The organism is Aromatoleum sp. (genome assembly GCF_032027225.1).
GTDB lineage: Bacteria > Pseudomonadota > Gammaproteobacteria > Burkholderiales > Rhodocyclaceae > Aromatoleum.
Genome location: NZ_JAVSMM010000024.1, coordinates 1 through 57671 on the forward strand (window position 1 = coordinate 1; position 57671 = coordinate 57671).

The following is a 57671-nucleotide window of genomic DNA, read 5'->3' on the forward strand; positions in this document are numbered from 1 at the left end:
ATGCGGTCCTCAATATTGACGTAACTGAACAGAGCGTTCTGTTTGTGGTCGGTGCCACGCATCGAGATTATTGATTTGTTGATTCGAATGGAATTATATCAGCCCTGAAATACCCGCCAATACTAGGATTTATCGTAAATTGCGGATTCCGACCCAACGTGACCGCTGATTCCGAGAAGGGTGTGACCGGTGTTTCCGGGATGGTGACCGCGGATTCCGATTTGATCGTGACCGATTTGGGCGGTCGTCGGAATGACCGGTCACGTTGTCGGAATCGCCGGTCACGATCAGATCGGAACGGGTGTATGCAGCAGGCGTGGCAACGTCGTTTATCAGGCCGGCTACCCTCGCGCGCTTTGCGCGGAGACGGGGATGCCGGCGGAGCAGATTGCCATGCACAAGATCAGGGAGCTGTTACGGCTCAAATACGACTGCGCGCTCTCGCATGAGCGCATCGCCCGCGCGCTGTCGATTTCGAAGGGGGTCGTTGCCAAGTATGTGAAGGCGGCCGAGGCGAGCGGACGGGGGTGGGCCGAGTTGTCGGCGGCCGACGAGGCGCAGCTGCGCGGGTGGCTCGGCGGGACGATTCGCCCACGCGGGGCGACGGCGGGCTACGTGCCGCCGGACCTGGCTGCGGTGCATCAGGGACTGAAGAAGAAGAGCGTCACGCTCGCGCTGCTGTGGGAGGAGTACGTGCAGGCGGCCGCCGGGCCGGCCTACCAGTACTCGCGCTTTTGCGACCTGTACCGCGAGTTCGCCCGGCACCTGAAGCGCTCGATGCGCCAGGTGCATCGAGCCGGCGAGAAGCTCTTCATCGACTACGCTGGCGACACGGTGCCGATTGTTGATGCCGGCACCGGCGAGATTTCCCGCGCGCAGATCTTCGTCGCGGTCCTCGGGGCCTCGAGCTACACCTTCGCCTGTGCCACGGCGACGCAGTCGCAGGCGGATTGGCTGGGGTCGTTGGCGAAGGCACTGACCTTCATCGGTGGCGTGCCCGAACTCGTCGTGCCCGACAATACCCGCTCGCTGGTCGGGCAGGCCGACCGCTACGAGCCGCAACTGCAACGTACGACCGCCGAATTCGCGGCGCACTACGGCGTGGCGATCCTGCCCGCGCGCCCTTACAAGCCACAGGACAAGGCCAAGGTCGAGGTCGGCGTGCAGATCGTGCAGCGCTGGATTCTGGCGCGGCTGCGGCATCGGCGTTTCTTCTCGCTGGCCGAGTTGAACGAGGCGATCGCCGCGCTGATCGAGCCGTTGAACACGCGCCCCTTTCGCCGCCTGCCGGGCTGCCGCCGCGAAGCGTTCGAGACGCTCGACCGCCCGGCCCTGCGCGCGTTGCCGGCCACGCCCTTCCAGTTCGCCCAGTGGAAGCGGGCCAAGCCCAACATCGATTACCACGTCGAGTTCGACGGGCATTACTACAGCGTGCCCTATGCGCTCGCCGGCCAGGCGGTGGAGCTGCGCATCACCGCGAACAGCATCGAATGCCTCGCCGCCGGCAAGCGCGTGGCCGTGCATGCGAGGAGCCACCGGCGCGGTGCCTTCACCACGCTCACCGAACACATGCCCGCCTCGCATCAGGCGCACCGCCAGTGGTCGCCCGGCAAACTAATCGGCTGGGGCGTGACGGTCGGCACGCACACCGAGCAGGTGGTCATTCACCAACTCGAACGCATGCCGCATCCCGAGCAGGGCTACCGGGCGTGCCTCGGGCTGATGCGCCTCGGTCGTCAATACGGCAACGAACGCCTCGAGGCCGCGGCCACCCGCGCAGTGACGCTGGGCGCGATGCGTTACCGCAGTGTCGCCTCCATCCTCAAGAGCGGGTTGGACCGGGCACCGCTCCCCACCCCCGCCGCCGCTAGCCCAACCGAACTGGCGCTCCCCGCCGCGCACGAGAACCTGCGCGGCGCGCACTACTACCACTGATTCCACCCACCGGAGAACATCGATGCTGATGCAACACAGCCTGCAACAACTTCACACCCTGCGCCTGGAGGGCATGGCGCACGCCTTCGAAGAACAGCTCACTCAGCCCGCCATCGCCGCGCTCAGTTTCGAGGAGCGCTTCGCCCAACTCATCGATCGCGAGATCCTGCTGCGCGATGGCAAACGCATCGACCGACTGCTCAAGGCGGCCCGCATCAAGGCCGCTGCCGCCTGTCTGGAGGACGTCGACTACCGCGCCGGGCGCGGACTCGAGCGCAGCCAGATCGCTGCGCTCGGAACCGGCCAGTGGATCCGCCACCACCAGAACTGCCTCATCACCGGACCGACCGGCAGTGGCAAGACCTGGCTCGCCTGCGCGCTCGCCAATGCTGCCTGCCGGCACGGACTGTCGGCCTACTACGTGCGTCTGCCGCGGCTCTTCGAGGAACTGCGCATCGCGCACGCCGACGGCAGCTTCAGTCGGCGGCTGATGCAGCTCGCGCGCCTCGATCTGATCGTCATCGATGACTGGGGCCTGGCGGCGCCGTCGGCACAGGAGCGCTCCGACCTGCTGGAGCTTCTGGACGATCGGGTCGGTACACGCTCGACCGTGATCACCAGCCAGCTGCCGATCGAGCACTGGCACACCTATTTGGGCGATCCGACCTTCGCCGACGCCATCCTCGATCGCGTCGTGCACGCCGCACACAAGTTCGCCCTCAAGGGCGAATCGATGCGCAGAAAGGAAAAAGCATGAGGCCGTGCGAGCGATACGCCTTACCCACAGGCGCCCGCCCGCCAGCGTATGAGGCGCGCTGGCGGTCGCCTGTGGATAAGCCTGCGTCGTACCCCCAACCGACCGTGATCGTGACCGACGCGGTTAGAATCTGAACCCCACGCTTGCGCGCAGACCCCAACGGTCACGTTCGTCGGTGCAGCCGGTCACGTTCGTCGGAATGCGCAGTAAATCAACACCCTGCTAGGATTTATCGTAAATCAACACCCTGCTAGGGATCCTTGCTGCAGATCTCCAGGGATCGCACAAAGAGGTAACCGGCGGCCGCCACCCCCTACCCCCTCCAAAGAACCGTTCCGCTGCGTCCCGGGGCAGTCGATTCTTCCGCCGCTTCTTCCAATCCCACAGCCGCGGGACCACCGGCCGAACGAGAATTCTCCTACTGCATCCCCTCACGGATTCCTGTCGAAAGCACCTCCGCCGCCGGCGCCGCAGCCATCCGGTTTCGTCCCGTCCTTTTCGCGCGATACAGCGCAGCGTCCGCAAGAGCCAGCAAGCGATCTAGCGTCGCGTCCTTACCCAGTTGAGCGATACCGAGACTAGCGGTGAGGGCGAACGGGTGCCCCTTCTCGTCCTGCAAAACCGTTTCCGCAATGCGCTTCCGCAGCCGCCGACCCAATTTCCGCGCGCCGTCGAGATCCGTGCCGGGAAGGACGATCACGAACTCCTCGCCGCCGTACCGCCCGACGATATCGATCTCGCGCACGCAGTCCTCGCAGATCGTCGCCACGGCGCAAATTGCCCGGTCTCCGACCGCATGGCCGTATTCGTCATTCACTCTCTTGAAATGATCGATATCGAGCATGATCAGCGCGAGCGGTAGGTCAAAGCGGTGCGCGCGTCCCCATTCGTGCCGTGCCCGTTCCATCAGGTGCCGCCGGTTACTGACTCCGGTAAGTGGATCCAGCCGCGCGAGCTGATGCAGGCCTTCCTCCCTGCGCTTGTGCTCGGTCACGTCCTCGCAAACGGCGACGAAACGCGAAATCCGCAGAGACGCGTCGCGCAGTGGCGAGACCGATACCCTTTCCCAGCACTCGCTTCCGTTCTTGTGCCGGCCCAGAATCTCGCCGCGCCACACGTCTCCCGCGACGATCGTTTGCCATAGATCGTGGAAAACCTTGCCACCGGCCCGCCGCGCGCCGAGAAGTCGGGGGCTGCGCCCGATCACCTCGACGCGCTCGTACCCTACATTCGCGAGAAACGCGTCGTTCACGTATTCGATCCGCCCGTTGCGGTCGGCGATCAGCATCGCAACGGGCGCCTGATCGAGCGCGGCTTTGTACGCCTGCACCGGGTCGTGGTTCGCAACTGCGCGCACAAAGCCCGACGGTGTGCTAGTCGGCAACCGAGGCTCGGCAAGCCCGAGTGCGCTTCGCGACAGCGACTCCGCGGCGGCTCCATTCACGTGCCTACTCGCTGGCCTGACGGTCGCAAGTTCTTCCCGATCCGCCGACCCGGCTTCCGATATCGCGTTCGTCCCCATGGCCGCCGGTGTCTCCGGGTTGCGCAGCAAGGGCCAGACCGCCCAGACGATCACCGTCGTCAGCAGGCCCATTAGCGACGCGAGAAGGATCAGTAGTCTTCCTCCTTCCGCACCGCCGCCCGCTCCGAAGCCGCCGTCCGAGACGAACGAATCGAGCAGGCCCAACACGAGCATCACGAACGAAACGACCAATACGAGGAACAACGGCAATGGCTGTCGGATAGGCTTCATCGGTCGTTGAACACTCTCTCTGAAAAACGCGATAAGCATATGTCGATTACATTTTGAATGCTATATGTATTTCCAGTTGCCTGCCGAGAAAGAGGCACCGGCGTTGCTGCACTCCGATTTGCCGTCCCGGATCGGCTACCATTCGCGCGCCCTGGCCAAGGACTCACTTCGATCGCCGCGATGCTCGACTCCCTTTCCCAATTCGCTCTCTTCGACGACAACCGCGACAACTGCGGCGACCTGCTGCTATCGGACCTCGAAGAGCACATCGTCTGCCGCGCGGGCGATGACGTGGGCGCGGCTTTCCGCGCGATTGCCGCGGCGCAGAAACGCGGTCGATGGACTGCGGTCGCCGCATCCTACGAACTCGGGTATGCGCTGGAGCCAAGGCTGTCGCCGCTCTTGCGCGAGGCCGACCATCCCTTGGTCGAGGCCTGGGTGTTCCGTCGCGCCAACCACCTGAGTAATGCCGAAACTGCCGACATGCTGGACCGCAGCGTCGGGCGGCTTTCGGAGCACGAACAGTCGGCCGGTGTCGCCGCCCTCACGCTGGATCTCGCGGAGCGGGATTACCGCGAGTCGGTCGTGCGGATCCGCCGGTTGATCGAGGCCGGCGATTGCTACCAGGTGAATTACACCTTCGCGCTGCGGGGCGAAACCTATGGCAACCCGCTCGCGCTCTATCGGCGGCTGCGCGACGCCCAGCCGGTTCGCCACGGCGCGTTCATCCGCCACGGCCGCGGAGTCGTTCTCTCCCGATCGCCGGAACTGTTTGTCGAACGCCAGGGGCAGCGCTTGACGTGCCGTCCGATGAAGGGCACCGCCCCGCGCAGCGAGGCCGCCGAGAAGCTCGCCGGATCGGATAAGGATCGCGCCGAGAACGTCATGATCGTCGATCTGCTGCGCAACGACCTCGGACGGCTCGCGCCGGCAGGGGGCGTCAGGGTGACGCGGCTGGGCGAAATCGAAGCGTATCCGAGCGTGTGGCAGATGACCTCGACGGTGGTCGCCGAACCCGTGACGGCCGATCTCGAAACGGTTTTTCGCGCGCTGTTCCCCTGTGGTTCGATTACCGGGGCGCCAAAAATCAGGGCGATGCAGATCATCGACGAGCTGGAGCCCCATCGGCGCGGCGTGTATTGCGGCGCGCTCGGCTGGATTTCACCGGGCGGCGATTTTCGCTTCAGCGTGCCGATCCGAACGCTCGACGTGGACAACGACGGGAAAGTCACGATGGGTATCGGCAGCGGCATCGTCGCCGACTCCGACCCGTCCGCGGAATGGGCCGAATGCGCGCTCAAGGCACGATTTCTCACCGGCCTGCATGCGGAGTTCGGCCTGATCGAGACGCTGCGTTGCGAGCCCGCCAACCGGGCGCCTTATCCCTTGCTCGAACTCCATCTCGAGCGCCTGACCGCCTCGGCGGGACATTTCGGCTTTCGCTTCGATCCGGGTTTGTTGCGCGCCGCACTGCTTGCGCAAGCGGCTGCACTCACGGGCCCGCATCGCGTCCGCGTACAACTCGCGCCGTCGGGGAACTTCGAGATCGCGAAGGGGCAGCTCGAACCGCGAGTAGGCACGGCACTGGCGACCGTCGCCGTTTCGGCGCACCGGGTTTCGAGCCAGGATCCCCTCAGCCGGCACAAGACGACGCTCCGCGAGGCTTACGACCGGGAGTTCGCGAGCGCGGCCGCAGCAGGCCACTTCGATGTGCTATTCCTCAACGAACTCGGCGAGCTCGCCGAAGGTGCGCGGACGAACGTATTCCTCGACCTCGGCGACGGAACACTGTGGACGCCGCCGCTCACGAGCGGCGCGCTCGACGGCGTCTATCGACGCAAGTTGATCGCGGAAGGCGCTGCGCGGGAGCGCCGGCTGACGCTTCGGGATTTGTTGAGCGCGCGTGCGATCCACATTGCGAATGCGCTCCGCGGTCTCGTGCACGTCGAGTTGGCGACGCGCGATCAGCTCAAGTAGCGGTGGTCGGCGCGGCTGTCGCGACAGCGCGTCAGTCCCTTCGCGTCGTCGGCAGTCAGACAGCAACGGTTTTCTTCGCAGCGCAAGCCGTTCTGCGGTGGCTCACCGGACTCGAAGTCGTCGATCCGCAGCAGTTTGAGAAAGTGCAGCGCGGACTCGCGGCCGCAAAAAACCGTCAGCGCCCCGCCCGCTGCGCACAACCAACGGTCGTCCATCGAAATCGCAAAGCAATTTCCGTCACGGCCGCCGACCGCGTGAATGCGGATCTTGCAGGCACTCTTTCGCCATTCAGGCGCGACGAAGAGTTCGAGCCATGTCGCGATATCCCCCGAAGTTTCCATCTCGCCGAATCCTCCGTGACCGCTCGCTGCCTAGCGCGGGAGCCGAACCTCCGTTGCAGCAAGGTTTCCATTATGGAGCAGAGAGGGTTCGATTCAAGAATTATTCCACTGGACATATTTTATTTGCATCACCGGGGACGGTATCGAGCGGAAACCAGCCTCGGGGGGCAGCGCCCGATCCGCCCTGCCCGCCACTTTCGCCAATCGGGGACTGCCGCCACAGGATTAACTACTCGGCTTCCCTAATCACGCTGGTTATACTTTTCCGCTCAACGACCGGAGGAAGAATCGCATGAAGCTCGAAACGCTCGCCGTCCACGGCGGATACAGCCCCGATCCGACGACCAAGGCGGTCGCGGTGCCGATCTACCAGACGACGTCGTACGCGTTCGACGACACGCAGCACGGCGCCGACCTGTTCGACCTGAAGGTGCAGGGCAACATCTACACGCGCATCATGAACCCGACGCAGGACGTGCTCGAAAAGCGTGTCGCAGCGTTGGAAGGCGGTATCGCGGCGCTCGCGATGGCGTCGGGCATGGCGGCGATCACGGCGTCGATCCAGACGATCGCCGAAGCCGGCGACAACATCGTCACCTCCAGCACGCTCTATGGCGGGACCTACAACCTCTTCGCGCACACGCTGCCGCAATACGGCGTCGAAGTCCGCTTCGCCGATTACCGCGATCCCGATGCATTCGAGCGTCTGATCGACTCCCGCACGAAGGCGGTGTTCTGCGAATCCATCGGTAACCCGCTCGGCAACGTCACCGACTTCGAAAAGCTCGCCGAAGTCGCACACCGCAATGGCGTGCCGCTGATCGTCGACAACACGGTGCCGTCGCCGTATCTGTGCCGCCCGTTCGAGTACGGTGCCGACATCGTGGTGCACGCGCTGACGAAATACCTCGGCGGACACGGCAACTCGCTCGGCGGCATCATCGTCGACTCCGGCCGGTTCCCGTGGGCCGAGCACAAGACGAGGTTCCGCCGGCTGAACGAGCCGGACGTCTCCTACCACGGCGTCGTCTATACCGAAGCGCTCGGCGCGGCGGCTTACATCGCCCGCGCGCGCGTGGTGCCGCTGCGGAACATGGGGGCCGCGATCTCGCCGTTCAATGCCTTCATGATCCTGCAGGGGATCGAGACGCTCGCGCTGCGGATGGACCGCACCTGCGAAAACAGCGTTGCGATCGCGACCTTCCTGAAGAATCACCCGAAAGTGAGCTGGGTGAACTACGCCGGCCTCGAGGATCACAAGGACCACGCGCTGGTGCAGCGCTACATGGGCGGGCGCGCGTCCGGCATCCTCAACTTCGGCGTGCAGGGCGGGCGCGACGCAGGCGGGCGCTTCCAGGACGCGCTCAAGCTCGTCACCCGGCTCGTGAATATCGGCGACTGCAAGACGCTGGCCTGCCACCCGGCCTCGACGACACACCGCCAGCTCGGGCCGGATGAAATGCTGAAGGCCGGCGTGTCCGAGGACATGATCCGCTTGTCCGTGGGCATCGAGCACGTCGACGATCTGATCGCCGACCTCGACCAGGCGCTCGCCGCGGTCTGACCGGTGGATGCACGAGGGCGGCGGAAAACGGTCGCCCTCGTCCCGTCAGGCCCCGGATGCGGCGCGATCGATGAATCGCGCGAGCTCGATGTCCTTCGACGTCAGTCCGCCGGCGTCGTGGGTCGACAGCGTGATCTCGACGCGGTTGTACACGTTGAACCATTCGGGATGATGGTCGAGCTTCTCGGCCATCAGCGCCACCCGGCTCATGAAGCCGAAGGCCGCATTGAAGTCCGCGAACCTGAAGCTCCGGCTGATTGCGTCCCGCTGCTGGACCGGTGCCCACTCGGGTAGCCCGGCCAGCGCGGCCGAACGTTCGCTGTCGGTCAGTCTGCTCGTCATGATGCCTCCTGTCTGCGTCGACCGCTGGAAGCGTCGCGGCCGCTAGCGCAGCGAAAACACCGCGCGCCGCCCCGCGCCGCCCTCTCCTTCGCCCGCTTCGACTTTCGGTGCCAGCAGAAAAATCCGCTCCGCGGGGACCTGCCCTTTTTCGAGCAGCGCGGTCTTGACCGCTTGCGCCCGCTCCTGCGCGAGTTGCCGCAGCGCCTCGTCGCCGACCGCCGTGTTTGCGAGGATCAGGGCTTCCATCTCCGCCGGCGGCAAATCCTTCAGCAGACCGATCATGTTGCGCGGCCGATCGAATTTGGCATCCCGATACACGCGCTCGAGCCACTTCGGATATTCCTCGGGTCCGATCGCGACCTCGTCGAGCGCCGGTGCATTCTCTTCGTCGCGTGACGACGCCTTCAGCTTCGCGGCCTTCATCGCCCGCTCGAGCCTGACTTTTTTCAGTCCCTCGGTGTCGCTCGCCGGGTCCGCTCGGCCCGTGATTTCGAGTCGCAGCGCCGGCCGATCCGTCAGCGCTTTCGCCAGGGTCGCGACCTTTTCGTCGGCGTCGGGGGAGAACGTCGCGCGGCCGGGCGCGAATTCGAGGTAAGACAGCTCCTCGCCGCCGCCGAACATCGATCCGAGCAAGGCGAACGGCGCCGTCAGCGCCTTGCCGACGAGGTTCACGATGGCCTTGAATACGAGGCCGGCGATGCTGAATTGCGGGTCGTCGAGCGAGCCGCTGATCGGCAGCCGCAGGTCGATCTCGCCGGCGCGATTCTTCAGCAGGGAGACGGCGAGCTGCACCGGGAGGTTGAGTGCGTCGGGACTGTCGACCTTGTCGCCGAACGTCAGCTGATCGAGGAAAACGCGGTTCGTCGCCGTCAGCTTGCGGTCTTCGATCTTGTAGTTCAGGTCGGCCGAGAGCTTCCCCTTCTCGATGCCGTAGCCGACGTACTTGCCCGAATACATCGACACCCCGGTCAGTTCGAAGTCCTTCACCGACGCGGCGATGTCGAGATAGCGGTCCTGCCGGAACAGGTTGAACTCGCCGGCGACGGTAACCGGCGCCGTGTTGTCGACCTTTCCCTGAAGATCGAGCCGCGCGAGCGTCGTCGGGTCCGAGGACAGCCCGACGAGCTCACCTTCCATGCCGGTCAGGTTGGCGTCGTAGTTCGGTCGCACGAAGCGGTCGCTGAACTCGATGTTGCCCTTCTTGATCACGATCTTCCCGACCGCGACCGGAGGCGGAGGCTCGGCCGGTGGGCGCGGGACCTCGACCGTCGTCGTGCGGCCCTTCGTTTCCGGCTTCGGCTTCGCTTCGGACGGCTCGCCCGCGGCACCCGCGCCCTCCGGCGACGGGCGGATTTCACGCAGGTTCAGTTGCCCGGTTTCGTCGAGGATCAGCCGCGTGTAAAAGTCGGTCAAGCCGATCTCGGCAACCGACACCGCGAACGGCGATAGGCGCAAGTCGATGTCCGTGAGGTTCAGCGCGCGCCAGCGGGCGAGGTCGGTCGAGTGGTTCTTGTCGATCGACGAGAAATCGGCGACGCCCAGATTGCCCTTGAAGCTGCCCTTCAACGTGCCGTCGCGCGCCGTGTCGAAAGCGAGCGTGCCGCGGCTCGTGAGATTGCCGCGCGCAATCGCGATGTTGAGCTGTTCGACGACGAACGGCTGCAGTGGCAGCAGGTCGACCTTGCGCACATCGATGCGGAAGCTGCCTTTCAGCGGCTCCGGCGTGATCGTTCCGCTGATCGCCGCGCGCCCGCCCCGGTTGATGCGCGCATCGAGATCGAGCTTGGTCGTCACGCCCTTCGCGCTGCTCAACCCATCCGCGGTCAGCTTGATCGCGCTCGCCTGCATCACGACCGGCTTCGCCTGCGTCCGGTCTTCCAGGCGCACGGCCCAATCGTCGAGCGCGAGCCTTTCGACGACGACCGACCAGGGTTTTGCGGCTTCCGCATTCCCGTTGTTGCCGCTTGCGGGTTTCGCGCCCCCGGTGGAACCGGAAGGCGAATCCAGCAGACCCAGCGCGTCGAGTTTGCCGTCCCGGGCGCGGACGAGCGAGAACGATGCCCCTTTCGATTCGACGCGGCCGACGGTGACCGAGCGCTGGGCCGGCGCCACCGCGACATTCTCGATCGCCAGTCGCGACAGCTTCGCGAGCGCGGGCGGCTGCCCCTTCAACCCGAGTTCGAAGTCGCGCAGCACGACCGACTCCGCGAGGACGTCGATCACGGGCTCGCCTTGGCCCGCCTTGACCGTGTATTTCACTGCTGCATCGACGCGTCCATTGCGGATCTCGCCGCCCGGCAACGCGGCGCCGTAGTACGGCGCATAGCGGCTCGCGAGGAGATTCTCGGCGGCGATGTGGCCGTCGAGTTCGAACGGGACAAGCCGCAGGCGGTCGCGGTGACTGCTCTTTTCGTCGGCGTCGGTCGTGAAGTCGACGGCGACGTCGGCGACCATGTCCGGCGCCGTCCCGAGGTTTTTCGCCTCGATCACCACATCCTTTAGTTCGGTGCGGAACGGCGTCGCGGTCGTGCGATCCTCGAAACGGATCTTCGCGCGATCGATTTTCGCGTGGTCGAGCACGAAGACTGGTGGCGCCGACTTTCCTTCCTTGGGGCCCGCGTTGTCGGAAGCCGCAGTGCCGTTCTCAGCGCTCGCGCCCGCCGCGTTCGCGCTCGCCGGTTTTTTGTCGGGGGAGTTCTCTCCGTTCGGTCCGGTCGCGTTCTCGCCGGCCGGTCGCTTCGCGTCTCCTTCTGCCGGCGCCGACTTCGAGGCAGCAGGGTTTCCGCCCTGCGTGCTGTCGGCTGCAACCGACGGCGTCGCCTTCGCCGTCGGCAGGATCTCCTGAAAGTTCAGCTTTCCATCCGCGAGCCGCACGACGTCGACTTCCGGCTGCGCGATCTCCAGCCGAGCGAAGTGCCACTGCCCCCCGAGCGGCTGAACGTCGGCCAGATCGAGGACGAGCGACGGCACGTTCAGCATCGTCTCGCCCGCGGCGTTCTCGAGCCGGAACCCCGCGAGTTCCACCGTGCCCTTGACCGCGAGCTTCGCACCCGCCTCCTCGGGCTGCGAAAAGGCCACTTCGAGCCGCGTCGTCAGCCGCCCTTCGGGCACCTTGAAGGCCGCGTCGAACGGCAGGTAGGCGAGATACGGTGTGAAATCGAAACCGTCGAGAACGACATCAAGTACGGTCTCCCGGTCCTCGCTGAACGGGCGGATCTTGCCGTCCAGACGGAGCGGCCGGCCGTTGACGAGCGCCGACACGACCGGCTCGACGAACAGGTCGACCTTCGCCGGCAGGTTCGACAGGAACGGCAGGCCGATATCGAGTTGCGACAGCTCGTTCTTCAACCCGACCACCTGGTCTTCGAAGACCACGTCGCCGCCGATGATCCGGATGTTGTTCACCGAAAAACGCGCTTCGCCCTCGTCCTCGGACGGTGGTTTCGCGGCGAAGCGGTCGATGACGTCCGACCAGTTGTTGCGCCCCGATTCGAGCCTCACGAAACGGGCGTGCGGCCCTTCGAGGCGCAGTTCGCGCAGCACCGGGCCGCCGCGGATCAGCGACTCGATTTGCAGGTTCGCATACAAGGTCGCGAACGAGAACGCATCGCCCTGCCCGTCCGCCTCCGCAATCCGGACGTTGTTCACGGTCATCGACAGCGCGAACGGGTTGATCCGCACGCGCTCGATCGTGACTTGCCGGCCGAGCGCGTCGGCGAGCGCGCGTTCGCCGAAATGGCGCACCACGGGCGGTAGAACCAGGAAACCGAGGATTGTGATCGCGGCAAGGATTCCGGCCGTCCACTTCGCCGCCCGCAGCACGCGCGGCGACCCGATCCTCCGCCACGCCCGTGCGCCCGTCTCCGTCATATGCGTTCTCCACATGTCATCGGCCGCGATCATGCCACTGCCCGCTAAATCTAGCAGCGGAATCATGGGCTGTGAATTGCCGGGTGCGGCCCCGGCGCGTATCCTGCGCCGCTTTCCACGTAGGGGCTCTCCGGTGCCTGAGCAGAAATTCGACGTCATCGTGATCGGCGCCGGTGCCGCCGGAATGATGTGCGCGGCGCAGGCCGGACAACGCGGGCGCCGGGTACTGATCATCGACCACGCGGCGAAACTCGCCGAGAAGATCCGCATTTCGGGCGGCGGCCGCTGCAACTTCACGAACCGGCGCGTCGGTCCCGAGAACTTCCTGACCCTCAACCCGCACTTCACGCGCTCGGCGCTCGCGCGCTACGGGCCGGCCGACTTCATCGCGCTCGTCGAAAGCCACGGTATCCGCTACCACGAGCGCGACCACGGGCAACTTTTCTGCGACGACTCGGCGCAGCAGATCATCGACATGCTGCACGGCGAATGCCGGGACGCCGGCGTGAGCTTCGCGATGCCGCTCGCAGTCGAAGCGGTCGCGCGGCTCGGCGACGACGGCGATCGGTTCGAGGTACGCGCCGGGGGGCGCGCGCTGCGCTGCCAGAGTCTCGTGATCGCGTCGGGGGGACTGTCGATCCCGAAGATCGGTGCAACGCCGTTCGGCTACCGCATCGCGGAGCAGTTCGGCCTCGAAGTCGTGCCGCCGCGGCCGGCGCTCGTGCCGCTGACCTTGCCTCCCGAGACGCTGCAGAAGTTCGCACCGCTCGCCGGCGCGTCGCTCGACATCGAGGCACGCTGCAACGGCGGCCGTTTCCGCGAGGCGGCGCTGATCACGCACCGGGGTCTGTCGGGCCCGGTGGTTCTGCAAGTATCGAGCTACTGGCAGGCGCAGGCGTATCGCGACGAAGACTGGGAAGCGGTGAGTTTCGACCTGCTGCCGGGCATCGACGCTCGTGCGTGGCTCGAAGCGCACGCCGGCGACAAGGGCCTGCTTGCGAACCTGCTCGCAGAACGACTTCCGCGTCGCTTCGCGCACGCGTGGTGCGCGTTGCACGGCTGGGAACGGCCGTTGAACCAGTTCCGCGCTGGCGAGCTGAACGCAATCGCCGCGACGCTTTGCGACTGGCAGATCGTTCCTTCCGGCACGCAGGGCTATGCGAAGGCGGAAGTGACTCTCGGCGGGGTCGATACGCGGGCGCTATCGTCGAAGACGATGGAGGCGACGCGCTGCCGCGGGCTCCATTTCGTCGGCGAAGTGATGGACGTCACCGGGCACCTCGGCGGTTTCAATTTCCAGTGGGCCTGGTCGTCGGGCCATGCCGCCGGACAATTCGTCTGAACGCGGAAACAGTTAAACGGCCAATGAAGCAAGCTTCACCATTCGTCGCGAGCGGTTGAGAGGCGCGCGCGCCAATGTGGCTTCGATGTGCCCAGCCGCCCCGAGGCATATTGCGGGTCACGGTCAAACAGGAAATTTGTTACACCGTTCGCGACGAGCGTGTCGAAGCATGTGGTCATGGCTTCGACACGCCTGTGCTCGGCGAAGCAGAAGGGATCTGCTCGAACGGCGTTCGAGCGCAAGGCTGATCCGGCGAGCGGATGGCGTACGCAAGCTAATGTGGGATATCGGACCGTTTGATACGAATCAAGGCCCCGAATGTGTGGATTCGGAGAATGAACCCACCTTAAGAGGAGGGCCGGACATGACTGGAATCGCCACGCTGATGACTCACGACCACCGCACCTGCGACGAATCCTTCGCGCGCGCCGAGACGGCCGCGTCGAAAAAGAAATGGCAGGAAGCGGGCAACGAACTCGCAAGCTTTATCGCCGCGCTGGAAACGCATTTCGAGGCTGAAGAGAAGATCCTCTTCCCGCGCTTCGAAGCCGTGACGGGCATGACGAGCGGCCCGACCCAGGTCATGCGCGGCGAGCACACCGAGATGCGCAGCGCGCTCGAGCGGATGAAGGATGCGCTCGAGCGGCAGGACGCCGACGATTATGCGGGCGAAGCCGAAACCCTGTTGATCCTCATGCAGCAGCACAACATGAAGGAAGAGAACATTCTTTACCCGATGTGCGACGCGCAACTCGCCGGCGAAAACCTTCCTCCGGTGCTCGCCGAAAAGCTCGGCAACCGGCAGGCTGCATGACCCAGATTGTTGACGGACGCGGCCTCGAGCCGCCCCAGCCCTTCGAGCTGGTGATGGAAGCGCTCGCCGATCTTCCGGCGGGCGGGAACCTCACCGTGCTGCTCGACCGAATGCCCTACCCGTTGTTCCGCATCCTCGACCGCGACGGCTACCGTCACAACAGCAGGATCCGCGACGACGGCGTGGTCGAAATCGAGATCGCCGCCCCATGACGACTGCAGACCTGAGCCTCAGCTACGAAGCGGCGCCGGCCTTTTCCGCGCCGCTCAGGTTTTTCATCACCGCGCCGCTGTTCGGGCTGATCGCGGGCCTGGTCCTGATCGGCGCGCCCGAACTGCTCGAATCGCGCTGGAGCGCCGGCGCGCTCGCGATCACGCACCTCATCGCCGTCGGCTTCATGCTCAACGTGATGTTCGGCGCGCTGTTCCAGATTCTTCCGGTGGTCGCCGGCGCCGTGATGCCGAATACGCCGACCATTTCTGGCCTGGTGCACCTCGGCCTCGCGACCGGCACCGCCAGCCTCGCGTGGGGCCTCGGCACCGGCTCGCCCCCGTTTCTCGTCACCGCGGTCGTCGTGCTCGGCACGACCTTCGCGATCTTTCTCGGCGCCGCGGCGTACGGCCTGTTGCGCACCCCGGTCGCGCAGGCGACACCGCGCGACCTGCGCCTCGCGCTGGCGGGCTTCGGCATCGCGGGCACGCTCGGGATACTCCTTGCGCTGACGCTCGCCCGCGGCTTCGCGCTGCCCTTGCCGCTGCTGGTGAAACTGCACGTCGGCTGGGCATGGCTGGGCGCGTCGGGCGTGTTGCTCGCCGCAGCGAGCTGGATCGTCGTGCCGATGTTCCAGATCACACCCAACTACCCCGAGAAGCTGACGCGTTACTGGGCGGTCGCGACCTGCGCCGGGCTCGCGCTGTGGAGCGTCGCGGTGCTGATGGAGCTCCCGCTCGTCGAACTGCCGCTCGCCGCGGCGCTTGCCGCACTGTCAGCGACTTACGCGATCACGACGGTCCGCCTGCAGACGAAGTCCCGGCGTTCGGTGCCCGACAACACGACCCGCGCGTTCCAGCTCTCGATGTCGTGCCTGGTCGCCGGGCTCGCGTGCGTGCTTCTCGCGCACCAGCTCGACTACGAGCTGTTGCCGATCCTCGCCGGCGTCCTGATCCTGCACGGCGGCTTCGTCAGCGCGATCATCGGCATGCTGTACAAGATCGTCCCGTTCCTCGCGTGGCTCCACCTGTCGCAGGAAGGGTTGAAGGCGCCGAACATGAAAAAGCTGCAACCGGACGCGCCGGTACGCCGGCATCTCGCCGCCCACGCGATCGCGCTCGCTGCGTTGCTCGTCGCCGCGATCAGCGGCAGTGACCTCCTCGGCCGGCTCGCGGGCGTGACCGTTGTCGTCGAGTTCGCGCTGCTGCTCGCGAACATGGTCAAGGTGCTCGGCGCGTACCGGACCGCTCGCGCTGCGTAACGCCGCGTTCCCATGGTCCCCGAGGGCCGCGGCGTTCGATCGCCGCAGCCCGGACGGGTCGGCGAAGAGTGCCCGCCGACGATCCCGGCATCGTCGGCGGATTTTTCCCTGCATCACCCGATGCGCGAAATCCCTGCGCACTGCACTACGCCGTCCCCCCGCATAGCCCCCTTCCGAGTCGTCGCAGTATCGTAGGTCGAGCCGAGCGATGTCAGCCGGGTCGGCTCGAGGTGCGTCCACGTCGGGCTTCAACTTCGGCGCAGCGCAACCGACGGCGAATCGCCCGCCTGCTCTCGTCCACCGCCCGGTGCGCGTGCACGCCTTCGGATTTCCTCGCCGTCGGCCTTCACCTGTCACTCACGCGGACGCTGCCCGCGACGGACCGAGTCCCGTCCGGCCCCCTCTTTCCCGAAAGCGATCATGGCCCGCACCTGTCCTCGCGCCCGACCTGATGCGCTGGATCCGTCCTCCCTTGCGCTGACCCCGTCGACGGCGCGACACGTAGTTCCATCATGGACTCCTTCCCCGATCCCGGTGCCGGCGACGGTTTCGCGCGCACGCTCTTGTCATCCGTCGCCCCGCCGCAGCCCGAATGACTAGTTCCAAATAACTAGTCCGTGAGAGTGGGTACTATCCCGCACCCCTGCTTTCGGCGAATGTTCGTCGCGATCCGCGAGGCATACGCTTCGCCTCGTCCTGGAGCCATCCGTGCTCCGTCCGGGAGGGGAAGAAAGATGGCCTCGTCGCGTCAGAAACAGTTTTCCGTGCTCGTCATGAGCACGACGGCGTTCACGATGTGTTTCGCCGCGTGGATGCTGTTCGCGGTGATCGGTATTCCGATCAAGGCCCAGCTCGGCCTCAACGAGACCCAGTTCGGTCTGCTCGCCGCGATGCCGGTGCTGACCGGCTCGCTGGTCCGTCTCCCGCTCGGGATGTTGACCGACAAACTCGGCGGGCGTGTCGTGTTCTTCGCGCTGATGCTCTCGACCGTCGCGCCAATCTGGCTGATCAGCCAGGCGACGGCGTACTGGCACTTCCTGCTCGCCGGCCTCTTCGTCGGCCTCGCCGGCGGCTCGTTCTCGGTCGGCATCGCTTACTGCGCGCGCTGGTTCGAGCGCAAGAACCAGGGGTTCGCGATGGGCGTGTTCGGTGCCGGCAACTCGGGCGCGGCGGTGACGAAGCTCGTCGCGCCGGCGCTCGTCGTCGCGTTCGGCTGGCAGTTCGTGCCGCAGGCCTTTGCGGTCGCGATGCTCGTGATCGCGCTCGCATTCTGGTTCTTCACTTACGACGATCCGTCGCACCGCGTGCATTCCGGCGTCACGTTCGCCGACCAGCTGCGCGTGCTGAAGGACCCGCGGGTGTGGAAGTACTGCCAGTACTACTCGATCGTGTTCGGCGGCTACGTCGGGCTCGCGCTGTGGATGACGAAGTACTACGTCGCCGAGTTCGGGCTCGGCCTCGAGACCGCAGCACTGCTAGCCGCCTGTTTCTCGCTGCCGGGCGGCGTGCTGCGCGCGGTCGGCGGCTGGTTCTCGGACCGCTACGGCGCGCACAAGGTCACCTGGTGGGTCATGTGGGTGTCGTGGGTGTGCCTGTTCCTGCTGTCCTACCCGCACACCGAGTTCACGGTGATGACCGTGTGGGGGCCAAAGACTTTCGCGATCCACCACAACATCTGGTTCTTCACGGTGCTGATGTTCACGGTGGGTGTCGCGTGGGCATTCGGCAAGGCGTCGGTGTTCAAGTACATCTCGGACGAGTTCCCGCACGAAATCGGCGCGGTGTCGGGAATCGTCGGCCTCGTCGGCGGCCTCGGCGGCTTCCTGCTGCCGATCCTGTTCGGCGCCCTGCTCGACCTCACCGGCGTGCGATCGAGCGCGTTCATGCTCCTCTACGGCGTCACCTGGGTGTCGCTGATCTGGATGTACTGGACCGAAGTCCGCCGCACCGACGTGATGCACGGCGCCCCCGCAGTGGCGACGAAGTAAGCCTCCTCCACCCGATTCCACCCACGCACCCTTTGAACTGGAGCAAATCGATGGCACCTGCAAACCTTCGCCCGATTCCGCCGGTCCCGAGCCCGGCCGGAGGACGCGTCGGCACCCAGCCGGGCGTACGTCCGCGCGGTCCGGACATCGCCGACTGGCGCCCCGAGGACGAACAGTTCTGGGCCCACACCGGCAAGTTCATCGCCAACCGCAACCTGTGGATCTCGATCCCGAGCCTGCTGTGCGGTTTCGCGGTGTGGCTGATGTGGGGAATCATCACGGTGCAGATGGCCAACGCGGGCTTCCCGTTCACCCCCGATCAGCTGTTCTCCATCGCGGCGATTTCGGGCCTGTCGGGCGCGACGTTGCGCATTCCCGCGTCCTTCTTCATCCGTATCTGCGGCGGACGCAACACCGTGTGGTTGACGACCGCGCTGCTGATCATCCCGGCGCTCGGCACCGGCATCGCGCTGCAGGACAAGAACACGCCGTTGTGGGTGTTCCAGCTGATGGCGCTCTTGTCGGGCATCGGCGGCGGCAACTTCGCCTGTTCGATGGCGAACATCAGCACCTTCTTCCCGAAGCGGCTCCAGGGCACGGCGCTGGGTCTGAATGCCGGCCTCGGCAACTTCGGCGTCACGACCTCGCAGATCCTGATCCCCGCGGTGATGACGCTGGGCCTGTTCGGCGCGCTGGGCGGCGACGCGATTCCGCTCACGAAGGATTCGGCGACGCTGATTGGCAAGATCGCCGCCGGCACGCCGACCTACGTGCAGAACGCCGGCTTCCTGTGGCTGCTGCTCCTCGTGCCGCTCGCGGTGGTCGGCTGGTTCGGCCTGAACAACCTCAAGGTCGTGTCGCCGAACACCGGCTCGACCGGCGCGGCGATGGGCCGCATCCTGCTGATGTACGGCATCGCCATCGCCGTCACCGGCATCGGCCTGTATCTCTACCTGCCCGCCCCGACCGGCTCCGGCCTGCTCGCCGGCAACGGCATGTGGATCGTGTTGCCGCTGGTGATCTTCGGCACGCTGTTCGCGCTGAAGGCGGTCGCCACCGGCGAGATGAAGACGAACCTGAACAAGCAGTTCGCCATCTTCGGCAACAAGCACACGTGGTCGATGACGGCGCTCTACGTCGTGACCTTCGGCTCGTTCATCGGCTTCTCGATGGCGCTGCCGCTGTCGATCACGGTGATCTTCGGCAACACGCACACCTTCGACGCGGCGACCAACGCCTGGGTGCATGCGAAGAACCCGAACGGCCCCTCCGCGCTGATGTACGCGTGGATCGGCCCCTTCGTCGGCGCGCTGATCCGTCCCGTGGGCGGCTGGATCTCGGACAAGCTCGGCGGCTCGATCGTCACGCAGGTGATCTCGGTCGTGCTCGTCGGTGCGTCCGCGGTGACCGGCTACGTGATGCATCTCGCGTATCAGTCGTCCACGCCCGAGAGCTACTTCCTCGTGTTCATGCTGCTCTTCATCCTGCTGTTCGCGGCTTCGGGTATCGGCAACGGCTCGACCTTCCGCACCATCGGTTTCGTCTTCGACCAGGACCAGCGCGGCCCCGCGCTCGGCTGGACCTCGGCGATCGCGGCCTACGGTTCCTTCATCGCGCCGGTCGTCATCGGCGGGCAGATCAAGGCCGGCACGCCGGAGAACGCGATGTACGGCTTCGCGGTGTTCTACGCCGCCTGCCTCGTCCTCAACTGGTGGTTCTACCTGCGCAAGAACGCCTACATCCAAAACCCCTGACCCCCACAGAGATTTTCAAGAACGAGTGCCCGCTGCCGGAACCGCTCCGGTGGCAGCCGCGGCCCGACGGCTGACGCCGTTTCCGCAGCGAAACCGGCAGAACCGGGCACGGACCGACAAGCAACGGATTGACAGGAGCAAGCAATGAGTCATTTTCTCGATCGACTGAAGTTCTTCGACCAGGTGAAGGACACTTTCGCCGGCGGGCACGGCATCGTTACTCATGAAGACCGCCAGTGGGAGGACGCATACCGCAACCGCTGGCGCCACGACAAGGTCGTGCGCTCGACGCACGGCGTGAACTGCACCGGCGGCTGTTCGTGGAAGATCTTCGTGAAGAACGGCCTGGTGTCGTTCGAGATGCAGCAGACGGACTATCCGCGCACCCGCGAGGACCTGCCGAACCACGAACCGCGCGGCTGCCAGCGCGGCGCCTCGTTCTCCTGGTACCTGTACTCGCCGCACCGCATCAAGCACCCGATGATCCGCGGGCGGCTGCTCGAGCTGTACCGCGCCGAGCGCAAGACCGGCAAGGATCCGGTCGAAGCGTGGGCGGCGATCCAGGCCGATAACACCAAGCGCGACAAGTACGTGAAGGTGCGCGGCCTCGGTGGCTTCGTGCGCACCGACTGGAAGGAAGTCAACGAGATCATCGCCGCGGCGAACATCTACACGATCAAGAAGTGGGGCCCGGACCGCATTTACGGTTTCTCGCCGATCCCCGCGATGTCGATGATTTCGTACGCGGCCGGCGCGCGCTACCTGTCGCTGATCGGCGCGGCCTGCGGCTCGTTCTACGACTGGTACTGCGACCTGCCCGCGGCGAGCCCGCAGACCTGGGGTGAGCAGACCGACGTGCCGGAAGCGGCCGACTGGTACAACTCGACCTACGTCATCATCACCGGCGCGAACCTGCCGATGACGCGCACGCCCGACGCGCACTTCGCGACCGAAGTCCGCTACAAGGGCACGAAGATCGTGTCGATGGCGCCCGACTACGCCGAGTACGTGAAGTTCGCGGACCTGTGGATGCCGGTCAAGCAAGGCACCGACGCCGCGGCCTTCCTGGCGATGGGCCACGTTGCGTTGAAGGAATACTTCATCGACCGCCAGGAGCCCTACTTCCAGGAGTACGCGCGCAAGTACACCGACCTGCCGATGCAGGTCATTCTGCGCGCGCACGACGGCGCGTTCGTGCCGGACCGCAACCTGCGGGCGGCCGACTTCGAGGGCAACCTCGGCGAAGCGAACAACCCCGATTGGAAGACGATCGTCGTCGACTCGCGTACCAACTCCTACGTCGCGCCGAACGGCTCGATCGGCTTCCGCTGGGGCGAGGAAGGCAAGTGGAACCTGCTGCCGAAGGACGCCGCGACGCAGCAGGAAATCGAAGCCGAGCTGTCCTGCATCGAGCGTCGTGACGAGGTCGTCTCGGTCGGCTTCCCGCATTTCCAGCCGGGCGAGCCCGGCCTGCTGTACCGCAACGTCCCGGCGCGCAAGCTGACGCTCGCCTCGGGCGAGACGGTCTATGTGACCTCCGTGTTCGACCTGCAGGTCGCGCAGTACGGCATCGACCGCGGGCTCGGCGGCGAGAACGTCGCCAAGTCCTACGACGATGCGACCGTCGCCTACACCCCCGCCTGGGCCGCGCGAGTGACCGGCGTGAAGGCTGCCGACATCGAGCGCACCGGCCGGGAGTTCGCGCAGAACGCGTCGAAGACCCGCGGCAAGTCGATGATCATCATGGGCGCCGCGATCAACCACTGGTACCACAACGACATGCAGTACCGGTCGATCATGAACCTGCTGCACATGTGCGGCTGCGTCGGCCAGAGCGGCGGCGGCTGGGCGCACTACGTCGGCCAGGAGAAGCTGCGTCCGCAGGCCGGCTGGGCGCCGATCGCGTTCGCGACCGACTGGCAGCGTCCCCCGCGTCACCAGAACTCGACGTCGTACTGGTACTTCCACACCGACCAATGGCGCTACGAGACGATTGACGCGGACGACCTGCTGCAGCCGGCGGCGAAGGGCAAGAACAAGGGCTACAAGCTCGCCGACTACAACGTCGCCGCGACGCGCATGGGCTGGCTGCCGTCGGCGCCGCACTTCAACCGCAACCCGCTCGAACTCGTCGCCGCCGCCGAGAAGGCCGGCGCGACCGACGAAGCCGGCGTCGCGAAGTACATCGTCGATGAGCTGAAGAGCGGCAAGCTCGACGTCGCGTTCGCCGACCCGGACGCCGAAGAGAACTGGCCGCGCAACCTCTTCGTGTGGCGCGCGAACCTGATCGGCTCGTCGGCGAAAGGCCACGAGTACTTCCTGAAGCACCTCCTCGGCGCGCAGAACGGCGTGCTGCAGGAAGGCGGCGACGGCAAGGGCACGAAGGAAGTGAAGTGGCGCGAGGAAGCGCCCGTCGGCAAGCTCGACCTGATGGTGGACATCAACTTCCGCCTGAACTCGACCGGTGCCTATTCCGACATCATCCTGCCGACCGCGACGTGGTACGAGAAGAACGACCTCAACACGACCGACATGCACCCGTTCATCCACCCGCTGTCGGAAGCGGTGACGCCGGGCTGGGAGTCGAAGTCGGACTGGCAGATCTTCCGCACGATCGCGAAGACCTTCTCGGAGCTTGCTGAGAAGCACCTCGGCGTCGTCAAGGACGTCGTCGCGCTGCCGATGCAGCACGACTCGCCGTTCGAGCTCGCGACCCCGCTGGGCGAGGTGCGCGACTGGAAGAAGGGCGAGTGCGAGCCGATCCCGGGCAAGACGATGCCGCTCCTGAAGCTCGTCGAGCGCGACTTCGTGAACACCTACAAGAAGTACATCGCGCTCGGCCCGCTGATGACGAAGCTCGGCAACAACGTCAAGGGCATCGACTGGAACACCGACCAGGAATACGAAGAGCTCAAGAAGTGCAACTACACCGTGAAGCTGCCGGGCATCTCGTTCGGCATGCCGTCGCTCGAAGAGGACATCTCGGTGTGCGACGCGGTGATGCGCATGGCGCCGGAGACCAACGGCGAGGTCGCGCACAAGTCGTGGTCGGCCCTGTCGAAGAAGACCGGCATCGACCACCATCACCTGTACGCCGGCCGTCACGAGGACAAGATCACCTTCCGCGACATCCAGGCCCAGCCGCGCAAGATCATCACCGCGCCGACCTGGTCCGGGATCGAGTCGGAGACCGTGAGCTACACCGCGGGCTACACCAACATCCACGAGCACATCCCGTTCCGCACGCTCACGGGCCGCGCGCACTTCTACCAGGATCACGAGTGGTTCCTCGACTTCGGCGAAGGCTTCTGCGCCTATCGTCCGCCGGTCGACATGAAGGCGCAGAACCTGATCCCGGATTCGGTCAGGAAGAAGCCGCACCTGACGCTGTCGTGGCTGACGCCGCACTCGAAGTGGGGCATCCATTCGTCCTACCAGGACAACTTGCGGATGCTGTCGCTGTTCCGCGGCGGCCCGTACGTGTGGGTGTCGGAAGACGACGCGAAGGAAATCGGCCTCAAGGACAACGACTGGGTCGAGGCGATCAACGCCAACGGCGCGACGATGGCGCGCGCGGTCGTGTCGCAGCGTGTGCCGCGCGGCGTCGCGCTGATGTACCACGCTCAGGAGAAGAACGTGAATGTCCCCGGCTCGCCCTCGACCGGCAAGCGCGGCGGCATCCTGAACTCGGTGACGCGCGTGATCGTCAAGCCCACGAACATGGTCGGCGGCTACGCGCAGCTCGCGTACAGCTTCAACTACTACGGCACGGTGGGCTGCCAGCGCGACGAGGTCGTCGTGCTGCACAAGATCGCGGACCAGGACATCGACTGGCTGGAGCGCCCGCTGACGCCGGAACGCGAGCAGCAGCGGAATCCGGTCGGGGTCGGACCCCGGTGATTCGGTAGCACGTAGGGCGGATGAGCCGCGTAGTCATCCGCCGCATGGGCCCACGGAAGCACATGCGGCGGAAGGCGCTTCGCGCTTCCCCCTACGGCCAACCGAGACGACCTCACCCGCATTCGGCCCACAAGGCAAAAGGAATTAGGAGAATCAAATGAAAATCCGCGCGCAATTCGCGATGGTGTTCAACCTCGACAAGTGCATCGGCTGCCACACCTGCTCGGTGACGTGCAAGAACGTCTGGTCGAACCGCAAGGGCATCGAGTACGCCTGGTTCAACAATGTCGAATCCAAGCCCGGCATCGGCTATCCGAAGAATTGGGAAGACCAGGAGAAGTGGAAAGGCGGCTGGGAAAAGGTCAACGGCAAGCTCGAGCTGAAGGCTGGCGGCAAGATTCGCAAGATGATCCAGATCTTCGCGAACCCGAACATGCCGCAGATCGACGACTACTACGAGCCCTTCACCTACGACTACGCGCGCCTGCAGAACGCGCCGCTGTCCGAAGCCGCGCCGACCGCGCGCCCGGTGTCCCAGATCACCGGCGAGAAGATGGACAAGATCACCTGGGGCCCGAACTGGGAAGACGACCTCGCCGGTGAATTCGCCGCGCGCGCCCAGGATTCCAACTTCGCGAACATGCAGAAGGAGATGTACAAGCAGTTCGAGAATACCTTCCACCTCTACCTGCCGCGCATCTGCAACCACTGCATCAACCCCGCCTGCGTTGCGTCCTGCCCGTCGGGCGCGATGTACAAGCGCGAGGAAGACGGCATCGTGCTCGCCGACCAGGACCGCTGCCGCGGCTGGCGGATGTGCATCTCCGGCTGCCCGTACAAGAAGGTGTTCTTCAACTGGGAATCGTCGAAGGCCGAGAAGTGCATCGGCTGCTACCCGCGCGTCGAGTCCGGCCTGCCCACGGTCTGTTCCGAATCCTGCGTCGGCCGCATCCGCTACAACGGCATCATCCTCTACGACGCCGACAAGCTGCTCGACGCCGCTTCGACCGATAACGAGCAGGATCTCTACAAGGCGCATCTGGACCTCTTCGTTGATCCGTACGACCCGAAGATCATCGAGCAGGCGATCAAGGACGGCGTGCCGCAGAGCTGGATCGACGCCGCACAGAAGTCGCCGATCTACAAGATGGCCGTCGAGTGGAAGATCGCCTTCCCGCTGCACCCCGAGTTCCGCACCCTGCCGATGATCTGGTACGTGCCGCCGCTCTCGCCGGTGCAGTCTCAGATCGACCAGAAGAAGCTGCCGACCGAAGCGGACGGCGTGATCCCGAAGGCCGAGGCGATGCGCCTGCCGGTGCAGTACCTCGCGAACCTCCTGACCGCCGGCAAGACCGAGTACATCACGACCGCGCTCAACCGCCTGCTCGCGATGCGCTCCTACATGCGCTCGGTGCACGTCGACGGCCAGCCCGATCTCGGCCCGCTCAAGCGCGCCGGCATCGATGAAAACATCGCGAAGGAGATGTACCGCTATCTGGCGATCGCGAACTACGAGGACCGCTTCGTCGTACCGACCGCGCACGAGGAGATCCGCCTCGACGACTACCACGCGTTCCAGGGGCAGAACGGTTTCACGTTCGGCGCCGACACGTCGAAGGGGCACGGGACCTTCTCGCTGTTCCCTGAGCGCCGCACGACGTCCGCCGAGCCGCGTCAGCCGGCCCCGGTCGCCGAACCCCGCGATTGAAGGAGACGACGATGAAAATTTTCCGCCTGCTATCGGTCCTGCTCGACTACCCGTCCGACGAGTTCCTCGCGTCGCTGCGCGAGTCGGCCGGCAAGAGCTCGTTCGCGTTCGTCGAAAGCCTCGACGAGGCCGACGCGTTCAGCGCGGTCGAACTGCAAACCATCGCGAGCTTCGTCACGACGCTGCTCGACGCCGACCCGATGGCCCTGCAAGGCGCGTACGTGCAGAACTTCGACCTTACCGCCGAGCACAGCCTGCATCTGACGCATCACATTTTCGGCGAGGAAAAGTCGCGCGGGCCGGCGCTGATCGACCTCGGCGAGTTCTACCGCAGCTACGGGCTGAAGGCCGACGAAAAGGAACTGCCGGACTACCTGCCGGTGATCCTCGAGTTCGTCTCGACGCTGTGGCTCGACGAGGCGCGCGTGTTCCTCGCCGACGTCGCGAAAGTGCTGAAGATGCTCGCCGACAACCTGGAAAAGTCCGACAGCATGTATGCACCGCTGATCCGGATCATCGAAAAACAGGGCAGCCTCGCCCGTCTGGCCGCCTGAGGAGACATTCATGAACCTGTTGAACTTCTTTTTCGGGGTCTATCCCTACATCGCGCTGACGATCTTCGTCGTCGGCAGCTGGGTCCGGTACGACAACGCGCAATACACGTGGAAGACCGACTCGACGCAGCTGCTGTCGAAGAACAACGTGTGGCTCGCGAGCAACCTGTTTCACGTCGGCATCCTGTCGATCTTCGCCGGGCATTTCGCCGGTCTCGTGCTGCCGCACGCCCTGTGGATCGCGCTCGGCGTGTCCGACATGGACCACCAGTGGCTCGCGATCATCGCCGGCAGCGTGTTCGGCACGATGTGCCTGATCGGCGGCGCGATCCTTTGGCTGCGCCGCATGTTCAACCCGCGGGTGCGCGCCGCGGGCCGCCGGATGGACGCGTTCATCCTCAGCTGGCTGATGCTCACGCTGCTCGTCGGGCTGTCGACGCTGCCGGTGTCGATCGGCCATGCGAACCACGGCAACCCCGACGTGATGCTCGCGCTGTCGGGCTGGGTGCAGAGCGTGCTGACGCTGCAGCCGCAACCGTCGCTGCTCGCCAACGTCGAGCCGGTGTTCCGGCTGCACATGTTCCTCGGCATGACCGTGTTCCTGCTGTTCCCCTTCACTCGCCTCGTGCACATCCTGACCGCGCCGGTCTCCTATGTCGGCCGCGCCTATCAGATCGTCCGCTCGAAGCGCCGCGTGAAGGCGACCGCATCGGCGTGAATGCCGATCGCCGGGCGGCAAACCTGCCGCCCGGCCTTGCTCCCGGTGCCGGTAGCAACGTAGTCTTGGCCCCTGCTCCAACCCGTCACACCCATGCTGCCAGCCCGTACCAGTATCGCGACGAAGATCACCGGCATCCTGCTGGTGTTCTTCCTCGTCGCGCTGACTGCGATCGGGCTGACGCTTTTCATGTCCTGGCATTTGCAGGGCGCCGCCGCCGCGATCAACGACGCCGGCAGCCTGCGGATGCGCGCGTACCGCATCGATCAGCTGCTGTCACGGGCGAACGCCAGCTCGCTCACCGAGCCGCTCGCGTTCGCCGAGCGGCTTCGGCGGGAGCTCGACGATTTCGAGCGGGTCCTGGACGAACTGCGGCGCGGCAATCCGCAACGGCCGCTTTTCATCCCGAAGGACGCCGGCATTCCCGGGGACGTCGAACGGATGGCGCAGTTCTGGGCGACGCAGATTCGTCCGGTGCTCGACGCGATCGTGCTCGAACCCGAGCCGGGCCGGCTGACGTCGAACCTCGTTGAATTCGATCGCACGGTAAAGACCTTCGTCAGCGGCATCAACGATGTCGTGCTGAAGATGGAACGCAGCTACGCGCGCAACACGGACATCCTGCGCGCGTCCCAGGTCTCGCTGATCGCGCTGGCCGTGATCGGTACGCTGATCCTGATCCGCTTCTTCTTCGTCCTCGTGATCCGACCGGTAACCGAGCTGCAGGACGGCATGAAGCGCATGGAACAGGACGACTTCAACGCGCGCGTGCCTGTCCTCGGGAGCGACGAATTCGGCGAGTTGTCCGAAGGTTTCAACCGCATGGCGGTGCACCTGCAAGGCCTCTACGCAACCCTCGAGGAGCGCGTCGCGGCGAAGACGCAGAGCCTCGCCGAAAAGAACCGCGAGCTCGAAATCCTCTACAGCATCGGCGGCTTCCTGCGCGAACCGAACGACGTCGACGGCCTGTGCCAGGGATTCCTCGAACGCGTGCAGGCGACCTTCGGCGCGCGTGCGAGTTCGGCACGGCTGCTCGACCAGAATTCGCAGAACCTATGCCTGACGGTGCAGTGCGGGCTCGACGAGAGTTTCATCATGCGCGAGGCGGTGCTCGACTGCGGCGACTGCGTCTGCGGCGAAGCGGCGCGCCGCGGCGCGTCGTTCGTCTGCGAGGTCGACCGTCCGACGGCGTTGATGACGCTCGGCGGCTGTCGGCTGGCCGGCTTCCGGGTCGTGTCCGCAACCGCGATCACCGCGGGCAAGCAGACTCTCGGCATCTACAACCTGTATTTCACCGACATGCGGCCGCTGTCCGACTCGGACCAGCTGCTGCTCGAGGCGCTCGGCCAGCAACTCGGCATCGCAATCGAGAACCAGCGCCTGCAGGCGAGCGGCCGTGAGCTCGCGGTGTCGGAAGAGCGCAACCTGCTTGCGCGCGAACTGCACGACTCGATCGCGCAAGGCCTCGCGTTCATGAACCTGCAGGTGCAGATGCTCGAGGACGCGCTCGACCGCAACGAACCGCGCGAAGCCCGCGACACGCTGGCGATGCTCCGTCAGGGCGTGCAGGAGAGCTACGACGACGTGCGCGAGCTGCTGGTGCATTTCCGTACGCGGGTCGAAAAGCAGGATCTGGGCATGGCGATCGCCGCGACGCTGCGGCGCCTCGCCGACCAGACCGGCATTGCGACCGACCTCAAGATCGAAGGCGACGCCGCGCCGCTCGACCCGGAGGCGGAAACGCAGATCCTCTACATCGTGCAGGAGGCGCTGTCGAACGTGCGCAAGCACGCGAACGCGCGTTCGGTAAAAGTCGCGCTGCGGCGCGGCGTCGAGGGGCTCCTCGTTACGGTGCGTGACGACGGCGTCGGCTTCGACGAAGCCGATCGGAGCACCGCCGCGCGGGAGGCGCACATCGGGCTGCAGATCATGCGGGAGCGGGCCGCACGCATCGGCAGCCAGTTCGCGGTAAGCTCTTCGCCCGGCAACGGAACCGAAGTCCGACTCGAACTCCCCCGCCTGTACAAGGAAATCCATTGATGCCAGATCCGATCCGCGTGCTTCTCGTCGACGACCATGCGCTCTTCCGCGGCGGCATCAAGTCGCTGTTGCAGCGCCACGCGGAGTTCGAGATCGTCGGCGAGGCGGGCGACGGCATGGAGGGCGTCAAGCGCGCCGGTCAGCTCAAGCCGGACGTCGTGCTGCTCGACCTGCACATGCCCGGACTGTCCGGTCGCGACGCTGCGGCGATGATGACCGAGGAGTCGCCCACGTCGCGCGTGCTGATGCTCACTGTGTCCGAGGACGCCGAGGATCTGATCGAAACGCTGCGCGCCGGCGCCTGCGGTTATCTGCTGAAGAACATCGAGGCCGAAACCCTGATCTCGGCGATCCACAAGGCCGTCGAAGGCGAATCGCTCATTTCGCCGCAGATGATGGGCAAGCTCCTGATGGGCGTGCGCGGCGAGCTGCAGCCCCGCGCGAATCCGGCGCAAACGGCCGTCGCGTCCGAACTCAACAAGCTGTCGCCGCGCGAGCGCGAGATCCTCGGCTTCATCGCCCGCGGTCAGAGCAACAAGGAGATCGCGCGCGAACTGCAACTCGCCGAGAGCACGGTGAAGATCCACGTCCAGAACATCCTGCGCAAGCTCAACCTCACAAGCCGCGTGCAGGCCGCGGTATTTGCGGTGGAACACGGAATCGTCCAGGATCCCGAAGCCTGACCCCGGGCCGACGGAGACCCCTTTGCCCCCCTCGACACCCTCGCGGACCGCGACGCTCGTCCGCACCGTGCTGCCGTTCGCGGCGATTCCGCCGCTCATGATCATGTTCGCGATGCGCGATCACCCCGAGGTCTACCGGCTCGACCCGCTGTCGGCGAACTGGGAATGGATCGCGCTGCTCGTGTTCGTCGCCGAACTCGCCACCGTGACCCTCGTCGCCGCCATGCTGCGCCTGACCGCACCCGCGCCCGAATCGCGCCCCTCGCCGGCGCAAGCCTACCTGCTCGCTGCCCGCACCGCGTCGCCGCTGTGGGCGTCGGCAATCGTCCTCGCGATTCCGAGCCTCGCGGCCCTCGTCGCGGCTCACCTGCTCGCGCACGCCGTCGCGCTGCGCTCGCTCCACCGCGACATCCGGAATCACTTGCGGATCGCCGACGACCTCGAGACGCTGCATGTCGCCTACATGGTGTACAGCGTCGCCGTCGTATTGTGGATCCCGCTGCTGCTGATGATCTTCGTGTCGCTGTCGCCGGCCTGAGCTTTGTACCATGTCCTGCCCGCCGGCATGGTTACAAGTCCCCTTCGACTACCGGGTTTCCTTAATCTTGGTCAAGGAGTCATGGGACCCGTTGACCTAAAGTCCCGCGTGCGCCCAATGCAACCCGTGCGCCACCTGTACGTAATCACAAGACGGTCCCGTCCTGCCGGCAAGGATGAGCGAGCGTCGATGAAGAAGCGATCACCTTGTAAAACGGAGTCGACTAAATGAGCCAGCACCAGGATCAAAAGCTTGACGGCCAGCCGGACGCGAGCCGTCGTAAGTTCCTCAACACCGCCGCGTTCGCCGGTCTCGCCGGCGCCGGCCTGTCCGTCGGCCTGTCCGCATGCAAGCAGGAACAGGCGCCCGCCCCGGCCCAGAACGCACCGGCCGCCGCGCCGACTGCTGCGGCCGGCGCGCACAAGATCGAAGTCCCCCCTGGTGAGCTCGACACGTACTACTCGTTCTCGAGCGGCGGCCACTCCGGTGACGTGCGGATCTACGGCCTGCCCTCGGGCCGTCAGCTGAAATCCATCCCGGTGTTCAACGTCGACTGCATGTCCGGCTGGGGCATCACGAACGAGTCGAAGGCGATCGTCGGCACGCGGCCTGATGGCCGCCTGAAGTACATCACGGGCGACACGCACCACGTGCATCCGTCGTACACCGACGGCACCTACGACGGCAAATACATCTTCGTCAACGACAAGATCCACAGCCGTCTCGCGCGCATCCGCCTCGACACGATGGAGTGCGACAAGATCACCGACCTGCCGAACGTCCAGGGCTTCCACGGAACCTTCCCGGACAAGCGCGACCCGGTCGACGCAGCGGTCAACCATACGACGCGCGTGTTCTGCGGCGCCGAATTCTCGATTCCGCTCCCGAACGACGGCCACGGCCTCGACGACACGGCGGCCTACCGTTCGCTCTTCACCTGCGTCGACGCCGAAACGATGCAAGTGCGCTGGCAAGTGCTGATCGACGGCAACTGCGACCTCGTCGCGACCTCGTACGACGGCAAGCTTGCCGCGACGAACCAGTACAACGTCGAAATGGGTATCCATTACCCCGAGATGATGGCGGGCGAATGGGACGCGTGCCTGTTCTTCAACGTCGCGCGCATCGAGGAAGCGGTCAAGGCCGGCAAGGTCACGCACATTGGCAGTTCGAAAGTCCCGGTCGTTGACGGTCGCAAGGAAGCGAACGCCGATCCGAAGACCGCTCTCACCTGCTACGTGCCGATCCCGAAGAACCCGCACGGCGTCAACACCAGCCCCGACGGCAAGTACTACGCCTGCTCGGGCAAGCTGTCGCCGACGGCCAGCCTCATTTCGCACGAACAGGTCCTGAAGTGGTTCGACGGCGAGCTCAAGGAGGCCCGCGAGGCGGTCGTCGCCGAGCCGGAAATCGGCCTCGGCCCGCTGCATACCGGCTTCGACAACAAGGGCAACGCCTACACGACGCTGTTCCTCGACAGCCAGATCGTCAAGTGGAACCTCGATGCGGCGATCAAGTCGTTCCAGGGCGACAAGACGGCGGTTCCCGTCGTTGATCGTCTCGACGTGCACTACCAGCCGGGCCACGGCTTCACGTCGATGGGTGAGACGAAGGAAGCCGACGGCCAGTACTTCATTTCCGACAACAAGTTCTCGAAGGACCGCTTCCTGCCGGTCGGGCCGCTGCATCCCGAGACGGCGCAGATGATCGACATCAGCGGCGACAAGATGGTGCTGCTTGCGGACCACTCGGTGACGTCGGAACCGCACGATTCGATCGTGATCCGCCGCGACATCATCAAGACGCGCCAGATCTACGACATGAACGACTTCCCGAACGCGGTGAAGGACCCGAAGGAGTCTGGCCTGACCCGCGAAGGCAACAAGGTCACGATCAAGCTGACGAGTCAGGCGCCGGCGTACAGCCTGCCGGAGTTCCGCGTCAAGAAGGGCGACGAGGTGACGATCATCCTGACCAACCACGACAAGGTCGAGGATCTGACGCACGGTTTCGCGATTCCGAAGCACGACATCAACTTCGCCGTCAGTCCGCAGGAGACGAAGTCGGTTACCTTCAAGGTCGACCAGCCGGGCGTCTACTGGTGCTACTGCACCCATTTCTGCCACGCGCTGCACCTCGAAATGCGCAGCCGCATGATTGTCGAGGCGTAAGCGGTCTCGCTTCCGTCTCGCAAGACCTGCCGGATCGACTTCGTTTCCGGCAGGTGCAACACCCGCCCCCTTACTGGGGGAAACCGATGGGGTGATCGTTTCGAGGGGCTGCGCGCCCCTCGTTTTTTTTGCTGTTTCAGAAGTCGCTAATGTATTAATTGACCAGGAACAATTACCCACCGGGTAGGGTTTTCTAGACTATTGCCACACCCGCAAACGGAACTGTGATGAACTTCCCGGCTGTATTTCGGAACATTCTTCTTTCCCTCGCGTTAGTGCTGCCCGCATCCGGGTCGCTCGCCGACGCGTACGAGGCGAAGCTCCCTGACCAACTCGGCACCGCCCCGCAGATGTGCGACTACGTGCCCTGCGGCGACGTGCTGCCCGGTGCAACATCCTTCTCGGAGCGCAAGGGACAGCCTCCGTACGTGGAAGGCTATGCGGACGAGAACGGTGCGAAGCGCAAACTCGGCTACGTGATGCTGTCGACCGACATCACCGACACGCCCGCGTATTCGGGCAAACCCGTGGTCACGCTGATCGGTATGGACCTGCAGGGCCACTTCACCGGCGTCAAGATCCTGAAGCACTCCGAGCCGATTCTGTTGCTCGGCATCCCCGAATCGGCGCTGATCAAGTTCAACGAGCAGTATCTGGGCAAGTTCGTCGGCAGCAACATCGAGGTCGGCGCCGCGCGCCCGGACGAGGACATCATCGGGCTCGACGCCATCACGGGTGCTACCGTCACCGTCATCGCCCAGAACCAGGTGATGATGACTTCGGGCACCGCCGTCGCGCGGCAGGTCGGGATCCTGAAGCCGACGATTCGCGAGCAGGCCAAGTTCATCGAAACCGGCGTCAAGGCGGACTGGGCGAAGCTCGTCGAGGACGGCAGCGTCAAGCGTCTCGTCGTGAAACCCGAGCAGGTAGGCCTTCCGCGCGGCTCCGAGCCGTTCGTCGAACTGTGGTTCGGGTACCTGAATCAGCCCGACATCGGTCGCGCCGTTCTCGGAGACGGTCCGTGGCGCAGCCTGATGAGCCGGCTCAAGGACGGCGAACATGCGCTGTTCGTGGTTCGCAGCGGCGGCCATGAATCCTTCAAGGGCTCGGGCTTTGTGCGCGGCGGTATCTACGACCGCGTGCAGGTGCGCCAGGGCGCCGACGCCTTCACGTTCCGCGATCTCGACTCCGTGAACCTGTACGGCCTCGCTGCTCCCGGCGCGCCGAAGTTCACCGAGTCCTCGATCTTCATCATTCGCTCGAAGTCGTTCTCGGCCGCCTATCCGTGGAAGTTCGTGTTCCTCGGCAACCGCATCGACCGTGCGACCGGTACGAAGAGCTTCACCAACTTCGACGAAGAGTACTGGCTGCCGGCAGCCTATCTCGAAGGCGGCCGACCCAAGGTCGTCAAGCCGGACGCGCCGTGGGTCCGCGTGTGGAAGACTCGCGCGGTCGAGATCGGGCTCTTCGCTGCGCTGCTCCTCGGCGTCGGCACTGCGTACGCGTTCCGCGACCGCCTCACGCGGCGTTCCACGCACAAGAACAAGTGGCCGGTCAATATCTTCAAATACACCGCGTGGGTCGTGAGCATCGGCTTCGTCGGCTTCGGACTGCTCGCGCAGCCGTCGATCACGCAGGTGCTGACCTGGTTCCACGCGCTGCTGTTCCAGTGGAAGTGGGAGCTGTTCCTGACCGACCCGTTCATCTTCCTGTTCTGGATCTTCATCATCGTCACGGTGTTCGTCTGGGGTCGCGGCCTTTTCTGCGGCTGGCTGTGCCCGTTCGGCTCGCTCTCCGAACTGCTGTACAAGCTCGGCAGCGTCGTCGGCCTGAAGCGCTTCCAGTTCCAGTTGTCGCGCAAATGGCACGACCGCCTGAAGTGGGTGAAGTACGCGGTGTTCTTCGGGTTGCTCGCGGTGTCGTTCTTCTCGATGGGACTTGCCGAGAAGCTTGCCGAGGTCGAGCCGTTCAAGACGACCTTCCTCGTCGGCCTGTTCAACCGCAGCTGGCCCTACACGTTGTTTGCAGCCGGCATTCTGGGACTGTCGATCTTCATCGAGCGGCCGTTCTGCAAGTACCTGTGCCCGCTCGGCGCGTCGCTCGCGATGCCTTCGACGTTCCGCTGGTTCGGTCTCGACCGCAAACAGAAATGCAATTCCTGCAAGGCATGCGAAGTGGCTTGCGGAGCGCAGGCGATCGACGCGAACGGACGTATCGACCAGCGTGAGTGCCTGCACTGCCTCGAATGCATGGTTCTCTACACTGACGAGCGCGCCTGCCCCGCACTGTCGCAGGAGCGCAAGCGCCGCACGAAGGCCGGCCTGCCGCTGACCCCGATCGGCAAGGACGGCTATTACATCCCGATCAAGCCGGCATCGGTTTCGGAAGCGAAATCCGCGGCCTGATCGCGACGAGATCTGGAGATTACGACAATGGTCAATCCGACAATGCCGACCGATCCGGCAACGCCCTACCCGCACCGGGACAGCGCGTTCGCGATCCTCGGCGCCGAAATCTGGGACCACCTGTGGCCGTGGAGCCGCAAGGGCTTTCAACGGCAGCGCGCCATCCAGGCCGCGAGCCTCGCGCTCGCGCTGGCGGCGAGCCTCGCATGGGTGCTCGCCGCGATGGGCGAGTTGCCCGCCGGGGCAGTGATCGGCTGGTGGTTCGGCTGGAGCGTCTTCGAAGTCGTCGTGCGCCTCGGTTCCAAGCCCTACGTCAAGGAAGGTCCGTGGTGGGGCCGGCGCTATCGTGTCGCGAACACGATGGACATGATCTGCTACGTCGGCTTCAAGAACCTGCTGATCGGTGCGACGCTGTTCCTCGCGTTCAAGTCGCTGGGCCTGCTTGTACTTTAGGCCGTGCCGATGCGCCATTCGCTGTTCAAACTCGCGCTGTGCGCGGCACTTCTCGTTCATGGCACGGTGCACGGCGCCACGCTGCGCGTCGCCCCCGGCGAGTCGATCCAGGCGGCGATCGAACGCGCGGCAACGGGCGATGTAATCGAAGTCGAACGCGGCCATTACGTCGAGAACCTGCTGATCGCGAAGCCGCTGACGCTGAAGGGAATCGACCGTCCGACGCTAAGCGGAGGGATGAAGGGCGATACGATCCGCGTCACCGGCGAGGACGTGATCATCGAGGGCCTGATCGTGCGCGATTCCGGCGATCACCTCGGCGAGCAGAACGCCGGCATCTACCTGCGGCCGGGCGCACACCGTGCGATCGTTCGCAACTGCGAGCTCACGTACAACCTGTTCGGGCTTTGGATCGAAAAGGCGAACGACGTGTTGATCGAGAGCAACGTGATCACCGGCAAGCGCGACTACCGCTCCGCGCAGCGCGGCAACGGCATTCAGCTCTACAACACGACCGGCGCGCGCATCATCGGCAACCACATCAGCTTCGTGCGCGATGCGCTCTATGTCGATGTCTCGCACCGCGCCGTGTTCCGGGGCAATCGCCTGCACCACAGCCGCTACGGCACGCACTACATGAACTCCTACCACAACCTGTGGGAGGACAACGACGTCTATAGGAATCGCGGTGGCCTCGCGCTGATGGAGGTGCGCAATCAGGTGGTTCGCAACAACCGGGCCTGGGGCAACTCGGACCACGGCATCATGCTGCGGACGATTCAGGACTCGGTGATCGAGAACAACATCGTCGCCGGCAACCAGCGCGGTTTCTTCATCTACGACGCCGAGTACAACACACTGCGGGGCAATCTCGTCGTCGACAACATCGTCGGCGCGCACCTGTGGGCGGGGTCCAAGAACAACGTCGTCGAGCGCAACGATTTCATCAGCAATCGCGAGCAGGTCCGCTTCGTCGCTGCGCGTGACGAGCCCTGGGGCGTCAAGGAAGGCAATTACTGGAGCAACTATCTGGGCTGGGACCGCGACGGCGACGGCGTGGGGGACATACCGTACGAGGCGAACGATCTCGTCGACCGTCTTTCGTGGCAGCACCCGCTGATGAAACTGCTGCTCGCGAGCCCGGCCGTGCAGACTCTGCGCCTGGTCGGGCAGCAATTTCCGCTGCTGCGCGCGCCGAGCGTCGTCGACCCGAATCCGCTGATGCGACCGAAGCACGAACACTGGAGAAACTGGATTGGCAGGCACTTTCCCAGCCGCCGCTGAGCGTGGCACCGACGCCGTCGTCGCCGTGCGCGGTGCGACGAAACATTACGGGTCCGTCCGTGCCGTCGACGGCGTCGACCTCGACGTCGCTCGGGGCGAGCTTTTCGGGCTCATCGGACACAACGGGGCCGGCAAGAGCACGCTGTTCAAGATGATGCTCGGCCTCATCGCTGCGACCTCGGGCGACATCCGCATCGGCGGCGCCCCCGTGACCGGTAGCGGCTTCCGCGAAGTGCGGCGGACGGTTGGCTACCTGCCGGAAAACGTCGTCCTCTACGACAATCTCACCGGACTCGAAACCCTGCACTTCTTCGCCCGCCTGAAGCGCGTGCCAGCGAAGGAGTGCGGCGCAGCCCTCGAGCGGGTCGGCCTCGCGGCGGCCGCGAACCGGCGTGTGCGCGAGTATTCGAAAGGAATGCGTCAGCGTCTCGGCTTCGCGCAGGCCCTGCTCGGACGGCCGCGGATCCTGTTCCTCGACGAACCGACGACCGGCCTCGACCCCGAGGCGATCCGCGAGTTCTACCTGATCCTGCGCGGCCTCAAGGCCGACGGCGTGACGATGATCCTGACTTCGCACATCCTCGCGGAGATCCAGGAACGGGTCGACCGACTCGCGATCATGGCGGCGGGCAAAGTGCAGGCCACGGGCACTGTCCAGGCGCTACGCGAACAGATGGATCTGCCGCTGTGGTTCCGCGTGCGGCTCGCGCCGCCGGATTTCGAAAGCGTCCGCGCGGCGCTGTGCGAACTGCCGGTGCTCGCGGTTGAAGCGCGCGAGGACCACGTCGCCGTGCAGTGCCGGCGAGACCAGAAGATGGTGGTGATGCAGGCCCTCGCCTCGCTCGGCGAAAAGATGGTCGACCTCCACGTTCACGAACCATCGCTCGAAGACGTGTTCTTCGGTTTCTCGGACTAGAAGCATGGACCCGCGACAAATCGGCACGATCGCCGCCAAGGAATTCTGGGACCGCATCCGCAACCGCTGGGTGCTCGCCGTCGCGCTGGTGTTCACAGCGTTTGCGCTCGTCATCGCCTACTTCGGCGCGGCACAGCAGGGCACCGTCGGCTTCCGCTCGATCGAGGTTACGATCGCGAGCCTCGTCAGCCTCGTGATCTACCTGATCCCGTTGATTGCGCTGGTGCTCGGCTTCGATGCGATCGTCGGCGAGCGCGAACGGGGCTCGCTCGACCTGTTGCTGTCGATGCCGATCACCCGCCCCGAACTGCTGCTCGGGAAGTATTTCGGACTCGCCGCGGCGCTCGCCTTTTCGACCGTCGTCGGCTTCGGCCTCGTCGCGATCGTCCTGTCGGCGCAACTCGATCTCACCGCCCTCTTCCACTTCTTCGGCTTCGTCGGTAGCTCGGTGCTCCTCGGCATGGCGTTCCTGAGCATTGCGGTGATGCTGTCGGTGTTCGCCTCCGACCGCACGCGCGCGTCGGGCCTCGCGATCGCCACCTGGTTCTTCTTCGTGCTGGTGTTCGACCTGCTGCTGCTCGGCGTACTCGTCGTCACCGGCGGCAGCTACGGCGGCGACGCTCTTCCATACCTGCTATTGCTCAATCCGGCGGACGTCTTCCGGATTCTCAACATCTTCACGCTCGACGACGTCCGGACGCTGTACGGACTCGCGACTGTTTTCCCCCGCGCGCTGGCGGAGCCGTGGCTGCTCACCCTGGTGATGCTCGCGTGGATCGTGGCACCGCTCGGTGTCGCCAGTTGGAGATTTCGCAAATGAACGCTCGACTCGAATCGAGGCCGCAGTCCCGAATGAATCCCCTGCGCAGCCCGCTTCTTCGCAACCTCCTCGTGATCTGCTTTGCGACGACGCTGCTCGCGGCATGCGGCAAGTCCGAACAGACTACGGCCCTGGTCCCGGTCGAAATCGACCGCAGCACTTCGTGCTCGCTCGACGGCATGCTGCTGGCCGACTATCCCGGCCCGAAAGCGCAGATCCACTATGCCGATCGACCGGAGCCCGAGTTCTTCTGCGACACGGTCGAGATGTTCTCCATCTACCTGAAGCCCGAACAGGTCCGCCCCGTGCGGGCGCTGTTCGTCCAGGACATGGGCAAGGCCGACTGGAATGAGCCGAAGAACAACTGGATCGATGCGAAGAACGCGTGGTACGTCCATGGGAGCTCCCGTCCCGGCTCCATGGGACCGACGATCGCGTCGTTCGCGTTCGAAGGCGACGCCCAGAAGTTTGCCGCCGAATACGGCGGCAAAGTGCTCGCGTTCGCCGACGTCACACCCGACCTGGCGGTGACGGACGGTGGCGTACTCCATGACCAGAGTATGTAAACATGCCCGTCTTCTACGAAAACTTCGAGCCCGACGACGCAGTCCAGCTCGAGCAGCTCTCCCGCCTGATCTATGAGCTGCGCGAGAACCGCGAGACGATACTCAAGAGCTACGGCGTAGCCGACGAAATCGCTCTGCTCGAAGGCATCTATACCGGAAAGCTCCCGGAGCATCCGGCGTACGAGCACTATCTCGGTGCGCGGATCCTTCACGACACACGCGAGACGGTTCGTGCGCTGCTCGCGGAATGCCTCAAGGAGATCGGCCGCAAATGAGCCTCCACATCGAACTCGCCGCGGCCGTCGACCAGGCGTTCGGGCAACGGCTCGCCCGACCTGCGGAGCAAAAGCAGGACGCGGTCGTCGTCGCCCTCGACAACGGAGTCACGCTGACAGTGCGCTACGCGGCGCCCGACGCGTACTCTCTGCGGTGGTCGTACGGCGATGCCGAAGCGGGCATCGACACTGCGCCGCTGCATCGCGAGCTCGCCACCTTTCCGAATCACCTCCACGACGCGAACGGTGCCCTGCGTCCTGACCCGGTCACCGGACCCGAGCACGCACCGACCGACAACGTGGTCAGACTGGTTCAGGCGCTGCTCGACGACCCGACGCTCGGGATCCTCGACAAGGGCTGAAGGGGCTCCGCCGATCGCGGCCCCTTTTCGCATTGATTCCGGTGAACATGTGCGCGTGACGGGCAATAGGACGATGCGGATTGCCGTCGAGCTTCACCGTGGCCGCGGCCGCGGTGAAACCGGAAACTAAGCGGACGCCTGAGCGCACCTCATACCCTTTTTGAATCTGCGCCCTTCGCGAGCGCCGTCGTACAAAAAAAACGGGAACCGCCGAAGGCGTTCCCGTTTTCTCGCTGGCCCCGCTGTTACGGCCCGGCTTCAGTGTGATCAGCTCGACTTCCCGACCATGTAATCCACGGCCGCCTTGACTTCGTCATCCGTCAGTGAGGCGCCGCCGCCACGCGGGGGCATCATGCCCTTCTGGCCAGTGAAGCCCTCGAGCGCGTGCTTGTAGAGCGTCTCCTTGCCCTGGGCGATACGCGGGCCCCAGTCGGCCTTGTCGCCAGGCTTCGGTGCCCCGGCAACCCCTGCCGCATGGCAAAGCGAGCAGACCTTGTTGAACACGCTCGCCCCGTTCGCGCTTGCGGTTCCTCCCGCCGCGGCGCCGGCCGCAGCGCCTCCGCTTGCTGCGCTATCCGGGGCTGCGGGCGCTGTCGTCGCCGGCTCTGCCGGGGTTGTCGGCTGCGCCGGGGCTGCAGGTGCTTCGGGAGCCGGAGCGGGCGCGGGCGACGTTTCGGGAGCGGTGGTTGCAGGCGCTGCAGGGGCCTCTGGCGCCTGGCTTTCCTTCTGTCCACATGCCGACAAAAGGACCGCAAGCGAGGCGGCCAGAACGAACGTGGTTTTTTTCATCGAAATCTCCTTTTATGCCGGGGTCAAATGAGCGATCTCCGGTGCGAACCGAAGATCATATTCACTGCGTTGGCACGTGAAATTGATGAGCGTCAAGTCAAAAAGTTCACTTTCGTTGCCGGGAATTACGGTTTAACCCGGAGCACGAACGACGATCCCCGGTAGTTCGGTGTGCTTTCCTTTCGGGAATTGACCTGCATCGTGGTTTCCGCACCCGCATCGACATAGCCTTACCGTTGATTCGACTCGACGCCCGAGACTTCAATGGCCCGTTCTCGCCCGGTACCGACGTACATTCCGCCCACGCAGGTGTTCGCGTCGGTCATCGCCGGCGCGCGCCTTTTCGCTCGCGCGCCGGCGATCAGCATGGCATTCTCCGCGGCATTCGCGATCATCGGCATTGTTCTGCTGACGGCGGTGATCCGCCTGGGCTTCGCCCCGATGACGGTCCCGCTGATCGGCGGGTTCATGCTCGTCGCGCCATCGCTGCTCGCCGGATTTTTCGCGATCGCACGGGCGATTGACGAAGGTCGGCGCCCGAGCGTTCGTGACATCAGCCGGGGCTTCCGGAACACCACGCGCGACCTCTGGGGCCTCCTGCTCGTGTGCGGGTTCCTGTTCGTGATCTGGATCACCGATGCAGGCATCCTGTACAGCTTCATGGTCGGGGGGCGGGACACCAGCGGCGCACTGTTCCCCCTCTCGGGAACCGTGCTGCGATACCACCTCGGCGCTGCGGTCGCCGGCGGATTTTTTGCGCTGATCGTGTTCTGCGTGACGGCTTACGCGGTGCCGCTGATCATCGACCGCCGCGAAAACCTCGTCGTCGCCGTCACCGCCAGTGTCCGGGCGGTGTTCCGCAGCTTCGCGGCAAACGTCCTGTGGGCCGCGTTGCTCGCCAGCCTGGTCATCGCCTCGATCATCGTCCCGCTCTTGCTGACAATCGTCCTCCCGATCACCGCATATGCGACCGAGTCGCTATATCGGGCGGTCTTCCCGCCCGAGAGCGGGAACATGGAGTGAGCGTCTGCGAGCTGCCGCCGTAGCGAAGACATCGGCTCCGCGAGCGCGGCTGCAGTGGAGAGGTGAAGTTTGTAAGGTGCTTCAACCCTTCAGCGCGTGTCGCCCCGAGGCCCCGTTCGACTTCCGGGATGCTGCCGACGCCCGCGCACGACGCTCGTCACCATCGTCACGATGAAGAGCAGCAGCGCGAACGCATTCGCGAGCGCGCCCTGCTGTCGCCACACGAAGTCGTCGCTGCCGTTGCCGAGCACCCGGAGCGCAAGCGACGCATGCAGGACGATCAAGGGCAGGTAGAACACCGGGTGGTAGGGAATCCGGACCTTCGCGACCGCCGGAAAGATGATCGGCGCGTGCCCGAACACCATCGAGAACACGAAGCCGAGCACGATCGCATGCAGCGCGGCATCGCGCATCGCGGCGTCGGGGACGAAGTTGCCCACGATCCCGAGCAGCGCGCCGATCGCGAGCCAGACATAACCCGCCAGCAGGCAGATTGCGATAAAGCGCGTGAGGCCCCGTTGCCGAGCGTTGTGCCGCGCGATGTCATACCGCAGCAGCCATGCGGACAGGGCGAGCAATCCGCAAGCGAAAACCCTGAGGCCCGCCCCTTCGGTCCAGTGGCTCGCCAGGGCTCCGGCCAGCAGGATGACGACGCTGGCGACGAAAAGCGGCGCTGCGGCCGGACGGGCTGGCAGGAAGCGGGTCAGTTCGAGCCGCTCGCCGGCAATCGTCAGCACGAGAAAGCCGAGCCACCACGGAATCGCCGCCTGGACGAGGCCGGTCGCAAGCCACACGAGGTTCCCGATGAGCCAGCTCGCCGCGCCCAGCGCGAGAACGACCGTAAACAACACGATCTGACGCTGCAACACCACGACGCTTCCGGCGAGAAGGGTCAGCCCGCCGCCGACGAAAAGCCACTGAGCGGCGATCGTCGGGAGGCCGCCGAGCAGCGTCAGTCCGCCGAGCCCCGCGAGCGCCGGCGCCAGGTAAGGCCAGAACCGCCCGAGCGCCACCGCGCGTTCGAGGCTGATGACCGTTCCGAAGAACGCCGCGATCATGAGCGCGCCATGGACGCCTGCCTGCGCCGAAGCAGGCGCCGGCACGTCGACGGCCAGCCGCGCGAGGCCGCCGAGCACACCGGCGAGCAAGGAAAGCATCGCGAGCGCGAGCAATGGGAAACGCGCGAGGGTACGGAGATTCATCGAATCTTGCGGTCGGTCGGTGAAGGATTTCACGTGGCCTTCAAGGGCGGCGTGAAGCGACGAGTGACGACGCGCGGCAGCGCGTGTGCCGGAAGACGGCTAGCGGTCGCGCTGCCAGCCGAAATGTTCGCGGGCTGCCTCGTTCATCATCCCGGGGTTCCAGGGCGGCTCCCATACGAGTTGCACGACGACGGGGATGTCCTCGGGAAGCGCCGCTTCGACCGCAGCGTTGATGTCGTCCATGATCATGTCGCCCATGGGACAAGCCGGAGACGTCATCGTCATCTCGATCAGCACCTGCCCCGCGCTCACGTCGATGCGATATACGAGCCCGAGGTCGACGATGTTGACGCCGACCTCCGGGTCGATGACTTGTCGCAGAATCGCCCGCACCGATTCGACATCGGGGACGGACGCAGAAGGGGTCGCCATGCTCATGCCTCGTTTTCGGAACCTCGAAGAGGCACTATTACCGCATGTTTCCGGAGGAGGCGCCACCCCGGGACACGATTCAATGCTTCTTGCTGCGCTTTCCCTTGACGACGACCGGAAGCGCGTCGAGAACCGCGACCTGCTCCGTCACGCTGCGTTCGGCGAGGAGCTTGAGTCCGGCGCGCAGCACTTCGGATTTCGACGCCAGCCGTCCGGCCTTGCCGAGCTCGACGCGCAGCGACTTGAGCTGATGATGCTCGCTCGCCGGGATCGAGAACGAATCACGGATGACCTTCCCGGCTTTCTCCTTTTTTTCGCTCGGCGTCGGAGCTTGCGGGGCGGCGGCCTTCCCGCCTCCCTTTTTCGTTTCGGGCGCCGCTTCTACCGCAGGAGCGGCGATCACGGCCGCGGCCGCCTTCTCAATCGCCTTCGACACGGCCTTCTTTCTCGGGACCGGTTTTGAAGGTTTGGCCACCGGCGCTTCCGCTGCGGCTGCTCGATCCACCGCGGGACGCTCGACCGTCTTCGACTTGCGAGCCGTCGTCGCCCGCCTGGATCGCGCGGACTCCTCCGAAACCGGCTGGGTCGGGACGGGAGCGACGGAGGCGACGGAGGCCGACGCCGGCGCAAGCGCAGCCGAGATCGCCACCGCAGGGTTCACTTCCGTCGGAACTACGGTCGCGACCGGGGCCGCGAGCCGTTCGACAGCGCCGCGTCTTCCTGCTTCAATGCGGCGCGAAGCGCCGAGCGGCTGTTCGTTCTTGTACTCATTTTCTATCTCCCTAATTGATTCAGAACCGCCGTTACGAGGCGGTCGACTTCGCCCTGCGCCGCTGCGGCAGCTTTCCCGAGGTCATACACTGAACCACCCCGAACAGCGGATTCCGCATAGGCGTTGCGCTGGGACAACGCGGCGCCGAGCACCGGCAGCGAGAATTCGCGCATTACATCGAGCACGTCGCCAGCGAGCACGGTGCGCGTCACGCGGTTCGGAACGAGGGCTCCGCGCAGCGCCGGACGCTCGCCCATGCGATTGACGATCAGCCTTTCGATCGCTCGCGTCGACCACAGGTCGGTGGGGCTCGGCACGACCGGTATCAGCGCGAGGTCGCATACGTCGAGCGCGGCGACCGTGTGCGAATGTTCGATCGAAGGCGGACAGTCGAGCACGACGAAATCATTGACCCGCTCGAGAGGGGCGAGGGCGCGACGGATCTGCGCCGCGTCACCGGCCAACCGCGCCAGCTCCATGACGGCCTTCGCGTCGGCCGATTCGATCCAGCGCGATGCGCTTTCCTGGGCGTCGAGATCGCCGACGCAGACCCGAAACCCGCGCAGCGCAAGGCCGGCGACGAGTTGCATCGTAAGGGTGGTCTTGCCCGAGCCCCCCTTCTGAGAGACCAGGGCGATGATGTTCGCTTTGCCCATCGTCGATCCATTGGGTAATAACTTATTATTCTATCGCTCGATCCGTCCCGCAAGCGGCGTCACCTCACTTTGGATGAAGAAGGCCCTTTGCACGTCACGCGCCGGTAACTTCGCGCGCCCATACTCGGCGTCGGAACATGGTCGAGGTCGGGGCAAGCGGCGGAAATCGAATCCCTGCCGAACCCGGGTCGCTAATGCTCGTTAACCTTCACGCGATCCCGGCGCCCGACGCCGACTGCCGCAAACAGGCCTTCGCGCCGACCGGTGCGGTTTCGCCGAATCGCCGGTGCCTGGCTGATCAACTGTGGAGAATCGCCATGGATCCCATCCTGCTTGCCGAACACCGGGCGGCCGACGACCCGGATTTCGCCGCCCTGCTCTCCGAGTTCCTCGCCGCGCTCGAACATCACGGAAATTTCGATCTCGGACGCCTCTACGAGATCTCGTACGACGATTTCGAGATCCTTCTCGGTGTTCTCTACCGCTGGCGCCTCCAGCGGTTTTGCCCGGACGTCTTGCGCCGCCTCCGCCCGCAGCACGAAAACAATCCCTTGCCAAGCTGAATACGGCTGTCAGCAGTCGGCCCCGCCTTCGTCACCGTCAATTCGCCTGAAGCCAAAATGGAAAAGGGCGACGTCGTCGCCTCGCTCGGTCAGCTCCAGTTGCTGCGTCCCGCACGGGTCCGCAGCGCGCTCGTGGCGAACGACCGTCTCAAGCTCTACCTGACGGTCCTCCAGGCGGCCCTTGCGCACGCCGACAAGCCCTCCGCCGCCCGCCTGGACTTGTCGCGCGAGTTCGCTGCCGCCCAGGTCAAGGCGCCCTGGCTGCAGGATCTGCCCGCGAATGCTTATCGGGACGGGAACATCCTTCACGTACCCGACCTTCCGCGGGCCGCTTCGCTGCTGCGCGAGGACCTCGCCGTCATGGCGCGCCCGCTCGTCGAGGGTGACCGGACGCCGTCGCCGGAACTCGCCCCGCGCGTCGCGCGCTGGTCCGTCTGGCTCGAGCAACTGACCGGTGACGGACTCGGGCCGGACGAGATGCACGCCCTCACGAACGGAAATCGCCACGGCGACGAGGACAGCTTCCATCTGCTCGTGATGGACCTTCACAAGGCGCTGAATCGTCTCGCCGCGGAGCTTTCGGACGAGACGATCGACGGCGCCCACGTCTGGTCGTTGGGTGAGGAGGACCGGGTCCGCGTAGCCGCCTTCATGCGCGGCATCAATCGCACGCGCGACCTGAAGCTGAACCACCCGGGACTCGATACCGCGGCGATGCGGGATGGCGCGCGGCTGTTGTTGCAGAACGATATCGGGACCAACGACGCGCACGTGCTCGTCATCCAGGTCGAGGATACCCGCGTCGCGTTGACGTACTCCGATCTTCACCGCCGACGGTTTCGATTCTTCCAGTCGATGCTCGCGGAACTCGGCGCGCAGTGGTCGGCCCCCGTGTTGCGCAGCACCGAAGGACTCAACGCAGGAGACGCCTTCGAAGTCGGCACCGCGACGTTCGACTGCGGCGACGAAGATGCGCTTCGCGAGACCCTGGAGTCGCTCGGCGCGCGGATCGTGTTTCTCATCGACTGGAACCGTGCGCGCAAGCGTCTCGAACTGCTCGTCACGAAAGCCGACGCGCTCGCCGTGCTCGCCGAAGGAGCACGGCGCGAAGTCGGGCACATGGGATGGCTCGCATGTGGCGGCGAGCGGCTCGTCTTCGGCGCGATGCAGGCGCTCGGCCCGGACTATTTCCAGATCGGCGACCGGCCCGACCAAGTGCTGGGCAGCGATCAGGCGCGCGAATTCCTGGTGCAGGTGCTGTCGGTGCCGTTCGCGAGCGCCAGTCCGCCTCGATGGTCGCCGATGACACCCGCCTGCTGCTGGTGCGGCGCATGCATCCGCGCGACGAGTTCGATCTGCTCAATGAGCACGCGGCCTACTGTCACGCGCTCGCCGAAGCGCTGCGGGACGGGCTCGCCCACGGGGTCGAGCGCGATCGCAACGCCGCGGAGAAGCTCGCGGCGCGTGCGAAGGAATGGGAACATCAGGCGGACCAGCTCGTGACTCGTGCGCGGACCTGGGCCGAGCAGCATCAGCGCTGGCAGCCGTTCGCGACGCTGATCGAGGGCGCCGACGATGTGGCCGATGCGCTCGAGGAGGCGGCCTTCCTGCTTACGCTTATCGCCGACGATCATCACAAGGGCTGGCACGGCGAAGTGCGTCGGGTCATGCAGGCGCTGGCCGATGCGGTGCTCGCCGCCACCCAGGATCACGTCAGGGCGCTCGCGATCGCCGGTGCACTCGACGATAAGAGCAATGCCGAGGACCAGGAGGACTTCGTCGCCGCGCTGTGGCGGGTGCTGAACGCGATCCGGTGCGCCGGTGTCGATGCCGGGGATGCTCGAAACGGTCCTCGACATCGGACTCACCGACGACACCCTTCCAGGATTCGTGCAGCTCACCGGAAATCCTCGCCTCGCGTGGGATGCCTATCGCCGCCTCGTCGCCGGTTACGGTGAAGTCGTCGCCGGCATCGATTCGGCCTGTTTCGAAGCCGATCTGCGGACGATCACCGGCAAGGCGGAGGAGCGGGAGTTCGATTTCGCCGAGCTCCGCGCCCTCACGCGACTGCATCTCGCCACCTACGCGCGCGAAGCGGGCCAGCCCTTTCCGCAGGATCCGCAAGTGCAGCTCGAGGCCGCGATCGACGCCGTGTTCGCGTCCTGGAACAGCGCCAAGGCGCAGGCCTACCGCCGGATGCACGACTTGTCGTCCACGCTGGGCACGGCGGTCACCGTGCAGCAGATGGTGTTCGGCAACGCGGGCGGAATGTCGGGTGCCGGCGTCGGCTTCACCCGCAATCCGAGCACGGGCGAGCCCTCGCCGTGGGTCGACTTCCTCTTCAACGCGCAAGGTGAAGATGTGGTCGGCGGGCGCCGCTCGGCTGCCGGGCATGAGGAACTCGCGGCGGTCGCGCCAAGGGTGTGGGAATCCCTGTCGGGCATCGCGGACCGGCTCGAGCATGCGTTCGGCGACATGCAGGATTTCGAGTTCACGGTGCTGGATGGCCGGCTGTATCTGCTGCAGACCCGCAGTGGCAAGCGCACGCCGCAGGCGGCCGCCCGCATCGCGCTCGACCTGCACGACGCCGGCGTCATCTCGAAAGACACGGCCCGGGAACGCACCGTCGGACTCGACGCGAAGCGGCTCGCGCAGCGAACCGTCGTCGCCCGGGACGGCAAAGCGCTCGCGCCGCTGACGCGCGCGACGTCGGCCGCAACGGGGTCGCGTGCGGCGAAGTCGTGCTGAGCGAATCACGCGCACGGGAAAGGCACGCCGCCGGCGTCCCGCTCGTGCTTGTCCGTGCACACGCCGACACCCACGACATCGATGCCCTCGCCCTGTCCGACGGACTTCTTACGCGCCAGGGTGCGCGCACCTCGCATGCGGCGGTCGTAGCACGACAGCTGGGCAAGGTGTGTCTCGTCGGCTGCGACGCGCTCGTGATCGACGAGGCGGAACGGTCCATCCGATTCGGGACCACCGTGCTGAGCGAAGGCGACCTCGTCACCATCGATGGCAATGACGGTGCGATCTACGGCGGTGAGATGCGCGTCGAAGAGCGCGTGCCGCACGAACTCGTCGCACGCCTCGCACGGCTCGCGGCGGACGAAGCCTGAGTCTCGCTGGCAGTTCGAGCTGCCGCTGCCGACACGGTTGTCGCCCGGGCCTGCACCCCCTACGCTCGAGCGGGACTGCCGGTCGAGGCCCTGACATGCTGTTGCAACCATACCTGCTTACAGTAGCGGCTGTTGCCACCGCCATTCCGACCGCGATGAATACCCAGACCGATCCCGCACTGCCTGTCGAGCCGCTGCGTTATCATACGCACAGCCCCGGCGGCCTGTTTCGCCCCATCACTTTCGGTTTCGTCACCCCGAGGATGTGCTCGGGGATTCTCGAAGAGCGCCACCGCATCCTGAACCTCGTTCCGCGATCACGTCTGGCCGAACAAGTCGTGCTGTTCGGGCGCTACGACCCGCAACAGAGCGCGGAACGCTTCCAGGCCCTTCTGCGGCCCTTCCTCATCGACTCGGCCAAACTCCAGATGGCGTGATCGTCACCCCCGCGGGCATCCACGGCCTGCCCGCCGGGGCATTCGCCTGCCCCGAGCGCGTTCCCCGGCAACCTGCCATTTCCGCTGCCAAATCGGCCGTACGGAGCGACGCGATGTCGCTCCGCTTCGCGAGGCGACATGCGCCGGGTCCGCGATCCGTGGCGCCCCTTCATCGGCGAGCAACAAACAGCGAATAGCGTAGCGGACGCGTTTACCGCGTGCCGATTCCATCGTCACGTTCCCTCCCGCAATCCGCTGTTCTTACGTCGAGGAGCTCAACGTGCGCATGACTCTGAACGACCTGATGTTGCTCACCGCCCTTGCCACCGCGTCGCCCGCGACCTCGTTCGCCGGCCAGGGCGCGGAATCCGGAGCGAACTACAACCGGGGCGGCGACAGCATCCAGCTGGGTCCCCGCCCCTTCTTTCTGGTGAACGACATGGCGGACAGCGCCCTTCGGCAGACGCTGCTCGCCTGCTCCGATGGGCCGTTCAAGCGCAGTGACTTTTCCATCGGCTACCGCGGCGCGCCATTGCAGTTTCCCGAGCACACTCGCGAATCCTACGAGGCTGCCGCGCGAATGGGCGCCGGCATCGTTGAATGCGACGTCGTCTTCACGAAGGACAAGGAACTCGTCTGCCGTCATGCGCAGAACGACCTCCATTCGACGACGAACATCCTCGCGATTCCCGAACTTTCGGCCAAATGCACGCGCCCCTTCACGCCGGCGATCTTCGCCCCGGACGGCAAGCTCCTGACGCCCGCGAATGCCGAGTGCCGGACGAGCGACATCACGCTCGCGGAATTCAGGATGCTGCGCGGCAAGATGGACGCGTCGAACCCGCGGGCGCGGACCGTCGAGGAATACATGGGCGGGACGGCCAACTGGCGCACCGACCTTTATGCCGGCCCGACGAGCGGCACGCTGATGACGCACAAGGAGAGCATCGCGTTGTTCGAGCAGATGGGCGTCAAGATGACGCCCGAGCTCAAGAGTCCGGCAATGCCGATGCCGTTCGACGGCTTCACGCAACAGGCGTACGCGCAGAAGATGATCGACGAGTACAAGGCGGCCGGCGTGTCGCCGCGCAAGGTATGGCCCCAGTCCTTCGACCAGCGCGACGTGCTGTACTGGATCGCGAAGGAACCCGCGTTCGGCGAGCAGGCGGTCTATCTCGACGACGCCGAAACGGAAGCCGACCTGCCCGCAGCGGACGAACTGGCGGCCTACAAGGCAGTCGGCATCAACATCGTCGCGCCGCCGATCTTCGCGCTGCTCGCGGAGGGCGCGTCGGGCGACATCGTGGCGTCGGCTTATGCACGCGACGCGAAGGCGGCCGGTCTCGACATCATCGCGTGGACGCTGGAACGCTCGGGCGTGCTCGCCGACGGCAAAAACGGCTTCTACTACCAGAGCTTCGATTCGGCGGTCGATCGCGAAGGCGACATGCTGGAGGTGGTCCACGTCCTCGCCGACGAGGTCGGTGTTCGCGGCATCTTCAGCGACTGGCCTGCGACTGTCACCTACTACGCGAACTGCATGGGCCTGCGCTGACGGGGCGGTTCGACGACGAACGGGCGTGCGGCCTCCCGGTCTCGCGCGCCGGCGTCGGCCCTCGCTGCGCCTACTTCACCCTCACCTCTGCGCGAGACCGTACCGGCACGCAGCCGGTTCGCCGCCACCCCGGAGTTCCCCGATGCGCGCCACGTCCAAGCTCGTTGCCGCCGCCGTCACCCTTGCGATCACGCCCAGTGTGTTCGCCGCCTCACCGCTGTGCGGGGGCGCGATCCGTATCGGCGAAGGTGCCGCGGCGATTGTCACTGCAGTTGCCGATCGGGCGGTCGGCGATCGCTGTCTCGCGGACCTGATCGTGGACACCGCCGCCGAAGGCGCCCGCTACGCGAATCACGGTGAGTTCGTCGCCGAGCTGACGCGCCTCGTTGCCGGATGGCGGGCAAGCGACGTGATCGACTCGCGGGAAGCCGCGGTGCTGACGAACGCGGCCGCCCGGTCACAGGTCGGCAAGACCACGACGGTACGCGTAATCGCCTTCAACGATTTCCACGGCAACATCGACGGCGCGGGTTTGACGCTGCGCAGCGACGCCGATGGTCTCTTCGTGACGCTGCCGACCGGTGCCCGCAGCGGCGTTCCGGCGGGCGGCGCCGATTTCCTCGCCGGGCTCGTACGCCAGCTGCGGCAGGGCGCGCCGTACAGCGTGGTCGTCTCGGCGGGCGACCTGATCGGCGCAAGCCCGCTGAATTCCGCGCTGTTCCATGACGAGCCGACGATCGAGTCGATGAACCGCGTCGGCCTCGACTTCAACGCGGTCGGCAACCACGAGTTCGACGAAGGCAAGGACGAGCTGTTGCGCCTGCAGAACGGCGGCTGTCACCCGACCGACCCGAACTCGTGCCAGGGCGACAAGGTCGGCACTCCCTACCCGTTCGAAGGCGCCGCATTCGAGTTCCTCGCCGCAAACGTCGAGGACGGCGCGACGGGCACGACGCCGTTCCCGCCCTACGGCGTCCGCGAATTCGGCGACATCCGCGTTGCTTTCATCGGACTCACGCTGCGCGCCACGCCGTCGATCGTCACGCCATCGGGCATTGCCGGCCTCGAGTTCCGCGACGAGGCCGAAACGGTGAATGCGCTCGTGGCCGAGCTCAGGCGCGAGCGCGTCGAAGCGATCGTCGTGCTGGTGCATGAAGGCGGCTTCGCGCCGGGCAGCATCGACGGCTGCAGCGGCGCGGCCGGCCCGATTGTCGACATCGTCGCGAGACTCGACGACGCGGTCGATCTGGTCGTTTCGGGCCACACGCACCAGGCCTACAACTGCCGGCTGCCGAATGCCGCGGCGAGGGCCATCCCGGTTACGAGCGCAGGCGCTTTCGGTCGTCTGGTGACCAGCATCGATCTGACCCTCGACACCGACTCGCGCGATGTCGTCGCCGCACATATCGAAAACCGGCTCGTCGACCGGACGAACTTTCTCAATGCGGGAGAGCCGATCGCGCCGGCCGAAGACGTCGGTGCGATCATCGCGGCGTACAACGCCCTCACCGAGCCGATCGCCAGTCGCGTCATCGGCACGATCGCCGCAGACATCACGCGGACCGCGAACGCCGCTGGGGAATCGGCACTCGGCGACGTGATCGCCGACGCACAACTCCTCGCGACGTCTGCGGCCGAACGCGGCAGCGCGGTCGCAGCCTTCATGAATCCGGGGGGCATCCGCGCCGATCTCGTGCATGCGGCCAGTGGCGGCGAAGGGGACGGGCGCGTCACTTACGGCGAGGCATTCACCGTGCAGCCATTCGGCAACAGCCTCGTCGTCAAGACGCTCACCGGACAACAGGTCTACGACCTGCTCAACCAGCAATGGGCGCCGAACCAGCCGTCGGGCGGCCGCATTCTGCAGGTGTCGGAAGGCTTTTCGTATCGCCATCGCTTCACCCCGAACTCGAGTCCGCTCGGTGGCGATTACGTCTGCGACGGCTCGATTTCACTGAACGGCGTACCGATCGACAAGAGCGCGAGCTATCGCGTGGCGATGAACTCCTTTCTCGCCACCGGCGGCGACAACTTCGGCGTGTTCAACCTCGGGCGCGAATCCCTCGGCGGTGAACTCGACGTCGACGCGCTCGAAGCCTACTTCGCGACGCACGCGGCCGTATCGCCGGGGCCGCAGGACCGGATCCAGCGCGTGACTGCCTGCGACTGACGTCGCGCGGCGCACAGATCAGCGCGCGTTTCGTCGACGCCGAGGGGTCGGTCGCTCGAACATTCGCCCTGATCCGGACCCCGTCGGCAGACCTCCGCCGACCCGGGGTCGACGAGGCTTCGCCGGCCGAGACCCGCTCCCCCCGCACCAGGCGAAGGAGGGGCTGCCCCGCGGCACGCAACGTGCTCGCAGCGGACACCTCGGTCGACGTACCATTCGCGCCATCATGCATTCAGATCCGATTCTTCGCGCCGCACAACTCCTCTCCACCGCCGACGGCCTGCTGATCACGGCCGGGGCGGGCATGGGAGTCGATTCCGGTTTGCCCGACTTTCGAGGCACCGAGGGCTTCTGGAAAGCCTACCCCGCCCTCGCCCACGCCGGCACCAATTTCCAGGCGATCGCGAATCCTGCCGCATTCGATGCCGATCCAAAACGCGCCTGGGGTTTCTATGGGCATCGGCTCGCGCTGTACCGAAAAACCGTGCCCCATGCGGGCTTCGAGCTGCTTCGGGCGATGGCCGGCCGCCTGCCGCATGGCGCATTCGTCGTGACGAGCAACGTCGACGGCCAGTTCCAGAAGGCCGGCTTTGTCGAAGAGCGGATCCTGGAAATCCACGGCTCCATCCATCACCTGCAATGCTGCGGGAGATGCGATGAATCCCTGTGGTCCGCGAGCGGCATCGAACCCGAAACCGACGACGAACGCTGCGAATGGATCGGCAACACGCTCCCGCGATGCGGTCGCTGCGGCGGCCTCGCACGACCGAACATCCTGATGTTCGATGATGCTGCATGGGTCGATGCTCGCGCCGAAAAGCAGCACGAGCGCTTCGATGCTTGGTCGCAGAAGGTGGCCGCCCCGGTCGTGATCGAACTCGGCGCCGGCGTCGACCTGCCATCGATCCGTTGGATTGGCGAAGGCAGCGGCTGGCCACTGATCAGGATCAACCCGCGCCATGCGCAGACCCGGGGCAAGGCCGCCGTGAGTGTGCCCGTCGGAGCGCGGCAAGGCCTGGAACTCATCGCGAGGTCGTTCGCGCACCTCGCGGATGTCTTGTAAGCCGACTCCGCGACCCCGCCAGCGTCGTCCGTCAGGTTTTTTGCCCGCCCCTTCGATTCCCGTAGTGCCGGACGTGGAGCTCACGGATCGCGTCGGCGAACTCGGGGAATGGTCCGTCGACCGTGACATGTGGCGCAAGCTCCTGAATCGGTAGCGCCTTCACCGGCCCCGGCGGCACCCCGAGTTCCGCGAGCCATTCGGCGAACTGACCGGACGACGTGGCATAGACGATCCGGCCCAGCCCGACCCATGCATGCGCGGCGGCGCACATCGGGCAATGCTCGCCCGACGTATACACCGTCGCCTTCGCGCGCTCGTCCGGTGTCATGTTCGCCGCCGCCCAGCGCGCGAGTTCGAATTCCGGATGTCGCGTCGCATCGCCGCCGGAAACCCGGTTCCGGTCCTCGGCCAGCACCCGTCCGTCCGCGGCAACAAGCACCGAGCCGAAAGCCTCGTCCCCGGCCGCCAACGCCTCCGCCGCGAGTTCCACGCAGCGCCGCAGGTGCTGCAGATCCATGTCGTTCGCCATCTGTCCTCCTCCCCGATCGTGTTCCTCCGGGAAGGATAGACGACGAGTGCGGATGGCGATGCCGGTCGAACATCGCGCCGGCCTGGTCCCGTTCGCCGAAAAGCTCGACCTGCCAACGACCTCGGCCACTCGTGCCGGAGGTCGATGGCGTTCCGACCCGACCCGTTATTGAGCCTCGCGAATCGGCTGCCAGTCCGGGTGATCGAAATACCGGCCGTAATCATTCAGCGCCGCGACGATCGGCGCGACACCCTGATCCCGCGCCGTGCCCTCGGCCTTGCCGCCGAATCGGTCGGCGCCCAGCTGCAACTGGACGAGGAGCTCGTGCAGGACGCGGTCACCTTCGGGATCGAGCTTGCAATTCCCGACGATGTATTCGATCTGCTGATTCACCGCGGTACCGACCGCGGCGTAATGCCCATTGCCGAATTGGCCGGATCGGATCAGCGGAATGTAGGGCTCGAAGACCTTACGAATGGTCGTCATTCCCTGGCGCAGTGGCGCGTCGGTCGCGATCCGGTCGGCACCGACCGCGGTCGTCTGCGCTTGCCCGGCTGGCACTGTCGCGGCGGTCGCGGTTCCGGTCTCTGCGGCCGACGAAACGGGGATCGATCCGAACATCGCCAGTCCCGTGACGAGTGCAAAGGCGGAAAGATGAAATTTGGTGCGCGTCATGATTGTCTCCTCGTGCGACTGATGGATGGCCGGAGCTCGACCATGTGGCCATTCTCTGAGAGCCAGGCTGAACGGACACTGAAGGACCGATTCAGCCAATATTCAGAATTCGAGCGGACTTCGGGGGACGATATCTCCGCGTCAACTCCGGGACATTTCGGGACTTTCCCCACGAACGTGTTCCGCATCGCGCACCAATCGCGAGTAATCGGCCATTCGGGCCTACCTCCCGGGTGGTAACCACAGGTGAGAATTGCTGCTTCGTCCTCCCGACTCCCAGAATTCGTTTCGTCGCCCACCACATTTTCATTCTCCGGAACAACTCGGTTGTAGCGAAATTGCATTTCGCACCGGCATTTTATTGCCCTCGCCGGCGATCGACTCCGAAAACATCCGGAAAAGGGAATGTCGATTGCAATTGAAGGAGACCGGCGACCCGACATTTGTGAATGGAAATTTCCGCGCCGGGAGCATCAGGAATTCATCCGCTCGCGAGGAATTGACGAGCGGCGAGCGTTATTAGAACTGAAGGACAGGAGGAATAAGTTATTAGCTGTCGATACATCGCGTTTGAATAAGCGATAACCGGTTCACCCAGGCAGGATTTAATTCCCACGAGCACTCGAAAAGCTGAAGGAGTTCGGGTATGCGAAAAAACGAATTGAACGTGCGCCATCGCGCTTTGGGGTCGGATCTCGGAGGCGGAGCGTACAACGACATGGCCGTGCCATGGACGTACGCGACGGACGCGTTCGACGAAGTGGCAGCGACGCGCAATCGGATCGGTCTCTTCGACGTATCCGCGGTCCATACGGCCATCGTGTCGGGTCCCGACGCCGACCGCGTCGTGGATCACCTCGTCTCGTGTGACTGCCTGTCGATGGCGCCCGGCACCGGGCAAGTCGGAAGCGAACTCGACGACGCCGGCAGGATCGTCGACGACATCATCGTCCAGCGGGATGCAGCGGACACGTTCCGGCTGTGCCACGGCGGCGGCGCCACGCCGGCTAACCTCCTGGCGAGTGCGGAAGGCCGCAATGTCCAGGTCCGCTGGGACGACGATGTGAACCTCATCGCTGTGCAGGGACCGCGCACCCGCGCGGCGCTGCAGCCTCACTGCTCGCTCGATCTTTCGCGCCTGAAGTGGTTCGACCATGCGGAAGCGAAGCTTTTCGGCCGCGACGTGCGGATCTTTCTCGGCGGCTTTACCGGCGAATACGGCGTCGAGATCTACTGCCGCTCGGCGGACGCGCTGCATATCTGGGACGCGGTCGTAGAAGCAGGCGAGGTGCACGGGCTGATGCCCGGCTCCTGGACCGCGCTCAACGCGCTGCGCATCGAATCGGGTTTGCTGTTCTACCCACTCGACATGCCCGAGGGCGACACGACGCCGTGGGAGGTCGGCATGGGATGGACGGTTTCGACCAAGGGCGAATATCGCGGGAAGCAGGCTGTGCTCGCAGCCAAGGGCAAGGAGCGCTTCAAGCACGGCGGAATCTGGGTGAAACACAAGGCCGCGGTCGAGCCGGGAGCACGAATCCTTCTCGATGGGCAGGACGTCGGGATCGTCACCAGCCCGTCCTATAGCCAGCATTTGATGCAGTCGATCGCCCTCGCCCATCTGCAGCCCGCTGCGCAAGCGATCGGCACGGCAATCCAGGTACGCAATCCGGACGGAAGCGTGTTCGACGGCAAAGTCGTGCGCTGCCCCTTCTACGATCCGATGCGGGTTCGGGCTTCGGGCGGGAATTGAGCGTCGAAATGAATCCGTCACGAATATCCGGTTTCACGCGTTTCGTTTGTCTTGCCAGGTAGTCGGGAAAGTCGATTCACAGTCGAAGTCCACACCAAGGAGGTTCAGCAACCATGGCTCGCGATCCGAGATTTGACATCCTATTCACCCCGGTCCAGATTGGCTCGAAGACCATTCGCAATCGCTTCTATCAAGTGCCGCATTGCAACGGCGCGGGCACCAATCATCCCGGCATGAACATGGCCCACCGCGGAATCAAGGCCGAGGGCGGCTGGGGTGCGGTCAATACCGAGCAGTGCTCGATTCACCCCGAATGCGACGACACGCTGCGGATCACGGCCCGGATCTGGGATCAGGGCGACATGCGCAACCTGCGCGCAATGGTGGACCATGTTCACAGCCACGGTTCGCTCGCCGGTTGCGAACTGTTCTATGGCGGACCTCATGCGCCGGGGCTGGAGTCGCGCACGATCTCGCGCGGTCCGAGCCAGTACAACTCCGATTTCGCGACGGTGCCGGGCTGCCCCGGGTTCACCTACAACCACGAAGCGGACAAGGACGAACTCCTGCGCCTCCAGCAGCAATACGTGGACGCGGCGCTGCGCGCGCGCGACTCCGGATTCGATCTCATCAACGTGTATGGCGCCCACGCTTACGGGCCGATGCAGTGGCTCAACCCGTATTACAACCGCCGCACCGACGAATATGGCGGCAGCTTCCAGAACCGCGCGCGCTTCTGGATCGAAACGCTCGAAAAACTGAAAAAGGCCCTGAACGACGATTGCGCCCTCGTCACCCGCTGTGCAGTCGATACGCTATATGGCAACAAGGGCGTCGAAATCGGCGAGGACGGCCTGAAGTTCGTCGAGATGGCTTCGCCCTACCTCGATCTGTGGGACGTGAATATCGGCGACATCACCGAATGGGGCGAAGACGCGGGGCCGTCGCGCTTTTACCAGATCGGACACGAAAACGACTGGATCCGCTTCATCAAGCAGGCGACGAGCAAGCCGGTGGTCGGCGTCGGGCGCTATTACGATCCGGAGAAGATGCTGCAGGTGGTGTCGTCCGGCATCGTCGACATCATCGGCGCCGCGCGGCCGTCGATCGCCGATCCGTGGCTTCCGCGCAAGATCGACGAGGGGCGTGTCGACGATATCCGCACCTGCATCGGGTGTAACGTCTGCATCTCGCGCTGGGAGATGGGCGGCGTGCCGTTCATCTGCACGCAGAACGCGACGGCCGGCGAGGAATACCGCCGCGGATGGCACCCGGAGAAATTCGAGCCGGCAAAATCGGACCAGGACGTGCTGATCGTCGGCGCCGGCCCTGCCGGTTCGGAATGCGCCCGGGTGCTGATGGAGCGCGGCTACGTCGTTCACCTCGTCGACGCGCGCGACAAGATCGGCGGTTACGTGAATGAAGTCGCGACCCTGCCGGGTCTGGCGGAATGGAGCTACCACCGCGACTATCGCGAAACGCAACTGCAGAAGTTGACGAAGAAAAACAAGAATTGTCAGGTCGCCCTCGGCGTGAAACCGATGACGGCCGACGACATCCTTGCCTACGGCGCCGCGCGCGTCATCATCGCCACGGGCGCGAAATGGAGCACTACCGGCGTCAACCACCGTA

Annotated in this window: 48 protein-coding genes and 1 pseudogene (1 of these 49 running past the window's edge); 38 read left to right on the forward strand and 11 right to left on the reverse strand. The window is 65.2% G+C overall.

All coding sequences use genetic code 11. The annotated features are described in order from the left end of the window. Positions 1-372: 372 nt before the first annotated feature. The gene (istA, locus tag ROZ37_RS19780) at positions 373-1935 is read left to right on the forward strand and encodes an IS21 family transposase (protein ID WP_312662237.1); all 1563 of its coding nucleotides are present in this window, start codon (positions 373-375) and stop codon (positions 1933-1935) included. A 22-nt stretch (positions 1936-1957) separates the two neighbouring features. Continuing rightward, the gene (istB, locus tag ROZ37_RS19785; protein ID WP_312662239.1) at positions 1958-2692 is read left to right on the forward strand and encodes an IS21-like element ISAzo4 family helper ATPase IstB; all 735 of its coding nucleotides are present in this window, start codon (positions 1958-1960) and stop codon (positions 2690-2692) included. A 418-nt stretch (positions 2693-3110) separates the two neighbouring features. Here the strand turns inward: istB and ROZ37_RS19790 are convergent, their stop codons facing one another. After that, a complete protein-coding gene (locus tag ROZ37_RS19790) occupies positions 3111-4388 on the reverse strand; it encodes a diguanylate cyclase (RefSeq protein ID WP_312662304.1) in 1278 nt (425 codons plus the stop codon). 237 nt (positions 4389-4625) lie between these two features. Here ROZ37_RS19790 and pabB point away from each other — a divergent pair, with 237 nt between their 5' ends. Then, the gene (gene pabB / locus ROZ37_RS19795) at positions 4626-6422 is read left to right on the forward strand and encodes an aminodeoxychorismate synthase component I (RefSeq protein WP_312662240.1); all 1797 of its coding nucleotides are present in this window, start codon (positions 4626-4628) and stop codon (positions 6420-6422) included. On the opposite strand, the gene ROZ37_RS19800 is transcribed toward pabB, so the two are convergent. Continuing rightward, positions 6410-6763, reverse strand: a complete 354-nt coding sequence (locus ROZ37_RS19800) for a hypothetical protein (RefSeq protein WP_312662241.1) — start codon at positions 6761-6763, stop codon at positions 6410-6412. The genes pabB and ROZ37_RS19800 overlap by 13 nt on opposite strands. A 292-nt stretch (positions 6764-7055) precedes the next feature. Between ROZ37_RS19800 and ROZ37_RS19805 the strand changes: the two genes are divergently transcribed. Beyond that, the gene (locus tag ROZ37_RS19805; protein WP_312662242.1) at positions 7056-8327 is read left to right on the forward strand and encodes an aminotransferase class I/II-fold pyridoxal phosphate-dependent enzyme; all 1272 of its coding nucleotides are present in this window, start codon (positions 7056-7058) and stop codon (positions 8325-8327) included. A gap of 45 nt (positions 8328-8372) precedes the next feature. Here ROZ37_RS19805 and ROZ37_RS19810 read toward each other — a convergent pair. Together ROZ37_RS19810 and ROZ37_RS19815 are read right to left on the reverse strand one after the other, a co-directional pair. Continuing rightward, positions 8373-8675: pseudogene (locus tag ROZ37_RS19810) on the reverse strand (4a-hydroxytetrahydrobiopterin dehydratase); the annotation flags it as partial. 36 nt (positions 8676-8711) lie between these two features. Next, a complete protein-coding gene (locus ROZ37_RS19815; protein ID WP_312662244.1) occupies positions 8712-12539 on the reverse strand; it encodes a DUF748 domain-containing protein in 3828 nt (1275 codons plus the stop codon). Positions 12540-12672: 133 nt separating this feature from the next. On the opposite strand from ROZ37_RS19815, the gene ROZ37_RS19820 reads away from it, so the two are divergent. From ROZ37_RS19820 to ROZ37_RS19925, 22 genes are all read left to right on the forward strand, one after another. Continuing rightward, complete coding sequence (locus ROZ37_RS19820) at positions 12673-13881, forward strand: NAD(P)/FAD-dependent oxidoreductase (protein ID WP_312662246.1); 1209 nt, start codon at positions 12673-12675, stop codon at positions 13879-13881. Positions 13882-14245: 364 nt separating this feature from the next. Then, positions 14246-14695 carry a hemerythrin domain-containing protein gene (locus ROZ37_RS19825; RefSeq protein ID WP_312662247.1) on the forward strand — a complete coding sequence of 150 codons (450 nt, stop codon included), beginning with the start codon at positions 14246-14248 and terminating at the stop codon, positions 14693-14695. Next, the gene (locus ROZ37_RS19830; RefSeq protein ID WP_312662249.1) at positions 14692-14907 is read left to right on the forward strand and encodes a DUF2249 domain-containing protein; all 216 of its coding nucleotides are present in this window, start codon (positions 14692-14694) and stop codon (positions 14905-14907) included. Before ROZ37_RS19825 ends, ROZ37_RS19830 begins: the two co-directional genes overlap by 4 nt. After that, positions 14904-16166 carry a hypothetical protein gene (locus ROZ37_RS19835; protein WP_312662252.1) on the forward strand — a complete coding sequence of 421 codons (1263 nt, stop codon included), beginning with the start codon at positions 14904-14906 and terminating at the stop codon, positions 16164-16166. Before ROZ37_RS19830 ends, ROZ37_RS19835 begins: the two co-directional genes overlap by 4 nt. Before the next feature lie 734 nt (positions 16167-16900). Further along, positions 16901-18154, forward strand: a complete 1254-nt coding sequence (locus ROZ37_RS19840) for a nitrate/nitrite transporter (protein WP_312662254.1) — start codon at positions 16901-16903, stop codon at positions 18152-18154. Between the two features lie 50 nt (positions 18155-18204). Further along, complete coding sequence (locus ROZ37_RS19845) at positions 18205-19908, forward strand: MFS transporter (protein ID WP_312662256.1); 1704 nt, start codon at positions 18205-18207, stop codon at positions 19906-19908. A gap of 144 nt (positions 19909-20052) precedes the next feature. After that, positions 20053-23808, forward strand: coding sequence for a nitrate reductase subunit alpha (locus ROZ37_RS19850; protein WP_312662259.1), 3756 nt, complete (start codon positions 20053-20055; stop codon positions 23806-23808). Positions 23809-23965: 157 nt separating this feature from the next. Continuing rightward, on the forward strand, positions 23966-25516 hold the full coding sequence (gene narH / locus ROZ37_RS19855; RefSeq protein ID WP_312662261.1) for a nitrate reductase subunit beta: 1551 nt from the start codon (positions 23966-23968) through the stop codon (positions 25514-25516). An 11-nt stretch (positions 25517-25527) separates the two neighbouring features. Further along, positions 25528-26070 carry a nitrate reductase molybdenum cofactor assembly chaperone gene (narJ, locus tag ROZ37_RS19860; RefSeq protein WP_312662262.1) on the forward strand — a complete coding sequence of 181 codons (543 nt, stop codon included), beginning with the start codon at positions 25528-25530 and terminating at the stop codon, positions 26068-26070. Positions 26071-26080: 10 nt separating this feature from the next. Further along, positions 26081-26788 (forward strand): respiratory nitrate reductase subunit gamma, encoded by a 708-nt coding sequence (gene narI / locus ROZ37_RS19865; RefSeq protein ID WP_312662264.1) that lies wholly within the window; start codon positions 26081-26083, stop codon positions 26786-26788. A gap of 93 nt (positions 26789-26881) precedes the next feature. After that, the gene (locus ROZ37_RS19870; protein ID WP_312662265.1) at positions 26882-28828 is read left to right on the forward strand and encodes a type IV pili methyl-accepting chemotaxis transducer N-terminal domain-containing protein; all 1947 of its coding nucleotides are present in this window, start codon (positions 26882-26884) and stop codon (positions 28826-28828) included. After that, the gene (locus ROZ37_RS19875) at positions 28828-29511 is read left to right on the forward strand and encodes a response regulator transcription factor (protein WP_312662266.1); all 684 of its coding nucleotides are present in this window, start codon (positions 28828-28830) and stop codon (positions 29509-29511) included. The genes ROZ37_RS19870 and ROZ37_RS19875 overlap by 1 nt, the downstream gene beginning before the upstream one ends. A 22-nt stretch (positions 29512-29533) precedes the next feature. Next, complete coding sequence (locus ROZ37_RS19880) at positions 29534-30049, forward strand: hypothetical protein (protein WP_312662268.1); 516 nt, start codon at positions 29534-29536, stop codon at positions 30047-30049. 227 nt (positions 30050-30276) lie between these two features. Continuing rightward, on the forward strand, positions 30277-32220 hold the full coding sequence (gene nosZ / locus ROZ37_RS19885; RefSeq protein ID WP_312662269.1) for a TAT-dependent nitrous-oxide reductase: 1944 nt from the start codon (positions 30277-30279) through the stop codon (positions 32218-32220). A 227-nt stretch (positions 32221-32447) separates the two neighbouring features. Next, a complete protein-coding gene (locus tag ROZ37_RS19890) occupies positions 32448-34625 on the forward strand; it encodes a 4Fe-4S binding protein (protein WP_312662271.1) in 2178 nt (725 codons plus the stop codon). A gap of 27 nt (positions 34626-34652) precedes the next feature. Continuing rightward, a complete protein-coding gene (locus tag ROZ37_RS19895; protein WP_312662273.1) occupies positions 34653-35078 on the forward strand; it encodes a transcription regulator in 426 nt (141 codons plus the stop codon). A 9-nt stretch (positions 35079-35087) separates the two neighbouring features. Further along, entirely contained in the window at positions 35088-36362 is a 1275-nt protein-coding gene (locus ROZ37_RS19900) for a nitrous oxide reductase family maturation protein NosD (protein ID WP_312662275.1), read from the forward strand. After that, on the forward strand, positions 36334-37278 hold the full coding sequence (locus ROZ37_RS19905) for an ABC transporter ATP-binding protein (protein WP_312662276.1): 945 nt from the start codon (positions 36334-36336) through the stop codon (positions 37276-37278). Before ROZ37_RS19900 ends, ROZ37_RS19905 begins: the two co-directional genes overlap by 29 nt. A gap of 4 nt (positions 37279-37282) precedes the next feature. Continuing rightward, entirely contained in the window at positions 37283-38098 is an 816-nt protein-coding gene (locus ROZ37_RS19910) for an ABC transporter permease subunit (RefSeq protein ID WP_312662278.1), read from the forward strand. 32 nt (positions 38099-38130) lie between these two features. Continuing rightward, positions 38131-38664 (forward strand): nitrous oxide reductase accessory protein NosL, encoded by a 534-nt coding sequence (locus tag ROZ37_RS19915; RefSeq protein ID WP_312662280.1) that lies wholly within the window; start codon positions 38131-38133, stop codon positions 38662-38664. A gap of 2 nt (positions 38665-38666) precedes the next feature. Further along, positions 38667-38939: a hypothetical protein gene (locus ROZ37_RS19920; protein ID WP_312662283.1), complete on the forward strand. Its 273-nt coding sequence runs from the start codon at positions 38667-38669 to the stop codon at positions 38937-38939. Beyond that, positions 38936-39301, forward strand: a complete 366-nt coding sequence (locus ROZ37_RS19925) for a hypothetical protein (RefSeq protein ID WP_312662285.1) — start codon at positions 38936-38938, stop codon at positions 39299-39301. Before ROZ37_RS19920 ends, ROZ37_RS19925 begins: the two co-directional genes overlap by 4 nt. A gap of 267 nt (positions 39302-39568) precedes the next feature. Here ROZ37_RS19925 and ROZ37_RS19930 read toward each other — a convergent pair whose 3' ends face one another. After that, positions 39569-40090: a c-type cytochrome gene (locus ROZ37_RS19930; RefSeq protein ID WP_312662287.1), complete on the reverse strand. Its 522-nt coding sequence runs from the start codon at positions 40088-40090 to the stop codon at positions 39569-39571. 264 nt (positions 40091-40354) lie between these two features. On the opposite strand from ROZ37_RS19930, the gene ROZ37_RS19935 reads away from it, so the two are divergent. Then, positions 40355-41113 (forward strand): DUF2189 domain-containing protein, encoded by a 759-nt coding sequence (locus ROZ37_RS19935; protein ID WP_312662288.1) that lies wholly within the window; start codon positions 40355-40357, stop codon positions 41111-41113. An 89-nt stretch (positions 41114-41202) separates the two neighbouring features. On the opposite strand, the gene ROZ37_RS19940 is transcribed toward ROZ37_RS19935, so the two are convergent. From ROZ37_RS19940 to ROZ37_RS19955, 4 genes are all read right to left on the reverse strand, one after another. Next, positions 41203-42315 (reverse strand): hypothetical protein, encoded by a 1113-nt coding sequence (locus ROZ37_RS19940; RefSeq protein WP_312662289.1) that lies wholly within the window; start codon positions 42313-42315, stop codon positions 41203-41205. 99 nt (positions 42316-42414) lie between these two features. Further along, on the reverse strand, positions 42415-42747 hold the full coding sequence (locus ROZ37_RS19945) for a metal-sulfur cluster assembly factor (protein ID WP_312662290.1): 333 nt from the start codon (positions 42745-42747) through the stop codon (positions 42415-42417). A 79-nt stretch (positions 42748-42826) separates the two neighbouring features. Continuing rightward, on the reverse strand, positions 42827-43183 hold the full coding sequence (locus ROZ37_RS19950) for a hypothetical protein (RefSeq protein WP_312662291.1): 357 nt from the start codon (positions 43181-43183) through the stop codon (positions 42827-42829). Between the two features lie 338 nt (positions 43184-43521). Then, entirely contained in the window at positions 43522-44175 is a 654-nt protein-coding gene (locus tag ROZ37_RS19955) for a ParA family protein (protein WP_312662292.1), read from the reverse strand. Positions 44176-44312: 137 nt separating this feature from the next. Between ROZ37_RS19955 and ROZ37_RS19960 the strand changes: the two genes are divergently transcribed. From ROZ37_RS19960 to ROZ37_RS20000, 9 genes are all read left to right on the forward strand, one after another. After that, positions 44313-44738 (forward strand): hypothetical protein, encoded by a 426-nt coding sequence (locus ROZ37_RS19960; RefSeq protein WP_312662293.1) that lies wholly within the window; start codon positions 44313-44315, stop codon positions 44736-44738. A 57-nt stretch (positions 44739-44795) separates the two neighbouring features. Continuing rightward, positions 44796-46241, forward strand: a complete 1446-nt coding sequence (locus tag ROZ37_RS19965; protein ID WP_312662294.1) for a hypothetical protein — start codon at positions 44796-44798, stop codon at positions 46239-46241. Then, positions 46238-46696: a hypothetical protein gene (locus tag ROZ37_RS19970; protein WP_312662295.1), complete on the forward strand. Its 459-nt coding sequence runs from the start codon at positions 46238-46240 to the stop codon at positions 46694-46696. Before ROZ37_RS19965 ends, ROZ37_RS19970 begins: the two co-directional genes overlap by 4 nt. Next, complete coding sequence (locus ROZ37_RS19975; protein ID WP_312662305.1) at positions 46596-47486, forward strand: PEP/pyruvate-binding domain-containing protein; 891 nt, start codon at positions 46596-46598, stop codon at positions 47484-47486. The genes ROZ37_RS19970 and ROZ37_RS19975 overlap by 101 nt, the downstream gene beginning before the upstream one ends. A gap of 44 nt (positions 47487-47530) precedes the next feature. Then, positions 47531-47857 carry a PEP-utilizing enzyme gene (locus ROZ37_RS19980; RefSeq protein WP_312662296.1) on the forward strand — a complete coding sequence of 109 codons (327 nt, stop codon included), beginning with the start codon at positions 47531-47533 and terminating at the stop codon, positions 47855-47857. Positions 47858-47952: 95 nt separating this feature from the next. Continuing rightward, entirely contained in the window at positions 47953-48294 is a 342-nt protein-coding gene (locus ROZ37_RS19985) for a hypothetical protein (protein ID WP_312662297.1), read from the forward strand. A 286-nt stretch (positions 48295-48580) separates the two neighbouring features. Continuing rightward, positions 48581-49849 carry a glycerophosphodiester phosphodiesterase family protein gene (locus ROZ37_RS19990; RefSeq protein ID WP_312662298.1) on the forward strand — a complete coding sequence of 423 codons (1269 nt, stop codon included), beginning with the start codon at positions 48581-48583 and terminating at the stop codon, positions 49847-49849. 142 nt (positions 49850-49991) lie between these two features. Then, complete coding sequence (locus ROZ37_RS19995) at positions 49992-52019, forward strand: bifunctional metallophosphatase/5'-nucleotidase (RefSeq protein WP_312662299.1); 2028 nt, start codon at positions 49992-49994, stop codon at positions 52017-52019. 304 nt (positions 52020-52323) lie between these two features. After that, positions 52324-53082 (forward strand): Sir2 family NAD-dependent protein deacetylase, encoded by a 759-nt coding sequence (locus ROZ37_RS20000; RefSeq protein WP_312662306.1) that lies wholly within the window; start codon positions 52324-52326, stop codon positions 53080-53082. A gap of 31 nt (positions 53083-53113) precedes the next feature. Here ROZ37_RS20000 and ROZ37_RS20005 read toward each other — a convergent pair whose 3' ends face one another. Together ROZ37_RS20005 and ROZ37_RS20010 are read right to left on the reverse strand one after the other, a co-directional pair. After that, positions 53114-53611, reverse strand: coding sequence for a nucleoside deaminase (locus ROZ37_RS20005; protein WP_312662300.1), 498 nt, complete (start codon positions 53609-53611; stop codon positions 53114-53116). A 165-nt stretch (positions 53612-53776) separates the two neighbouring features. Beyond that, positions 53777-54286, reverse strand: a complete 510-nt coding sequence (locus ROZ37_RS20010) for a hypothetical protein (RefSeq protein WP_312662301.1) — start codon at positions 54284-54286, stop codon at positions 53777-53779. Between the two features lie 646 nt (positions 54287-54932). Between ROZ37_RS20010 and ROZ37_RS20015 the strand changes: the two genes are divergently transcribed. After that, positions 54933-56039: an aminomethyltransferase family protein gene (locus ROZ37_RS20015; protein ID WP_312662302.1), complete on the forward strand. Its 1107-nt coding sequence runs from the start codon at positions 54933-54935 to the stop codon at positions 56037-56039. Between the two features lie 113 nt (positions 56040-56152). Beyond that, positions 56153-57671: the 5' portion of an FAD-dependent oxidoreductase gene (locus ROZ37_RS20020; protein ID WP_312662303.1), read on the forward strand. It continues 692 nt past the right edge of the window; 1519 of the gene's 2211 nt are visible here — the first part of the coding sequence; its start codon is at positions 56153-56155; its stop codon lies off the right edge, out of view.

What these genes read in the sequence shown, in the direction of transcription:
- istA (WP_312662237.1), top strand. Translation starts at nt 373, where the DNA reads ATGCCGGCGGAGCAGATTGCCATGCACAAGATCAGGGAGCTGTTACGG.
- istB (WP_312662239.1), top strand. Translation starts at nt 1,958, where the DNA reads ATGCTGATGCAACACAGCCTGCAACAACTTCACACCCTGCGCCTGGAG.
- ROZ37_RS19790 (WP_312662304.1), bottom strand. Translation starts at nt 4,388, where the DNA reads ATGCTCGTGTTGGGCCTGCTCGATTCGTTCGTCTCGGACGGCGGCTTC.
- pabB (WP_312662240.1), top strand. Translation starts at nt 4,626, where the DNA reads ATGCTCGACTCCCTTTCCCAATTCGCTCTCTTCGACGACAACCGCGAC.
- ROZ37_RS19800 (WP_312662241.1), bottom strand. Translation starts at nt 6,763, where the DNA reads ATGGAAACTTCGGGGGATATCGCGACATGGCTCGAACTCTTCGTCGCG.
- ROZ37_RS19805 (WP_312662242.1), top strand. Translation starts at nt 7,056, where the DNA reads ATGAAGCTCGAAACGCTCGCCGTCCACGGCGGATACAGCCCCGATCCG.
- ROZ37_RS19815 (WP_312662244.1), bottom strand. Translation starts at nt 12,539, where the DNA reads ATGACGGAGACGGGCGCACGGGCGTGGCGGAGGATCGGGTCGCCGCGC.
- ROZ37_RS19825 (WP_312662247.1), top strand. Translation starts at nt 14,246, where the DNA reads ATGACTGGAATCGCCACGCTGATGACTCACGACCACCGCACCTGCGAC.
- ROZ37_RS19830 (WP_312662249.1), top strand. Translation starts at nt 14,692, where the DNA reads ATGACCCAGATTGTTGACGGACGCGGCCTCGAGCCGCCCCAGCCCTTC.
- ROZ37_RS19835 (WP_312662252.1), top strand. Translation starts at nt 14,904, where the DNA reads ATGACGACTGCAGACCTGAGCCTCAGCTACGAAGCGGCGCCGGCCTTT.
- ROZ37_RS19840 (WP_312662254.1), top strand. Translation starts at nt 16,901, where the DNA reads ATGGCCTCGTCGCGTCAGAAACAGTTTTCCGTGCTCGTCATGAGCACG.
- ROZ37_RS19845 (WP_312662256.1), top strand. Translation starts at nt 18,205, where the DNA reads ATGGCACCTGCAAACCTTCGCCCGATTCCGCCGGTCCCGAGCCCGGCC.
- ROZ37_RS19850 (WP_312662259.1), top strand. Translation starts at nt 20,053, where the DNA reads ATGAGTCATTTTCTCGATCGACTGAAGTTCTTCGACCAGGTGAAGGAC.
- narH (WP_312662261.1), top strand. Translation starts at nt 23,966, where the DNA reads ATGAAAATCCGCGCGCAATTCGCGATGGTGTTCAACCTCGACAAGTGC.
- narJ (WP_312662262.1), top strand. Translation starts at nt 25,528, where the DNA reads ATGAAAATTTTCCGCCTGCTATCGGTCCTGCTCGACTACCCGTCCGAC.
- narI (WP_312662264.1), top strand. Translation starts at nt 26,081, where the DNA reads ATGAACCTGTTGAACTTCTTTTTCGGGGTCTATCCCTACATCGCGCTG.
- ROZ37_RS19870 (WP_312662265.1), top strand. Translation starts at nt 26,882, where the DNA reads ATGCTGCCAGCCCGTACCAGTATCGCGACGAAGATCACCGGCATCCTG.
- ROZ37_RS19875 (WP_312662266.1), top strand. Translation starts at nt 28,828, where the DNA reads ATGCCAGATCCGATCCGCGTGCTTCTCGTCGACGACCATGCGCTCTTC.
- nosZ (WP_312662269.1), top strand. Translation starts at nt 30,277, where the DNA reads ATGAGCCAGCACCAGGATCAAAAGCTTGACGGCCAGCCGGACGCGAGC.
- ROZ37_RS19890 (WP_312662271.1), top strand. Translation starts at nt 32,448, where the DNA reads ATGAACTTCCCGGCTGTATTTCGGAACATTCTTCTTTCCCTCGCGTTA.
- ROZ37_RS19895 (WP_312662273.1), top strand. Translation starts at nt 34,653, where the DNA reads ATGGTCAATCCGACAATGCCGACCGATCCGGCAACGCCCTACCCGCAC.
- ROZ37_RS19900 (WP_312662275.1), top strand. Translation starts at nt 35,088, where the DNA reads ATGCGCCATTCGCTGTTCAAACTCGCGCTGTGCGCGGCACTTCTCGTT.
- ROZ37_RS19910 (WP_312662278.1), top strand. Translation starts at nt 37,283, where the DNA reads ATGGACCCGCGACAAATCGGCACGATCGCCGCCAAGGAATTCTGGGAC.
- ROZ37_RS19915 (WP_312662280.1), top strand. Translation starts at nt 38,131, where the DNA reads ATGAATCCCCTGCGCAGCCCGCTTCTTCGCAACCTCCTCGTGATCTGC.
- ROZ37_RS19920 (WP_312662283.1), top strand. Translation starts at nt 38,667, where the DNA reads ATGCCCGTCTTCTACGAAAACTTCGAGCCCGACGACGCAGTCCAGCTC.
- ROZ37_RS19925 (WP_312662285.1), top strand. Translation starts at nt 38,936, where the DNA reads ATGAGCCTCCACATCGAACTCGCCGCGGCCGTCGACCAGGCGTTCGGG.
- ROZ37_RS19930 (WP_312662287.1), bottom strand. Translation starts at nt 40,090, where the DNA reads ATGAAAAAAACCACGTTCGTTCTGGCCGCCTCGCTTGCGGTCCTTTTG.
- ROZ37_RS19935 (WP_312662288.1), top strand. Translation starts at nt 40,355, where the DNA reads ATGGCCCGTTCTCGCCCGGTACCGACGTACATTCCGCCCACGCAGGTG.
- ROZ37_RS19940 (WP_312662289.1), bottom strand. Translation starts at nt 42,315, where the DNA reads ATGAATCTCCGTACCCTCGCGCGTTTCCCATTGCTCGCGCTCGCGATG.
- ROZ37_RS19945 (WP_312662290.1), bottom strand. Translation starts at nt 42,747, where the DNA reads ATGGCGACCCCTTCTGCGTCCGTCCCCGATGTCGAATCGGTGCGGGCG.
- ROZ37_RS19955 (WP_312662292.1), bottom strand. Translation starts at nt 44,175, where the DNA reads ATGGGCAAAGCGAACATCATCGCCCTGGTCTCTCAGAAGGGGGGCTCG.
- ROZ37_RS19960 (WP_312662293.1), top strand. Translation starts at nt 44,313, where the DNA reads ATGGTCGAGGTCGGGGCAAGCGGCGGAAATCGAATCCCTGCCGAACCC.
- ROZ37_RS19965 (WP_312662294.1), top strand. Translation starts at nt 44,796, where the DNA reads ATGGAAAAGGGCGACGTCGTCGCCTCGCTCGGTCAGCTCCAGTTGCTG.
- ROZ37_RS19985 (WP_312662297.1), top strand. Translation starts at nt 47,953, where the DNA reads ATGCTGTTGCAACCATACCTGCTTACAGTAGCGGCTGTTGCCACCGCC.
- ROZ37_RS19990 (WP_312662298.1), top strand. Translation starts at nt 48,581, where the DNA reads ATGACTCTGAACGACCTGATGTTGCTCACCGCCCTTGCCACCGCGTCG.
- ROZ37_RS19995 (WP_312662299.1), top strand. Translation starts at nt 49,992, where the DNA reads ATGCGCGCCACGTCCAAGCTCGTTGCCGCCGCCGTCACCCTTGCGATC.
- ROZ37_RS20000 (WP_312662306.1), top strand. Translation starts at nt 52,324, where the DNA reads ATGGGAGTCGATTCCGGTTTGCCCGACTTTCGAGGCACCGAGGGCTTC.
- ROZ37_RS20005 (WP_312662300.1), bottom strand. Translation starts at nt 53,611, where the DNA reads ATGGCGAACGACATGGATCTGCAGCACCTGCGGCGCTGCGTGGAACTC.
- ROZ37_RS20010 (WP_312662301.1), bottom strand. Translation starts at nt 54,286, where the DNA reads ATGACGCGCACCAAATTTCATCTTTCCGCCTTTGCACTCGTCACGGGA.
- ROZ37_RS20015 (WP_312662302.1), top strand. Translation starts at nt 54,933, where the DNA reads ATGCGAAAAAACGAATTGAACGTGCGCCATCGCGCTTTGGGGTCGGAT.